Raw genomic sequence first — 57,170 nt, 5'->3', positions numbered from 1 at the left:
CAGCGGCATATTCAAGAGCGTACCAAGGCGCAGGTTTTCAACCTTTATGAGCCCGCAGAAATTGGTATGGCGGCTGCAATCTTTCAATGTGAGGCCCATAATGGTTATCACATTCAGGAAGATTACTTTTATCCGGAAATTGTCACCTTTAACAGTGATCAGGTGGTAACAGAACCGCATCAAATGGGTGAATTGGTACTTACCAATCTCATGGCGGAGGCTATGCCGTTGATTCGCTATCGGACGGGGCAGGCGGTGATGCTGGAGGAAGATACTTGCAGCTGTGGCCGTACTCTTCGCCGGGTGACAACGCCGTTTTCCTTTATGTGATTTTGCGTAAGAAAAGGACATATTCCTTGTATGGGAATATGTCCTTTCTTTTTCGATACGAGGCAGGTTATTATGACAGCTAAACTTGATTTTATCATCGGACGGGCCGGTACCGGCAAGACGCATGCGTGCCTGGCTGCTATGCGGAAACAGATGGAACAGAACCCTATCGGCCATTCACTGGTTTTGATTTTGCCAGAGCATATGACTTACAAGGTCGAACGGCAGCTGGCATCGTCGATTCCTCAGGGGCAGGGCTTTTTTCGAGGTTATGTATTTGGTTTTCGCCGTTTTGCCAGACAGGTGCTTTTGGAGACGGGGGGGGCGGATATTCCGCGTATCAGTGAAGTGGGAAGACGGCTGTTGCTGCGTAAGCTGCTCGTAGGACATCAAAAGAAAAAAGACCTTGACGTATTTGCCAGAGCAGCACGCCAGCGGGGCTTTACGGCAAGTTTGTCCGATGCTATCAAGGAATTCAAAAGTTACCGGCTGACGACGGATGTGTTGCGCAAGGCAAGTGGGCGGTTGGGGGAAAACAGCAGCCGTCTGGCCAGTAAACTGACAGAGCTGGCCGCCTTGTCGGATGAGTTTGCGGCTGCCATGGAGGGGAGGGCAAATGACGCCGAGGACATGATGTCTCTGTTGGCGGAAAAGTTGCCGGAAGCCCCGTTGCTGAAGCATGCAGAGGTGTGGATTGATGGGTTTATTTTCTTCAATCCACAGGAGCGGCAGGTTTTGGCGGCGTTATTGCAGACCGTGGACCGGGTGCACATTACGCTGCCAATGGCTGGGAAACGGCTGGCTGATGGCCAGGTAACTTTGAGATTGCCGGAAAATCTGCAGGAAACGGGACTGTTCCAGCGTTCCTATCGCACGATGGAAAGCATTTGTGAGTTGGCAGGAAATTTGACCGGTCAATCGATGCTAGTAGAAAATTATCCGGTGACGCTGCTTGAGGAAAATCATCGCAGCAAGAAAATGCCGTTGCGGCAAGTGGAAGGAATGCTTTTTGACCGGGGAGGCAGGGCTGTAGAAGCGGAAGAGGCGATACAACTGACCGAGGCGGCCAATCGGAGACTAGAAGTGGAGGCGGTGGCGGCAGATATTCGCCGCCTGGTCCGGGAAAAAGGCTACCGCTATCAGGACGTGGGCGTACTGATTCGGGAGGAAGAAGCTTATGGGGATATCCTGCGATTGGTTTTTCAAGATTACGGGATTCCGTTTTTTCAGGACAGCAAACGCCCGAGCATCCATCACCCCTTGGCCGAATTGATACGCTCTGCCTTAGAAGTCGTGGTAAAGGGCTGGCGGTACGAAACGGTGTTTCGCTGCCTGCGGACAGGTTTTTTCCCGTTGGTGCGGGAAGATATCGACAAGTTGGAAAACTATGTGCTGGAATTTGGCATCCGCGGGCGGAAGCGCTGGGCCCAGGAAGAACCGTGGAATTGGCATCGCCGGTATGCCTTGGAAGATGATGAGGAAATACTAGACGAGGCAGCCGCAGAAAAATTGGCTGGCATCGATTCGCTCCGCCGTCAGGCTATGGATCCGTTAGCAAAGTTGGAAGATGAAATCCGGGAAGCCGCAGATGTGCAGGGACAGACCGAAGCAGTGTACCGTTTCTTGGAACGGTTGGAAGTACCGGTGCATCTTTCCCAGTGGACGGATATAGCAGAAAAAGAAGGACGATTGGCCGATGCTATGGAACATCGTCAGATTTGGGGAGGTAGTATCGGCCTGCTTGACCAGATTGTGGAAATCAGCGGCGAGGAAAGCATGACCTTGCCAGAATTTGACGCTGTACTTAGTGATGGTTTGGACGCCTTGACGATTTCTCTGATTCCGCCGGGGCTCGACTATGTGACGTTGGCATCTTTTGATCAGAACAGTCTCGATAATTCCCGGGCCGTTTATATCTTGGGGGCCAATGCGGAGATCATGCCGCGGCGTTCGTCGGAACAGGGACTTTTGACAGATGCTGAGCGCCTTCATATTGATGAAGCCTTGCAGGAGCTTCAGCGGGAAGGTATGGAGATTCCCGAGATTTCTCGTGGGAGCCGGGAGCGGAGTTTCGGCGAGAAATTTTTGTTGTACCGCAGTTTCAATGAGGCACGGGAGTATTTATGGATATCCTATGCGCTGGCCGATGCGGAGGGGAATGGCTTGCAGCCTTCTTCTATTGTCCAGCGATTGTGGCAGCTTTATGTGCAGCTGCCTTTCCTTTCGATTCCGTTGGAGACTTTGCAGCGTGAAGACAATCTGCAGCTGGTTGCGGGGCGGCCGGCAATTTCCAGTTTGGTTAATGTATTGCGGAGCCGCAAGGAATCGCGAACGAAGGAAAAGGAGCCGGCTTCTTTTTGGCAGGATGTCTATAATTGGGCGCTTACGCAGCCGGAATTGCGGCGTCCATTGAAACTGGCCTTGTCTGGATTGTTTGCCAAAGCCAACGAAGAACAGCTGCCGGAAGAGTTGGCACAGGCGATTTATTTGCGTGGCAAGAGTCTCCATGGCAGTGTGACCCAGTTTGAAAAGTTCCGCCAGTGTCCGTTTTCGCATTTTGCGGCTTATGGGCTTAAATTGCAGGAACGGCGGGTGTATCAGTTCAAAAATATGGATTTGGGACAATTGCTCCATGCGGTTCTCCATGCTTATGGGGAAAAGGTGCGCGAAGAATTTGCCGGCCGTTGGCAGGATGTGCCGGAAGAGAAGCGTTTGCCGATATGCCAATCGCTGGTAGAGGAATTGGCACCGAGGCTTCAGAGTGAAATCCTGCTGAGTCGTGCCAATTATCGGCATTTGAAGAGCCGGATTGCGGAAACGGCTGGGCAGGCAGTCGCTCAGCTTACGGCTTGGGCGGCCCTTTCAGAATTTCAACCGGCTTATTTTGAGGAAGCTTTTGGTCATGCGGGGGATTCGGCACAGTTATCGCCGTTGCCATTAGGAAATGGATTCCGGCTGTCTTTCAAGGGACAGATAGACCGTCTCGATATTCATCAGGAACAGCCGTATTTCCTGGTGTTGGATTATAAAACTGGTCAGGCAGCTATCAACCTTTTCGAGGTCTATTACGGCCTGAAACTTCAGCTTTTGGTCTATGTGATGGTCGCTCAGCAGCTTTTCCATCAACAGGGGAAAGACCGGCTGCCAGCAGGAATACTTTATGCCTTTCTGAAGAATCCGGTGGTCAGCAGTGAAAAGCGTTTGTCGGATAAGGAACTGGCGGCAAAGGTCATGGCTGAACTTCGTATGCCCGGATGGGTGTGCGCGGATCAGGAAGTGATTGACAGCATAGATAAGGGGCTGGGACATCTGATGCTGAAGCGCAAAAAAGATGGCAGTTTTGACGAGGCGACGAAAAAGGGGCATTATGTGCGTACTCAGGAAGAATTTGCTTTGCTGCTTAGTTATGTGGACTATATTCTGCGTGACACTGGCAAGCAGATTCTTGAGGGGCAAATCAAGGCCAAGCCGTATCGTGTTATAAAGAATAATCAGGAATATAAGGCTTGCAGTTATTGTGCGTATCGTGATCTTTGTGGCTTTGATCCTGAGCTGCCGGGCTGCGAATACCACGATGTGGTGCAGGTGGAAGAGGAAGATTTGGAACGGCGGATGGCTGAGTGTACAGGAAGGGAGGATTTGCTCCGTGGATTATACAATCGACCAACAGAAGGCAATTGATGTCCGGGGAAAAAATATTTTGGTAGCTGCTGCTGCTGGGTCGGGAAAGACAAGGGTGCTGGTAGAGCGAATTATCAAGCAGCTTATGGAACGGGAACTTTCCATAGATGAGCTGTTGGTCGTGACGTTTACCAGTGCCGCTGCGGCAGAAATGCGGGAGCGGATTGAAGGTGCGTTGCAAAAGCGGCTGCTGGTAGAAGAAAATGCGGCCCTTTCTGCCTGGCTGGAGCGGCAGACCGTACTGTTAACCGGTGCGGATATCTCCACGTTTCATTCTTTTTGCCAACAGGTAATCCGGAAAAATATCGAAGCGGTGGAGGTAGACCCGCAATTCCGTTTGGCAGGAGAGCAGGAAATGGTTTTGCTGAAGCGGGACGTTTTAGAAGAGCTGTTGGAGAAACGCTACGAACGTCCGGAATTGGCAGAAGCGATCCCAGCCTGGGAAGAATTCCTTTCGTTTGCAGATGACTATGGCAATGACCGGGGGGATGATGCCATTTATGAGGCGGTGTTGAAGCTTTATAATTTCAGCCAGAGCCAGCCCTATCCGAAAGCTTGGTTGAACCGACAACGGGAAACTTATGAATTGGCAGACTGCCTGTTTACGACGCCATGGTTTCAGCGGATATTGTCGGGGGCAGTTTTGGAAATCGATGCTTGTATCCGGCAGTATGATCAGTTGACGATGCTTGTGGGAGACGGGGATCCTGTGGCCTTGCAGGAGGAATGGAAGCCCTATGTGGAGGCTGTGCAGGCGGATATTGAGCAGCTGGAAGCTGTTCGTGGGGCGCTTCGCATTTGTGAAAAGCATCCCGCTGATGGTTGTTTTGATGCTGTGCGGGATGCGGCCGGAAAGGTCAACTGGGTCAGATTGGCCAAGAAGGAATTTAAAGCACTGAAAGCGGATTATCCGGAGGTGCGCGATAAATTTGACAAAGCCCGGGACAAGGTTAAAAAGAGTTTTGGCAAATTAAAAGAAAAATATTTGCAAGAGGGAGAGGAAGCACTTTGGCATAGCATCAAAGGCAGTGGCAACGCGGTGAAGCAATACGTGCAGCTGGCTTTGGACTTTATCGATGCGCTGCAGACTGCCAAGAAAGAACGCAATATTCTCGACTTCAACGATTTGGAGCATTTTGCCTTGGAGATTCTCTGTGGCGATGCGGAAAAAATCATGCAGGATGAGCCGGAGTATGTACCAACGGCAGCGGCCATTTCCCTACGGGAGCAGTACAAGGAAATCATGGTCGATGAATACCAGGATACCAATGGGGTGCAGGAAGCAATCCTGAACCTTATTGCACGGGAGGCCAATCGTTTTACCGTCGGTGATGTCAAGCAGAGCATTTATCGGTTCCGCTTAGCGGATCCGTATCTTTTCCAGGCAAAATACGATAGTTTTCCGGAAGAGTGCCGGAAGGGAGAGCAAAATCAGCTGATTACGATGAAAAAGAATTTCCGCAGCCGTGCAGAAGTCCTGGAACCTATCAATTTTATCTTTGAGCAGATTATGCGCCGGGATGCGGTGGAAATTGAATATGATGAACGCAGCCGGCTCCACCCGGGGGCAAACTATCCTCTAGCGGAAAACACTCTTGCCGGACCTTTGGAGTTGGATATCCTCCTGGGAGAAAAGAAAGACCCAAAAAACGAAGTGGCAGAGGAAGTGCTGGAGGGCTTCGAGCTGGAAGCCCAGTATATTGCCAATCGCATCCAGCTGCTGATGGAGAATCATCATGTGGTACTGGATAAGGAAACGAATCAGTATCGCCCGCTGGAACTGCGGGATATTGCCGTGTTGATGCGCGCCGTACAGGGAAAAGCCGATGTCTTGCTGGAAACCCTGCGGAAAAACGGGATTTCAGCCTATGCCGACGTGGGGGGCGGTTATTTTGAGGCCAGTGAAGTGCGCATTGTGTTGGCGCTGTTGTCAGTGCTGGATAATGCCCGCCAGGATATCCCGTTAGCCGCTGTACTGGCTTCTCCCATTGGTGGTTTTTCCATGAAGGAATTGGTGGAGATTCGTCTGGCTGCGGAAGAGGGCGACCTGTATGACGGACTGCTGGCCAGCTTTTCCCCCGATACAAAACTTTCGAAAAAGCTGGCAGAGCGAACGGCTGCCTTTCAGCAGGAGCTGGCCGCTTGGCGAAATTATGCTGTGAGCCATAGCGTGCCGGAACTTATTTGGATGCTTTATCGGGAGACCGGTTATTACGATTATGTGGGCAGCCTCAAAGGCGGTCTGCTTCGGCAGGCTAACCTGCGTATGCTGGCTGATCGGGCGGCGGACTACGAACGTACGAATTATCGGGGGCTGTTCCGCTTCCTGCGGTTTATTGACGACCTCAAAAAAAGAGAGACAGACCTTTCCGTGGCCCGTACTTTGGGGGCCAGTGAGGATGTCGTTCGCATTATGACGATTCACAAAAGCAAGGGGCTGGAATTTCCTGTGGTGATCCTGGCCAATGCCGCGAAGGAATTCAATCTCCGGGATGCACAAGGGACTTTCTTGATGCATCAGCAATTGGGGATTGGCTTGAAGTTGGCCGAGCGTTCGCGAACTGGACGTCAGATTTACAACACGATGCCTTGGCAGGCGATTGCCGATAAGATTGTGGATGAGACGAAGGCAGAGGAGATGCGTATCCTTTATGTGGCTTTGACCCGTGCCCGGGAAAAACTTATCATCACGGGGACGTTGTCGTCGTCACAAGTGGAGAATCGGGCAAAAGCTTGGGGGCAGCTGCTGGCGGATAAAGACAGACAATTTTCGGTACAAGCCATTCGTCAGGCCAAAACATACTTGGACTGGATCGTACCGGCAGTAGCTCGTCATCGGGATGGTGCGTCGCTGCGGGCGTTCATGGAGGCCGAGGTGGCAGAAAATGATTTGTTGCCCGCAGAGGACAATACGGAATTTGCGGTTCAGCTGATTCCAGCGTCTGAAGTCGGGGCAAAGGTGGCGACGGAGCGGCAAGAGGACCCGTTGCTTGAGGCAGCTGCCGCCCTTGCCCCCATGCCAGCGACAGCGCAAAAAGAACAGGTGGAAAACTGTTTGTCGTGGCAATATGATATGGGCGGATTGGATGAAGTACCGGCAAAGCTTACGGTTACGGAAATCAAGCACCGCTTTGCTGAACATGAACCCTTGGCGGACGAACTGCCCCAGCAGAATTTAATGGTAAAGCTCTCCGAGGCGGAAGCAAAACAGGATTTTGAGTGGCCGCGTCCAAGATTTTTGCAGGAGGCACGGCAGGGATTGTCGGCGGCTGAGCGCGGTACGATTATGCATACAGCCATGCAGCATTTGGACTTGCAAGGGGACAGAAGTTTTGCCGGAATTCAAAGGCAGCTGGAGAGCATGGAGCTTCGCGGTATTCTGCAGCCGGGACAGAAGGAAGCTGTCTATATAAAAGGCATCCAAGGATTTATCCAGTCAGAAATCGGAGAGCGGCTTCGCAAGGCGGTTAACGTCTGGCGCGAACTTCCGTTTAGCCGGATGCTTCCAGCCAAACGCTTTTATCCCCAGGTGAAATCTGGAGAGGAACGGGTCTTTACCCAGGGGGTAATTGATTTATTGTTCGAAGAGGCGGACGGCAGTTTGGTTCTGGTCGATTATAAGACCGACCGCAGTCCGGACCCTGAAAAGGCTTTGCGCCGGTATCGGATACAAGTGGATTTATACAGTGAAGCCGTACAGGCAATTCTCAACCGTCCGGTTAAGGAACGGTATCTGTATTTGCTTCAAAGCGGCCAGCTGGTCAAGGTACCAGTTGCTGGCTAATGATAAGGCAGTCTGTCTTTGGAAGGGCAGACTGCTTTATTAAACTTGTATTAAAAGTGTTGTTATTGTATAATAATGCAGAAAAAAATGAGATATGTGAGGGGAATGTATGAAAAAGTTACTGGTAGTTGTCTTGACGTGGGTGGCGTTATGGAGTGGTCATACGGCAATGGCGGCAGCGCCGTTGTATGCTGGCAGTGCAGAACAAATGGCCACTAGAATGTATGAGATTTACAATAATTATGACCAGAATATTTGCTTGCGCAATTTTCAACATCTTGGTTTGAACAGCGATAGCGATAATCCTAATGTTCAGTACCAAACGTATTTGGTAAGTTTTGGTACAACGCGCGATTATGTAATGATTGCTATGTTATGCGATAGAAATTCCGGGGCGGTAATGCGGGCGAAAGTAATGTGGAATCCGATGAATAATGCCGCTGGCAGGTATTCGCGTGATGCAATTGCCTTAACCGAAATGGCGATTGGCATTACGGCCGCGGAAAAGGATGCCTTGTGGGGAGATGCCCAGAATCATTCCAGAAATAATTATGCTCGCGGTGCAGCCTGGTGCCAGGCAATACAGGGAAATGTTTATGTGCGGTTCCTGCAAAGCAGGGCAGATTCCATTGCGGTGACATATTCAACCTGCGAACTTCGGTAAAATTACAGCCGGCAGTTTCCTTTGACGGCTTTTATATGAAAAACTCTCCCTAGGGTGACAGGCGATTCGTGCGGTCATCCTAGGGAGAGTTTTTTAGTTTTGCGGTTTTATTTCAGTACAGAGGGGAGCCAGGTGCTAAGCTGTGGTACCAAACAAAGCAGGATGATTTCCAGAACCATGATGATGGCAAAGGGAATCGAACCGACTATAATCTGCTGCAGCCGGCTGTCGGGGCTGATTCCTTTTATAACGAAAAGGTTCATGCCAATGGGCGGGGTAATCAAAGCCAGCTCCATGTTAATCAGCATGACAACGTTGAACCAGATGAGGTCAAAGCCAAGCTGTTTGACAATGGGAAAGAGCATGGGCAGCGTAATGAGGATGATGGATACGGTCTCCAAGACACAGCCAAGCAATAGCAGAACGATGTTGATGCCGAGGAAGATTAGCCAGCGGTTGATATCGCTTTCCGTTACCAGGGAAATCAAGGTCTGTGGTGTTTGTAGAGCCGTCAGAATGAACCCGAATAACATGGCACCAATCATGATGGCAAAAATCATGGAAGTCGTCTTGACAGTTTCGGTGAAGATGGCGGGCAGGTCTTTTAGCGAAACGGTGCGATAAATGAAAAAAGTAATAAAAAGACTGTAAAGCGTGCCAATCGCGGCAGCTTCGGTTGGTGTGAATAAGCCGGTGTAGATGCCGCCGACAACGATGACAGGCAGCATGAGGCCCCAGAAATTCTTACTGAGGACATGCAGGCGTTCGGACCAGCTGGCTGGCTGCTGGCGTTTCATATGGCGGCAGCGGAAGACCAGATAGAGGATAAACAGCAGCGTCAGCAGTGCACCTGGAACGATACCCGAGAGAAAAAGTTTTCCGACGGACTCACCGGTAATGGAACCGAAAAGAATCATAGGGATGCTCGGCGGGAGCAGGATTCCAAGCGTACCGCCAGCAGCGACAGCACCCAAGACGGTTGTGCGCTCATATCCCCGCTTTAGCATTTCGGGAATAGCCATGGCGCCAATCGTAACAGCCGTGGCGACACTGGAGCCGGAAATGGCAGCAAAGATGGCACAAGCGAAAATGGTAGCGACGCCAAGCCCGCCGGGAAGATGTCCGAGCCATTTATTGCCAAGTTCAAAAAGGCCATTGCCGACTTTACCCTGCAGCAGGATATGGCTCATGAGGATATAGAGAGGGACGGCAACCAGCACAAAATCGTCCAAGGTTTTATAGGCAATGACCGGAATCTGCGTGAAAGCAGCAGGTCCGCCGAGAAATAGCAGCATACCGAGAATACCGGCAAAAATCAAGGTAAAGGCAACGGGCATGCCCGCAAAAAGCAACAGGAGGATGAAAATACTGTAGAATAAGGCCATGGTCATTGTGCCTCCTTATCGCTTTTGCCAGTGTTATTTAATGGCGTGGGCATATCCGGCAGGCAGAGCAGATCAAAGAGAAAACGGCGGATGATTTCTCCGAGCAGCAGGGCCGAACCGAGTACGAGAGCAAACTGTGGAATGTAGAGCGGGAAGCGAAGAATCGACGGAGATAGTTTGTGGTAAACAAACGATGCTGTGACCTGGTCCATGCTCTCGGTCATAAAGATAAGAAAGGTGAAGATGGCGAGCAGGTTTAAACAAAGGTTGACGTTTCGGCTATTTCTTTTCGACAATTTGCTGGCGAACAGATCAACCTGGATGTGTGCCTTTTGGCGGAAGGTAATGGCGAGTCCGAGAAATCCGGCTGTGATGATGAAATAGGTAGATATTTCGAGTACCCATTCCGTAGGGGAGTGAAAGAGGCCGCGCATGATTACTTCGTAGACAATGATAAATGCCGTAGCGAGAATGAAAATACCGGCGAGAATAGCGGCGGCTTTGCTGAGTTTTTCAAGAAAATGGTCAAGGGCTAAGAGGAATTGCTTCATAGTTTGTCTCCTTTTTTAATTGTTGGCAGCAAGGCATTGGTTGACGAGCTGCTGCCCGAGGTCACCGGTGTTGCGGATGAAGTTTTCTCGGACGGACATCGTGGCTTCCTGCCAAAGCGGAATATCTTCAGGAGGAATCGTATAGACATCCATACCGTGTTCCTGTAAGAGCTTCATGGCTTTTAAATCTTCTTCTTTTGTTTGCTGGTGGATTTCTTCGCGTGTTTCTTCGGCACATTCCTCGAGAAGTTGTTTTTGTTCCTCGGACAGCTGTTCCCAGGCGGTATTGTTCATCGCCAGGACGAATTCACAAAAGGCGTGATTGGTCATCGTAAGGTATTTGCCGACTTCATAGATTTTTCGCTGATACATGGCCGTGGTGCCCGAGGTCTGTCCGTCAATCGTGCCGCGCTGCATTGCCATGTAGACTTCGCCAGAACTCATGGTGACAGGCGATGCGCTGAGGGCTTTGATGGTTTCAGCGGGAATCTGTCCATAGCCGCGCAGCTGAAGCCCTTGAAAGTCTTCCGGCTTTTTGAGCTGGCGGGAATTGTTGCAGAACTGTACATAGCCGTAATCAACCCAGATAAGAGGGTGGACACCTTTCCGTTCCATTTCGGTAGTCAGTGTGTGTCCGAGACTCCCGTTCATAGCTTTGCCGACGGCTTCGTAGCTGTTGAGCAGGAAGGGAACGTCCAGCACGTTCAGCGAGGGGACAACGGTGGTCCACATGGCGGTGGAATTTAGTCCCATATCCAAACCGCCGGACATGATCGCGTCATTCATACTTTTATCGGTATAAAGCTGTCCGGCAGGATAGGTGGTAATCTTGATGGTTCCCTGTGAACGTTCGTTTACCCGCTGGGCAAATCGTTCCATTCCTTGGGAAAGATAGTGATTGGCTGGCAGATGATAAGCCAGTTTTAACTCAACGCATCCGCTCTGCGCCTGCTGATGTTCCCGGGCCATTTTACCGAGTCCGCATCCGCTGAGTGTCAACGAGAAGATGCAGAGCAGAATGAGGATAAAGGGAGTTGGGATTGACTTTTGCGTCATAAAATGCGCCTCCTGCGTATAAAGGTAATAAAATAATACTATACAACAATAATAGAAGTGTAAAGTTGTAAAGCAACATTGTTATACAGTGTATACCAATTGAAGGGGAAATGCAACAGGAAAAGAAAGATTCTGACAGCGGCAGGAAATTTCTCATTGAGGGCGAATAGCTTCTGATAGTGATTGAATAGGAGGGGATCTTGTGAATCTGAATTGGAATGCCAAAGATTACGGTAATGGATTTTCCTTTGTACACGAATATGGCGAGGATGTCATGAGCTTGATTACTGCGCCCAAGGGGAGCCAGGTGGTTGACCTTGGTTGTGGCAATGGTGCTTTAACGGCCAAGCTGGCTCAGGCCGGGTTCAAGGTGCTGGGAATTGACGCGTCAGCCGCAATGCTTGAAGAAGCGAGGAAAAATCATCCGGAGTTATCCTTTAAGGAAGCTGATGCGTTATCTTTCCATTTGGAAGAGCCTGCCGATGTAATCTTTTCCAATGCAGTATTTCACTGGATTGATGAAGACAAGCAGTATCTGATGCTGCGCAATATCGCCGCGAATCTTCGTACGGGAGGCCAGTTGGTAACCGAATTTGGCGGTATTGGCTGCGGGGCAAAGGTACATGGGATGCTGGCAAAGAAATTTGCAGAATATGGCTATAGTTACCAGCCTATTCAATTTTTTCCCAGCATTGGCGAGTATACTCCGCTGGTCGATCAGGCTGGTTTGCGCGTGGACTACGCAATCCTGTTTGACCGACCAACGCCGCAGCCGGAGGGGCGCAGTGTTGCCGACTGGATACGCATGTTTATCCAACAACCCTTTGACGGGATGGCGGAGGAAATGAAGGCGCGCATTATCCGTGAAACGGAGGAAGCACTAGCGCCAGAACTCTGCCAGGATGGAATCTGGACGATAGATTACGTCCGTATTCGTCTGCGGGCTGTGAAAATAGAAAACTGATTTAGGTATGAAAAAATGGGGCTGCGCATGAGTGAAAAAACACTTATGCATAGCCCGGTCGCTTTTCTAAAAAATTTACACACTTATCAGGATTTGTCCCTTCTGCAGTATAGGAGAAGGACTTTAGCAAATACCAGCGAATAAGGAGTAATAGTGACAGAAGATAAAAGTAAAATAGGAGTGAAATGAGAGGGGAAATATGAGTGATATTATAATGATATTGGAAGGTATATTACTGCTTGTAACAATGGTGGCATTATTCGCTATACCAGTGTTGGCGTTGGTAGCCATAATAGTTCCTCAACGCTTTAGATTCAATAAGACACGTAAGCAGGTTTGTGCGTTATTGTTAGGGGCATGGGGGCTAAATATACTTTTGATTTGGGGTGTTACAGCATTTGGCCAAACGGACATTGGTAAGTCTATCCACGAAAGACAACAGCAGGAACAAGCAGAAAGAAAAGAGCAGGAAAAGCAAAAAGAAGAAGGGCGAAAGATAGATAACGAGATTAGGGAAAAAGAGGCACGACTAGCGCAATACGAAGCAGAGTACAAGGCAAAGCACATAATGACATTGGACAAATATAATCGTATTGAAATGGGGATGACCCCAAAACAAGTACATGAAATTGTTGGCAGTCTTGGAGAAGTAATGTCGCAAAGTAACGTTGGAGGATATGAAACAGTTATTCTAAAATTCGATGGTAATGGTTCTTTAGGTTCAAATGCAAATATAACCATACAAAATGATCGGGTTGTTGGAAAGGCGCAAGTGGGGTTAAAATAAGAAAAAAAGCAAAAGCCTGTTTTTTCTAGTGCACCCAATTCGTACCTATAATGATGAATGGGATTTTATTAAGAAGTTCCAGTTATTAACGAGGAAAGACATCGATAAGTGCAGGCTTGCTGTTGGGATGCGCGAAAATGACATTAATCGTTAAGAACATAAAATTATGAAAAAAGCATATAAAAACGAAAAAAGCGTGATCGACTGGTGAAAGTCAATCACGCTTTTCTTTTGCAGTGTATCTATGGAGTCGCCCAAGTTTTTTAGAAAAACTTGGACAGGAGTTTGCATGGTGGAGATGAGGAGAATCGAACTCCTGTCCGAAAATACTGTTGCATAGACTTCTCCGAGCGCAGTTTGTGGTTAGATTTAAGAAATCGGCCATCCACAAACAAACGGCTTCATTCCGATCTCGATAAGATTTCCCGTCAGCACCTCCGAGAATTGGCACTGAGGTATCCCGCTGTTAGCCCCTTATCCGTCTTCGCGGGAGAAAAACAGACAGGGGTTAGCCTTAAGCGGCTAAAGCGTAATCTTCGTTAGCTTTTATATTTAAATAAAAGTTTTCACCTTACTAACGGGTTGATGACCCCCCGGCTCGCTATCCATGGAACATATATCCCCGTCGAGACCATTACATCCCCACGATGAAATCTGCCCATTCAAGCAGTATTTGGTTGTGTTCATATATTATAGTAATAATAAGTGATAATGTCAAGAAAAAAGAGATTAGGAACCGCAAGTTTCGCTAGACAAGATGTGGGAAAAAGGCATATAATGGAGGACGGGAAAAATAGCGGCGCTATCTTTCCCCTACTACGAAAAGAAAGGCTGGTGAGGAAAATGGATGATCACCCTGGTACGGCAGACCCTAAACGATGCAAGTTAAATACCGATGGGGAACGTGTGCCATTTTCCTGCCGGCTGTTTGTATAATTCCGGCAGAAGGATAATGCTCCCTTCCTCATGAAGAAAGGAGACATTTCGCCATGCTTCAGATTTATAAATCCATGGAGAGTGGCCCTTTGCAGGAGCTCACCTTGAAGACGCTGGAAAAAGGTGCCTGGATCAATATTGTTGACCCGACGCCCTATGAGCTGAAGGTAGTCAGCAATCTGACCGAGGTAGATTCGGATTTTTTGCGCTCTGCACTAGATGATGAAGAGCGCTCTCATACGGATATCGAAGACGATTCGGTCATGGTTTTGACCAATGTCGCAATTTGCCGCGGACAGGACAGCTACGATGTCTTGCCGTTGGCTATCATTGTCACCGAGGAATATATCATTACTGTATGTCTCGAGGAAACGCCGGTTATGGCTGAATTCAACGAGCGTACCGCGAAATTGTTCCGCACGTATAAAAAGACCAGATTCCTATTCCAGATCCTCTATAAGTCCATGACGTTTTATCTGCGTTATTTGCGCCAGATTAGCAAGCTTTCCGATGAAATCGAGGAACAGCTTCGTCATGATATGAAAAATAGCGAAATCCTGCGCTTGTTGGAGCTGCAGAAGGGCTTGACCTATTTTAATGCTGCTATCCGTTCCAATGGTGCGGTGCTTGATAAACTGATGCGCATGCGCAACAATCCGCAGCTTACGCCAATCCTCAAGGCCTATGATGAGGATGAAGACCTGCTGGAGGATGTTATTATCGAGAATAAGCAGGCCAAGGAAATGGTGGAGATGTACAGCAAGATTTTGGCCCGCATGGCGGATACCTTTACCTCCATTATCGCCAATAACCAGAACTTGGTCATGAAATTCCTGGCAGCCATGACGATTATCATCGCTATTCCGACGGTCGTGTCCAGTTTCTTTGGTATGAACGTACCGGTTCCCTTTGCCGATGATGGTCACGGCTTCTTCTATGTTATGATTATTGCCTTTGGCATCAGTGTTTCTGGTGCGTATGCTTTGTGGAAAAAAGATATGTTTTGAGAGGGAACTTCTTATGATGGTCGAGTCGAAACTGAAAGCCGGCGTCATCTTTGGCGATGCGGTGAATCAGGAATATGTTTATATGCCCGGCAGTGAGGTCGGGATGGCCCAGCCAATCTGTGTTTATGAGTCGGAAAGTGGGCGCGAGGATGTGACGATGCGCGAAGCGTTGCGCCTGGTGACGGTTCGCAGCCTCCGGCCTATCAAACATCCGATTCTAGGTGATAGTTCCTGCTGAATTTTATCATGAAAAAAACTTCCCAATTGGGAAGTTTTTTTGTTGCGATTATTTTTTTAGGGTAACCGTATCAACGTGTTCGCCGCTGACGGTATAGTCACGTATGGTCAGCTGGCTGTTGTTTGCGTCAAGTACGAGATAATTCTCTGGAGTGGGTTGATAGATAGCACTGCGGTCGTAGGTTTCATCAGCGGGAACATGATATTGTTCGTTGCCGGACGGACCACTCATGATATATACTGGCCCTTGTTCGGCAGGCTTCAGGTTTTTGATATGGCCCCGGTTGCGATAGGTATGCATATGACCGGTCAACACCAGGTCGATGTGCAATTCATCGAAGGCCTTCATGAAAGCATGGCCGACATCGCTGATTCCTCCAGCTTGCTTGGTGCCCTGCTGATATTCATCGTAGGCGAGGATATCTTTGTGCATGAGTACCACCTGCCACGTTTTTTTATGACTGCGCACATCGTGTTTGAGCCAGTCCAGCTGCTCTTGCAATAGGCCTGGTGCGAAGTAATTCAGTTCCAGCATCTGGGTATTCAGTACAATGAAGTGGACTGGGCCGTAATCATAAGAATAGTAGTATCCCTGATAGCGGCTGCTGCCATTTGGGGGCAGGGTAAAGGAGTCAAGGTAGCGCTGCGGACGGCAGAATTTCCAATCAAGACTGTAGCATTCGTGATTTCCCATTACCGGCACAAAGAGATGTTTCTCAGGTATATCACCCATGGCCGTGAAGAAGCTATCCCAATGCCAGTTTAATTGGCCGTTATCCGTAAGGTCGCCAATATCCGTAAAGAAGTGAGCATCGGGATGACGCTGCCAAGCGTTGGTAAGGGTGCGCGTCCACACGGAGTAATCCTGGCCGCATTGGGAATCACAGAATATCAGTGCGGAAAAAGCTGCAACGGTGGCAGGGGCGGTGGTAAAGTGATGCCAACCCGTGGCCTGGCTTCCGGAAAGGATGCGGTATTCGTAATCAGCTGCTGGTGTAAGTCCCGTGAGTTTGGCCGTATAAAAGTAATTGGTAGCATTGTCCTCTGTGAGGATTTTGCAGCTGATAGCTTGTGTCTTTACGGGAATATAGGTGCTGCGGTATTCCAGATAGCATTCCGGCAGTTCTTCGGTAGTTTGCCACATAATGGTGCGGCTTTTTGCTGGATCGGCGGTAATGATTTGCCGGAGATATTTGATGGGGAGCGAGGTTTCGGCAGCAGCGGCAAGTGATGGGGCAAAATTGTCGAGCCTGAGAATTAAGAGCAGTTGTCCGCATCGCTTTAAAAATTTTCTTCGTGTGAGTTCCATGAGGCAAAGCCTCCTTTCTTATATTTCCTTGGCGGCTTTTTTCGCAGCGTTCCGTTCATACCACCAGGCACCAGCAATCAGCAGGATGGCAAAGATAATGACAACGACGAGGCGGGTAGGGTCTTCCTGATGGGTGATGGTATCGTGCCCGATGATGGCTTCGATTCCTGTGGAGGGGAATTTGCCAACAAAGGAAGCGATGACATAGTCGCGGAAACTCATGGCGGAAAGTGCGCCCAGCGCATTGAGCATGACCGATGGGAAATAAGGGACCATGCGGGCAATCAGCATAACGACGAAGCCGCGGCTGCCGCTGTATTTGTCGATATTTGACAGGGTTTTATTCTTGCTGATGATTTTTTCGGCAGCATCGCGGAAGAAAAAGCGCATCAGGACAAAACTGAATGCGACGCCAACTGTTTCGGCGATGACCGAAAGGACAATTCCCCAGGCAATGCCAAAAATCAAGGTGTTGGCAGTAGAAAAGATGATGGCTGGCGGGAAGCCAAGGGCATTGACGAAAAGCGTCAAGAGGAAGCTGAATACTACCGCCCAAGAACCAAACGAGGCGATATAGCTGGCGGTTTCCTGTATGTCTCCGCGCGCCAAAAGGCCAAACATGTGTGGTAAAAAAGCGGGGTTGATAAGATGGATGATGGCAAAAAGCAGGAAAATAGCAACTGCAGCACCTGCTTTTACCATGCCCATCGAAAATCTGGTTTTCAAAAAAATACCTCCTGTTGCTATGTTTAAGTTCTATTATAGCATTAAAAGCGCGATTGTGAGCTGAAAATAAGCAGGGGAAACTGTTATTTTCAGGCTGGGTGTGATAGAATAAAATTGTTATATAATGGGAAAGGTGAAAGTTCATGACATTTCATGGGGAAAAGCAACAGGATAAATGGCGGGATTTTGCCGCCGGTATTATCATGGGTATTTCGATGCTGCCGGTCTTTGTCTTGGTTCCGCTTATGCTTCGTGAGGTGGGAATGGACTTTGCTGGAGCCTATACTGCTGCCATATTAGCTGCTCTTTTGGGGACGTTAGTCATGGGGCTGGTGCACGTACCCTTGGCAGTTATGCCATCAGTGGCGGTGAGCAGCTATCTGGTATATCTGACAGGTATATCCCAAGGGCTTTCCTGGCAGCAGTTATTAGGGGCAGGTTTTGTTGCCTCGGCAGTGGGATTGCTTTTGTCCTGTCTCCCTGTTAGCAGGTATTGCCGAGAGGCTGTTCCGCCTGTTATATGCCGTTTGATTCCCGGTGGGATTGGCGTCATGCTGATTACCATGGGGCTGATACAGTCCCGCATCCTTATTCGTTCGCCATGGAATGTTTCGATGTTAGGTAATTTTCAGGATCCTATGGCATACTTAGGTCTCATGGGAATTTTGCTCACCTTGGTTATGATGGCCATGCAGTTCCGTGGGGCTTTGCTGTTAGGTTTTGTGGTCACAGCGGTTGTTTCCTTTGCAGAAGGATTTTGGGGATTTCCCGATGCACCTTTTATGCTTCCCGAGGGATTAGATAAAGTTGCCTGGCAGTTAAATCTGCTGCCGGGAAATGATTCGGAAGCGGCTAAACAGGCAGTGGCGGTCCTCACCTTGTTGGTGGTATGGGGCAGCATGAATTGGTCTGGTTTGCAGATCCTTCCCAGTGAATCGCAGAAGAAGGCAAAATCCTTGGCGGCGATATTCGCGGTGGGGGGCGTGTCTTCTTTGGGAGGCAGTATTCCCGTGTCCCTGTCGCCGTTATCGGCAGTGGGCAGCAGCTGTGGCGGCCGTGGCCTTTTGACTGTTTTAGGAACGTCACTGCTACTAGCAGCCGCATTGTTTTGTGAGCCGGTGCTTCGTTCGTTGGCGGATTTTCCGGTGATGGTAGTTCCTGTCTTAGTGGGAGCAGGATTTATGCTGATTCAGCGGATGGTAAGCGGATTTTGCCATAATCCTGTCGAATGGAGACTGCCAGAGTTGGCAGCAGCTGTCAGTCTGCTGTTGGTTATGCCATTGTCAGGCAATATGGCCGCTGGCTTGGGCTGTGCAGTGATTGGCTATTGCCTGTTGCGTGGGGCAGCTGGCGAGGGGAAAAAGATTCCTCTGGCTTCATGGATATTGGCAGCGCTGTTTATCCTTTATTTTGTTTATGCAGCTTTATGAGCTTCATATAATGTAGAGAAGATAGTAAGAAGATTAAGGAGTGTACATTTCGTGAATTTTAATCGTTATCCGAAAATGATTGTTGCCGGGACGTTGGCCGGGGCCTTGGTTTTGTCCACCGCATCCTTTGGTGAGGCGCGTCATTCGAGCAGAACGGACCAGACAATGGTAACGACAACGCGTTCGGTTAATACGGGAAATAGCCGCAATGTGTCCCGTAATGCGCAGCAGCAGGCGTTCCAGGAGCGCATTGATGCCATTTTGAAAGCGCATAAAAACGGTGCAGAGGACGTAAACACATCTTCTGTCAGCGTGCCGACGACAGTTTCAGAATACGATGATTCCATTATTGGCACGCCGATGGCTAGCCAGCAGCAGTGTGTCGATTATTTGCTCAGCGTTAATCCGACCCCGAATATTTCGGTAACGCCGCAGGAGCTGGTATCCTACTATTATGAAGAAGGGGCCCGGGAGGGAATTCGCCCGGACGTGGCTTTTGCCCAGGCGTTGAAGGAGACGGGCTTCTTCCGCTATGGCGGTACGGTAACGCCGGACCAGAACAATTATTGTGGGCTTGGCACTACTAGCAGCCAGGTAAAGGGCGCTTATTTTGATTCGGCCCGGATGGGGGTGCGCGCGCAGATTCAGCACTTGCTGGCCTATGCTTCCACCCGCCAGCCATCGTCAACGGTGGTAGACCCGCGCTATTCACTGGTCCGCTCTTCCTATGGCTCCACTACCCTGGGCCATTGGGAAGATCTTAATGGCCGTTGGGCAGTACCAGGATACAGCTATGGTCAGAGCATCATGAGCATGTTCCGGGCAATGCTGATGAAGTAAATAATGATATAAACAAGTATATATACCAAGAAGGGAACTAAAGACGAAATGATTACAACCAACAATGTGAGCCTCCAGTTTGGCAAGCGCGTCCTGTACAAGGATGTCAACCTCAAATTTACGCCGGGAAATTGCTATGGTATTATCGGTGCAAATGGCGCTGGTAAATCGACTTTTTTGAAACTGCTGTCCGGTGAAATTGAGCCGACCGGTGGTCATATCGAGATTACGCCGGGGGAGCGTCTTTCGGTTCTGCAGCAGGATCATTATGCCTTTGATGAGTATCAAGTCCTGCGCACGGTTATCATGGGCAACAAGCGCCTCGTCCAGATTATGGATGAGAAGGATGCCCTTTATGCAAAACCAGATTTCAGTGAAGAAGACGGTATGAAGGCTTCGGAGCTTGAGGCAGAGTTTGCAGAACTCAACGGCTGGGATGCTGAATCCGAGGCGGCACGCCTTCTCAATGGCCTCGGTATTCCGGATGCTGAGCACGAGATGATGATGTCGGAGCTTACGGCTAAGGAGAAGGTTCGCGTTCTTCTGGCCCAGGCGCTTTTTGGCAATCCGGACATCCTCTTGCTGGACGAGCCGACTAACCATCTTGATGTTGAATCCATCAACTGGTTGGAAAACTTCCTGGCTGGTTTTGAAAACACGGTTATCGTCGTATCCCATGACCGTCACTTCCTCAATCAGGTCTGCACCCATATCTGTGATGTTGACTTTGGCGAAATCAAACTCTATACCGGTAACTACGATTTCTGGTATCAGTCCAGCCAGCTGGCTCTGCAGCTGCAGAAAGAGCAGAACAAGAAGGCTGAGGAGAAAATCAAGGAACTGCAGGCCTTCATTGCCCGCTTTGCAGCTAATGCAGCCAAATCCAAGCAGGCAACGAGCCGCAAGAAGCTGTTGGATAAAATTCAGGTTGAAGATATCAAGCCGTCTTCCCGCCGCTATCCGTATATTGCCTTTTCTCCAGACCGTGAGGCTGGTGATCAGCTGCTGCAGGTAGATGGCCTTTGTAAGACGGTTGATGGCGAGCAGGTATTAAAGAATGTCAGCTTTACGTTGAAAAAAGGCGACAAGGTTGCCTTCGTTGGCCCGAATACCATTGGCAAGACGATGCTGTTCAAGATTCTCATGGGTGAAGAAGAGCCGGATGCTGGTACGTTTAAATGGGGCGTTACCACGACGCGGGCTTATCTGCCAGCAGATAACAGCAAGTATTTTGACGGGGTTGACCTGAGCCTGGTGGACTGGCTCCGCCAGTATTCCAAGGACCCGGATGAGACTTTCGTTCGCGGCTTCTTGGGACGTATGTTGTTTTCCGGTGAGGAAAGCCTTAAAAAGGCGTCCGTTCTCTCCGGTGGTGAGCGCGTACGCTGCATGCTTTCCCGCATGATGCTTTCGGGGGCTAATGTTCTGATTTTGGATGAACCTACCAACCATCTTGACCTGGAGTCGATTACGGCCCTCAATAATGGTATGATTGCATTCAATCACACGGCACTCTTTACGTCCCATGACCATGAGTTCGTTCAGACCATTGCCAACCGTATTATTGAAATCACGCCAGACGGTGTTGTAGACCGTGTTTCGACTTATGATGACTATCTTTCCAACGAGACGGTTAAGCAGCAGTTGGCAGAAAAGTATAAGAAATAATCACGGATTTATTCTTGAAGGAGTCTGGCACTATGCTTGGAGATTTCTTTCAAAATAAAATAGAAGATGCTGGAGCTACTGCCAGGCTGCGGGGCATGGTGGGTGTTTTGCGCAAACGAGATGTCGTTCGTGGTATGACGCCAATCAAGCTTCGTTTGGTATTGGAAGATTTGGGCCCGACCTTCGTAAAGTTAGGACAGGTCATGAGCATGCGTCCGGATTTTTTACCCCCGGAGTATTGCGATGAACTGATGAAACTGCAATCGTCGGCCAAGCCGCTGCCCTTTTCTGTTATCCTAGGGGTAATCGAACAGGAATACAGCCGGCGCTGGAACAAAGTCTTTTCCTATATCGATGAAGAAGCATTGGGGTCGGCCAGCATTGCGCAGGTTCATCGGGCGATTTTGACTACGGGAGAAAAAGTTGTCGTCAAGGTTCAACGGCCTGGTATCTACGATATCATGAATCAGGATATCGTCCTGCTAAAACGGGCGGCAACGCTGTTAAAGATTGTGAGCCATTCGCAGGATGTGGTTGACTTCAATATGGTGTTAGATGAGATGTGGACCATTGCCAAGCAGGAAATGGACTTTCTCATGGAAGCTGACCATATTGAAGAATTTCAGCACTTGAATCGTGATGTGGAGTATATAACCTGTCCGCACGTTTATCGGCAGCTGTCGACCCAGCATATTCTGGTGATGGAGTCGGTGGAGGGAATTCGCATCGATGACTTTGAACAGCTCAAAAGCCGTGGCTACGACATTGACCAATTGGGACATCGGTTGGGGGAGAACTACGTCAAGCAGATTATTGAAGACGGTTTTTTTCATGCTGACCCGCATCCGGGAAATATCTGGATACGAAATGGCCGGATTGTCTGGTTGGATTTGGGCATGGTCGGACGTCTTTCCGGTAGAGACCGGGCGGCTATCCGAAAAGCGGTATTTGCTTTGACAAGTCACGATACCTTTGAGATGAAGGCGGCGGTTCTTTCCTTAGGTGTGGTTCGAGGGAAAATCAATCACACAGCCCTTTATCAGGACCTTGATGCAATGCTATCTCAATATGGTTCCTTGGATTTCAGTGATTTGCAGATGGGGGTATTGACCCGTCAAATCATGAATCTCATGCGGGTTCACCATATTGGCTGCCCCCAGGGGCTGTCGATGTTTGCCCGCGGTGTGTTAACCGTAGAGGGCGTTATGCGGATGTGCTGCCCGAAAGTCAGTTTTGTGGAAATTTTTGCCAAAAGTCTGGCTTTGGATTATAAGAAGCACTTCCACTGGCGGGATGAGCTGGATAAGGCGAAAAGGGAGGGATTTCTCCTGCTTCGCAAGTCGGCTCAGCTTCCAGAACAGATTTCGGATATTTTGAAGATGACCATGAGTGGTCAGACGAAAGTAAATCTGGATCTTACAGGCTCAGAAGAGCCCTTGCGCAAAGTTGACCAGATGATTAATAAACTTATTTTAGCCCTGCTGGTAGCCGCGTTGCTTTTAGGGTCCAGTACGATTTGCACAACGCAGATGACTCCCAAAATCATGGAGATTCCACTGCTTGGTTTTGTAGGATATTTGATAGCGTTTATACTCAGTATGCGTATAATATGGGAAATTCATAAAGGCCGTTAAGGAGGAGAAATACCATGAGAGGCATTCGTGGTGCTATCACCGTTGGTGAAAACAAAAAAGAAGAAATATGGCAGGCTGCCAGAATTTTGTTGTCGCAGATTTTGCGCCGGAATAAAGTGCAGGCAGAGGACATTGGAGCAGTTATTTTTTCTGCTACGGATGACCTTACGGCCGCATTTCCTTCTACGGGAGCCCGCCAACTTCCGGGCTTTGATTTGGTTCCGTTATTTGATACGCGCCAGTGTGCGATTGATGAATCGATGGACCATTGCATCCGCGTTTTGTTATTGGTGGATACCGAGCGCAAGCAGTCAGAAATTCAGCATGTCTATATGGGACGTGCCCAGGAATTGCGCCCCGATTTGCGCAATTTCTGATATTTTAGCCGGCAATTGTCAAACAATGAAACTGTATATAATCGTTTCTTACGACGCGATAAAAGAAATTTATGAAAATACGCAAGAATACTGTACATTTACCGAGGAATCTAGTAGAATGAAGTTTGTGATATAATACAAATCTTTCATAGGATAAGGAGAGATATACCTTGAGTAACATTGATACGACGTGTGTTAATGCCATTCGTGTTTTGGCAGCAGATGCAATCCAGAAGGCTAATTCCGGTCATCCGGGGCTGCCCCTTGGCAGCGCTGCCATGGCTTATGAGCTGTGGGCTAAACACATGAAGCACAATGGCAAGAACCCGAAATGGGCAAATCGTGATCGCTTTGTTCTTTCGGGAGGCCATGGTTCCTCGCTGCTGTATTCGTTGCTTCATTTCTTTGGCTATGGCTTGACGCTGGATGATATGAAACAGTTCCGTCAGGATGGTTCGCTGACGCCGGGACATCCGGAGTATGGTCATACGGTTGGCGTTGAAGCTACGACTGGTCCGCTGGGCGCTGGTATGGGTATGGCTGTTGGTATGGCAATGGCTGAAGCACATCTGGCTGCTGAATTCAATCGTCCGGGTTATGAAGTCGTTGACCATTACACCTTCGCTCTGGGTGGCGATGGCTGCATGATGGAAGGTATTTCCTCCGAGGCCTTCTCGCTGGCCGGTACTCTGGGCCTGTCCAAACTGATTGTCCTTTATGATTCCAACAAAATCTCCATTGAGGGTGATACGGACATCGCATTTACGGAGAATGTTCAGGCTCGTATGGCTTCCTTTGGCTTCCAGACGATTACGGTTGAAGATGGTAATGACCTCGAAGCTATTGGCAAGGCTATTGAAGCTGCTAAGGCAGATAAAGAACATCCGTCCTTCATCACGGTTAAGACGCAGATCGGCTACGGTTGCCCGGCTAAACAGGGTAAAGCTAGTGCCCATGGCGAACCGCTGGGTGAGGAAAACGTAAAGGCCCTCAAGGAAAATCTTGGTTGGCCGGAACCGGAGAAGACCTTCAACATTCCGCAGGAAGTTTATGCTCATTATGAAGAACTCGCAGCCCAGGGGGCAGCTGAGGAAGAGAAATGGAATAAGCTCTTTGCTGAGTATTGCGAGAAGTTCCCGGAAGAAAAGGCTCGTTGGGAGAAATTCCATGCGCCGGTTGATGCCGATAAGCTGATGAATGATGAAGCATTCTGGGCTTATGAGGATAAAGCACAGGCAACTCGCAACCTTTCCGGTGTTATGATCAATCGCATCAAGGATATGGTTCCGCAGCTAATCGGCGGCAGTGCTGACCTGGCACCGTCCAACAAGACGATGATGAATGGCGAGAGCGATTTCAGCAAAGACAACTATGCTGGCCGCAATCTGCACTTCGGTATCCGTGAGCTGGCTATGGCTGCTATGGCTAACGGTATTACGCTGCACGGTGGTCTCCGCACCTATGTCGCTACGTTCTTCGTATTCAGCGATTACACGAAGCCGATGATGCGTCTGGCTTCGCTCATGAATATTCCGGTTACCTATGTTCTGACCCATGACAGCATCGGTGTTGGCGAAGATGGCCCGACCCATGAGCCGATTGAGCAGCTGGCTATGCTCCGCGCTATGCCGAACCTCAACGTATTCCGTCCGGCTGATGCAACGGAGACGGCAGCTGGCTGGTATCTGGCTATTACGGCTGATAAGACGCCGACGGCTCTGGTACTTACCCGTCAGAACCTGCCGCAGCTGGCTGGTTCCAGCAAAGAGGCACTTAAGGGTGCTTATGTCGTATCCGAGGCAAAGGATGCTGCTAACATGGATGGTATCCTGATGGCTTCCGGTTCGGAAGTCTCGCTGGCTGTTGATGCCCAGGCAGAACTTGCTAAAGAAGGGCTGGATGTCCGCGTCGTTTCTATGCCGTGCCTGGATCTCTTTGAGCAGCAGAGCGATGCTTATAAGGCAAGCGTCCTGCCGAAGAATGTTCGTGCTCGTGTATCGGTTGAGGCACTTTCGGACTTTGGCTGGGGCAAATATGTAGGCCTCGATGGTGCATCGATCTGCATGGAAGGCTTCGGCGCTTCTGCTCCGGGACCACTGCTCTTCAAGAAATTTGGTTTCACGGTTGAGCATGTTGTTGAAGTTGCCAAGAAGGTTATTTCGGATAACAAATAAATTATTATAATTTTAGCAACCCCGGTTGAGATGAAAAATCCATCTCAACCGGGGGTTTGTATATGAATCGCGGACATTTTCTGGAATGAAAAAATTTTTTCAGCATTACGATACGCTAGGTGACGTGTGCACATGAATCTTTATAAATAAAGTGTTGACAAGCATTTTGGCGGGTGCTAATATATAGAAGTGCCTGATTTGAGCGCATGATTTAGTGATACAGGGGAGTGAAAACAATGACACTGGATACACTGAAAAGTGCCAATCGGGTGATTGGTATCAAACAGGCTACCAAAGCTGTGAAACGTGGAAATGTCCAGACGGTTTATGTTGCGGATGATGCAGATGACCGGGTAATCGAACCGTTGAAGGCCCTTTGCCAGGAAAGTGAAATTCCGGTAGGCCATGCGGAGACGATGAAGGAGCTTGGACAGGCGTGTGGCATCGAAGTCGGTGCTGCGGCGGTGGCAGTCCTGAAGTAAGGTTCTAGTATATTTGTTAAAAACTTCAAAGCTTGCTTTGGAGTTTTAATAAATAATAAATTCTCAATATGAAGGAAGGAGGTGCATGTATGCCTACTATCAATCAGTTAGTTCGTAAGAGCAGAAAGAGCATGCAGGAGAAGTCCAAAGCACCAGCACTCAAGAATTGCCCGCAGAAACGTGGCGTTTGCACGCGTGTATACACGTCTACGCCGAAGAAACCGAACTCGGCACTGCGTAAGGTAGCTCGTGTTCGTTTGACGAACAGCATCGAGGTTACCGCATACATCCCGGGCATTGGTCATAATCTTCAGGAGCATAGTGTTGTTCTGATCCGCGGCGGTCGTGTTAAGGACCTGCCAGGTGTTCGTTACCACATCATTCGTGGTTCTCTCGATACTGCCGGTGTGCAGGATCGTGGTCAGGGCCGTTCGAAGTACGGTGCGAAACGCGCGAAAAAGAAATAATACAGCTTCGTAAATGAAGACTATGATAAGGAGGTAAATCAATGCCAAGAAAAGGTTCCGTACCTAAGCGTGACGTACTGCCGGATCCGGTGTACCACAGCAAAACGGTTACGAAATTCATCAACAAAGTAATGCTTTCTGGTAAGAAGAGCGTTGCTGAGCGCGTTGTATACGATGCGTTCGAAACGATCCGTGCTAAAACGGGCAAGGATCCACTGGAAGTTTTTGAGACTGCTCTCAAAAATGTTATGCCGGTCCTCGAGGTACGCGCACGTCGCGTCGGTGGTGCTAACTACCAGGTTCCGGTTGAGGTTCGTCCGGACCGTCGTATGACGCTCGGCATTCGCTGGATCGTCAACTACGCACGTCTCCGCGGTGAAAAAACCATGGATGAGCGCCTCTCGGGCGAGCTCATGGATGCCGCAAACAACACGGGCGCAGCTATTAAAAAGAAAGAAGATACGCACAAGATGGCAGAGGCCAACAAGGCTTTCGCTCACTATCGTTGGTAATCCTTTCTTATAATTATTAAGGAGCGATATTAAAAGTGGCAAGAGAGTATTCCCTTGAAAAAACTCGTAATATCGGTATCATGGCTCACATCGATGCCGGTAAAACGACTACTACTGAGCGTATCCTCTTCTACACGGGTGTAAACCACAAAATCGGTGAGGTTCATGAAGGCGCTGCTACCATGGACTGGATGGTTCAGGAGCAGGAACGTGGTATCACGATTACGTCTGCTGCAACGACCTGTCACTGGAAAGATCATCGTATCAACATTATTGATACGCCGGGTCACGTGGATTTCACGGTAGAGGTTGAGCGTTCCTTGCGTGTCCTTGATGGCACGGTTGCAGTTCTGACTGCACGTGGTGGCGTTGAGCCGCAGACTGAGACCGTATGGCGTCAGGCTGAGCGCTATCATGTTCCGCGCATGGCGTATGTCAACAAAATGGACATCACCGGCGCAAACTTCTTCAACGTTATCGATATGATGCATGAACGTCTGCAGGCTAACGCTGTAGCAATTCAGCTGCCAATCGGTGCTGAAGATACGTTCGAAGGCATCATCGACCTGGTCAAGATGGAAGCAATCGTATATGAGGATGACCTCGGTAAGGTCGCTGATGAGATTGCTATCCCGGACGACATGAAGGATCAGGCTGATGAGTATCGTGAAAAGCTCCTCGAAGCACTTTCCGAACTCGATGACGAATTCATGGAGAAATACCTCGGTGGCGAAGAGATTTCGGAAGAAGAGATCAAAAAGGTTATCCGTAAGGGCACCCTCGCTGGTGAACTTGTTCCGGTAACCTGCGGTACTTCTTACCGTAACAAGGGCGTTCAGCCGTTGCTCGATGCTATCGTTGATTATATGCCGGCTCCGACGGATATCCCGCCGATCGCTGGTGTAAATCCGGATACTGGTGCAGAAGACCATCGCCCGTCTAGCGACAGCGAGCCGTTCTCCGCACTGGCATTCAAAATCATGACTGACCCGTATGTCGGTAAACTGGCATTCTTCCGTGTATACTCCGGTGTACTCGATGCTGGTTCCTACGTATTCAACTCGACGAAGGGTAAGAAAGAGCGTATTGGCCGTATCCTCCAGATGCATGCCAACAACCGTAAGGAAATCGATAAGGTTTACTCCGGTGACATCGCTGCTGCTGTCGGTCTGAAAGACACGACGACGGGCGACACGCTCTGCGACGAGAACGCACCGATTATCCTCGAGTCCATGGAGTTCCCGGATCCGGTTATCTCCGTTGCTGTTGAACCGGCAACGAAGAACGACCAGGAGAAGATGGGCGTTGCTCTCCAGAAACTCGCTGAAGAGGATCCGACGTTCCGCGTTCGTACGGATCAGGAAACTGGCCAGACGATCATCTCTGGTATGGGTGAGCTTCATCTTCAGATTATCGTTGACCGTATGCTCCGCGAGTTCCATGTTGACTGCAAAGTCGGTGAGCCGCAGGTTGCATATCGTGAGACGATCCGCAACACGGTTAAGGCTGAAGGTAAGTTCGTTCGTCAGTCCGGTGGTCATGGTCAGTATGGTCATTGCTGGCTCGAACTCATTCCGCAGGAGCCGGGCGAAGGCTTCAGCTTCGAAAACAAGGTCGTTGGTGGTGCTATTCCGAAGGAATTCATCAACCCGATCGAAGCCGGCGTAAAGCAGGCTATGGAAGCTGGTGTTGTCGCTGGTTATCCGATGGTCGACATCAAGGCTATCGTATTCGATGGTTCTTACCACGAGGTCGACTCCTCTGAGGCAGCATTTAAAGTTGCTGGTTCCATGGCATTCAAGAACGGTTGCGAAAAGGCTAACCCGGTTCTCCTTGAGCCGTATGTTAAAGTCGAAGTTGTCGTTCCGGAAGAGTACATGGGCGATGTAATCGGTGACTTGAACTCTCGCCGTGGCCGTATCGATGGTATGGAAGCGCGCAATGGTGCTCAGGTCATCAACGGATTTGTTCCGCTTTCCGAAATGTTCGGTTATTCGACGGATCTCCGTTCCAAAACTCAGGGCCGAGGGAACTACAGCATGGAAGTAGCTTACTATGATGAAGTTCCTAAAAATATAGCCGAAAAGGTTATTGCTAAAAACAAAGGCGAATAAGGGAGGAAAATTTTACAATGGCTAAAGAAAAGTTTGAAAGAACTAAACCGCATGTTAACATCGGCACCATTGGTCACGTTGACCATGGCAAGACGACGCTGACGGCTGCTATCACGAAAGTTCTGTCCGAGACGGAAGGCTGCAAGGCTGCATTCGAGGACTACGCTGATATCGATAAGGCTCCGGAAGAGCGTGAGCGCGGTATCACCATCAACACGGCACACGTTGAGTATGAGACGGAAAAACGTCACTATGCACACGTTGACTGCCCGGGCCATGCTGACTATGTCAAGAACATGATCACTGGTGCTGCTCAGATGGATGGTGCTATCCTCGTTGTTTCCGCTGCTGATGGCCCGATGCCGCAGACTCGTGAGCACATCCTGCTCGCTCGTCAGGTCGGTGTTCCGGCAATCGTTGTCTTCCTGAACAAAGTTGACCAGGTTGACGATGAAGAGCTCCTCGAGCTCGTTGAGATGGAAGTTCGTGAGCTGCTCTCCAGCTACGATTTCCCGGGCGATGACATCCCTGTTGTTGCAGGTTCCGCTCTGAAAGCTCTCGAAGGCGATGCTGACATGAAAGCTAAGATCGTTGAGCTCATGAACGCTGTTGATGAGTACATCCCGACTCCGACTCGTGACACGGATAAACCGTTCCTGATGCCGGTCGAGGACGTCTTCACGATCACTGGCCGTGGTACGGTTGCTACGGGCCGTGTTGAGCGTGGTGAGCTGAAACTGAACGATACGGTTGAGATCGTTGGTCTTCAGGATGAGCCGAAACAGACGGTTGTTACGGGTATCGAGATGTTCCGTAAGATGCTCGATAGCGCTGTTGCTGGTGATAACATCGGTGCTCTGCTCCGTGGTATCGACCGCAAAGAGATCGAGCGCGGCCAGGTTCTGGCTAAGCCGGGCACGATCAACCCGCACACGAAGTTCAAAGCTCAGGTTTATGTCCTGACGAAAGAAGAGGGCGGCCGTCATACTCCGTTCTTCACGAACTATCGTCCGCAGTTCTACTTCCGTACGACGGACGTTACGGGTGTTGTTTCCCTGCCGGCTGGCACGGAGATGGTTATGCCTGGCGATAACGTCGAGATGGACGTTGAGCTCATCACCCCGATCGCTATCGAGAAGGGTCTGCGTTTCGCTATCCGCGAAGGTGGTCACACGGTTGGTGCTGGCCGCGTAACGGAAGTTGAAGGCTAATTTCCAAGTCAATTAAACCAATAGGTAAGAGCGGCGCTCGCGTCGCTCTTATTTAAAGGTTTAAAATAATATGGTACCCCCCAATGCGATGACGTGGCAGATGGCTCGGCATTGTCCGAGGGAACTGTTACGGAGAAATGTTTGGGCCGAGAGTCCGGACGATAAGGAGGAAAAACAATTGTCTAAGAATCAAAAGATTAGAATCCGTTTGAAGGCTTATGATCATAAAGCCCTCGATCAGAGCGCAGTAAAGATTGTGGATACTGCAAAGAAGACTGGTGCAATGGTATCTGGTCCGATTCCACTCCCGACGGAGAAGAATATCTACACGATTTTGCGTTCCCCGCATGTCAATAAGGATTCCCGCGAGCAGTTCGAGATGAGAACTCATAAGCGTCTTATCGACATCCTGCAGCCGACGAACAAGACGGTAGATGCGCTGATGCGCCTTGACCTTCCGGCTGGTGTAGACATCGAAATCAAATTATAATCCGAGGAGGTGGAATGAATGTCTAAAGCAATTTTAGGTAGAAAACTGGGCATGACTCAGATCTTCACGGAAGAGGGCAAAGTTGTTCCTGTTACGGTTGTTGAGTCTGGTAACAACATCGTTATCCAGAACAAGACGGTCGAAAATGACGGTTACAATGCTGTTCAGCTTGGCTTCGGTGAAGTTAAGGAATTTAAAGTAAATAAACCAATGAAGGGTCATTTCGCTAAAGCTGGTGTTAAACCGGTAAAATTCATCCGCGAGATGCGTCTTCAGGATCCTTCTGAATATAAAGTCGGTGATTCCATCGGCGTTGACATATTTAGTGCTGGAGAATTAGTCGATGTTACGGGTACTTCCAAAGGTAAAGGTTTTGCCGGCGGTATCAAACGTCACAACTTCGCCCGTGGTCCTATGGGACATGGTTCCAAATCCCACCGCGAGCCGGGTTCCACTGGCGCAATGATCAGTGGTCCTGGTGGACGCGTGCTCAAAGGCAAGAAACTGCCGGGCCGCATGGGTGGCGAGCGTGTTACGGTTCAGCGCCTCACGGTTGTCCGTGTTGATGCAGACCGCAACCTGATTCTCATCAAGGGTGCTATTCCGGGCCCGAAGAAGAGCTTCGTTGTGATCAAAAATACCGTTAAACCGGGCAAAAACTAATTGGAAGGAGGATAACCTAAATTATGGCTAATGTAGCAGTTTATGACATCACCAACAAAAAAGTTGGCGATATCGAATTGAATGACAGCATCTTCAGCGTAGAGATGAACGCAGGTCTTCTGCATCAGGCTGTTGTAATGCAGCTCGCAGCACAGCGCCTCGGCACTCATGCTACGAAGACGAGAAGCTTCGTCCGTGGCGGTGGCCGCAAACCTTGGAAGCAGAAAGGTACTGGTCGTGCACGTGCTGGTTCGACGCGCAGCCCGCTGTGGGTAGGTGGCGGCACGGTCTTTGGACCGCATCCGCGTAAGTACGCTTTCACGATGCCGCGTAAACAGCGTCGTCTCGCTATCAAATGCGCACTTTCCGATAAAGTTAAGAGCGGTGAGCTCGTAGTTCTCGACAGCCTCAACTTTGATGCTCCGAAAACGAGCCAGGTCGTCAAAATGCTTGGCGATTTCAGCGTTGACTCCAAAGCACTCCTCATCACTTGCGATGAAGCTGAGAATGTAGAGAAGTCCGCACGCAACATTCCGGGTGTAAAAGCTATCAACACGATGGGCCTGAATGTCTTTGATATCCTGAATCATGACAAACTGTTCATCACGAAGGATGCCATCACCCGTATCGAGGAGGTATTCGCATAATGGAAGCACGTGATATCCTGATCCGTCCGCTGATCACTGAGAGAACGACTCAGCTCATGGCTGAGGGCAAATACGTCTTCGTTGTTGCGAAAGCAGCCAACAAGATCGAGATTGCTAAAGCTGTTGCTGAAATCTTCAACGTTAAAGTTGAAAAAGTCAACACAGTCAATGTACTGGGTAAAACGAAACGCATGGGCCGTACGATGGGCAAGCGTTCTGACTATAAAAAAGCTATCGTTAAACTCGCTGCTGGCGAAAGCATTGAGTTCTTCGAAGCATAATTGAGAAAAGGAGGTACATTTAAGTGGCAGTAAAGAGTTTTAAACCATATTCTGCAGGCCGTCGCTTCATGACCGTTGCTTCGTTCGACGAAATCACGGCAAGCAAGCCTGAGAAATCCCTGACTGAGCGCCTGACGAAAAAAGGCGGCCGTAACCAGCAGGGTAAACTGACCGTTCGCCATCAGGGTGGCGGCCACAAACGCCTTTATCGCGTGATCGACTTCAAACGCAATAAGGACGGTATCCCGGCTCGCGTCGCTACCATCGAGTACGACCCGAACCGCAGCGCACGCATCGCTCTCCTCAACTATGTTGATGGTGAGAAGCGCTACATCCTCGCACCGAATGGTCTCAAGGTTGGTGACAAGGTTGTTTCCGGTCCGGAATCCGATATCAAAGTCGGTAACGCTCTTCCGCTGAAGAACATTCCGGTTGGTACTACCATCCATAACATTGAGCTTAAGATTGGCAAGGGTGCTCAGCTCGTTCGTAGTGCTGGTACTTCTGCTCAGCTCATGGCAAAGGAAGGCGACTATGCACTCCTTCGTATGCCGTCTGGCGAGCTTCGTAAGGTTCACATCAATTGCCGTGCAACGATCGGTGAAGTTGGTAACCACGAGCATGAGAACATCACGATTGGTAAAGCAGGCCGTAACCGTTGGCTGGGCGTTCGTCCGGAGAACCGTGGTACTGCAATGAACCCGAATGACCATCCGCATGGTGGTGGTGAGGGTCGTTCCCCAGTCGGCCGCAAGAACCCTGTTACGAAGTGGGGCAAATGCGCTATGGGTGCCAAGACTCGTCGCAAGAAAGCTTCGGATCGTCTCATCGTCAAAGGACGTACGAAATAATCATAGAAATCGACAGGCTGCTTGAAGCCGCCTGACGAAAGGAGGAGACACTTTGTCAAGATCTATTAAAAAGGGACCTTACGTTGCAGAAAGCCTCATGAAGAAAATCGAGGCTCTCAACGAAGCTAACGATAAAAAAGTTGTAAAGACCTGGTCGAGAAGCTCCACGATTTTCCCTGATTTCGTCGGTCACACGATTGCCGTTCATGACGGCCGTAAACATGTACCGGTTTACATCACGGAAGATATGGTTGGTCATAAACTCGGCGAATTCGCACCGACCCGTACGTTCAAGGGTCATGCTGGCGAAGAGAGAAAGACCGGACTTAGATAATTTTGCGAAAGGAGAATCCTTGTGGAATCTAAAGCAGTAGCTAAATTTGTTCGCATCACTCCGCGCAAAGTTCGTATCGTCCTGGATCTTATCCGTGGCAAGAACGTTGCAGAGGCATTTGCGATCCTTAAATTCACGCCGAAAGCTGGCGCTGATGTAGTAGAGAAGGTTCTGCGTTCCGCTGTTGCAAACGCTGAGAACAATTTTGATATGGACGTTGACAAGCTGTTTATCAAAACGGCTTTCGCTGACCAGGGTCCGACGCTCAAACGTATCCATCCGCGTTCCCGTGGACAGGCTTTCAAGATTTTGAAGCGCACGTCCCATGTAACCATCGTCGTCGACGAGAAGAACTAATAAGGAGGGAAACGGATTGGGTCAGAAAGTAAATCCGCATGGTATTCGTCTTGGCATCGTCAAGACTTGGGATGCTAAGTGGTATGCAGATAAAGATTTTGCAGCAAACCTGCATGAAGATATTAAAATCCGTGACTATCTGAAGCAGAGCCTTCAGGCAGCCGGTGTGTCCAGAATCGAGACGGAGCGCAGCAAAAACCGTCTTAAGCTGACGATCCATACTGCTAAACCGGGTATGGTAATCGGCCGCGGTGGTTCGGGCATTGAGCAGATCAAAGAAGGTCTGAAAAAATACACGGAAAAACGTGTTGACATCAACATTGCTGAAATCAAACAGCCGGATATGGACGCAACGCTTGTTGCTGAGAACATCGCTCAGCAGCTGGAGCGCCGCATCGCTTTCCGCCGCGCAATGAAGCAGGCCGTTGGCCGCACGATGCGTCTCGGCGCAAAGGGCATCAAGGTCGCTCTGGGTGGCCGTCTCGGCGGTGCAGAAATTGCCCGCAAGGAATCCTACCGCGAAGGCAGCATTCCTCTTCACACGCTGCGTGCTGATATCGATTATGGTACGGCAACGGCTCATACGACTTACGGCGATATCGGCGTAAAAGTATGGATCTTCAAGGGTGAAGTTCTTCCGGAAAGAAAGCAGCGCAAGGCTGTAGCTGAAGGGAGCGAAGCTTAATGTTATTACCAAAGAGAGTAAAATATCGCAAACAGTTCCGTGGCCGTATGAAGGGTAAAGCTCATCGCGGCAACACGGTTAGCCATGGTGAGTATGGTCTGGTCGCTCTTGAGCCGGCTTGGATCACGAACCGCCAGATTGAGGCTGCTCGTATCGCTATGACCCGCTACATCAAACGTGGCGGTCAGGTTTGGATTAAAATCTTCCCGGATAAGCCGGTAACGGCTAAACCGGCTGAGACCCGCATGGGTTCCGGTAAAGGTTCGCCGGAGTACTGGGTTGCAGTTGTTAAGCCGGGCCGCGTCCTCTTTGAGATGGACGGTGTATCCCGTGAAGTTGCACAGGAAGCTATGCGTCTTGCAGGCCACAAACTGCCGATCAAGACGAAGTTCGTTGTTAAAGAAGACACTAAAGCAGAGGGCGGTGAAGTAAATGAAGGTTAATGAGATTCGTGAGATGAGTGCTGACGAGCTTAACCAGAAACTTGCTTCGCTCAAAGAGGAACTGTTCAACCTCCGTTTCCAGCTCGCTACTGGCCAGCTTGAGAACCCGATGCGTATCAAAGAAGTAAAGAAGACGATCGCTCGTATTAAGACGATCCAGCGCGAGACTGAGCTCAAGGCTTAATCGCAAACTGATATGCAGAAGGAAGGAGGCTCCCTAATGAGCGAAAGAAACGTACGTAAAGTAAGAATCGGTAAAGTCATTTCCGATAAAATGGATAAAACGGTTGTCGTTGCTATCGAGGAACTCGAGCAGCACAAACTGTACAAAAAACCGGTAAAGAGAACGGTTAAGTTCCATGCCCATGATGAGAAAAACGATGCTCATGTTGGCGATAAGGTTTCCCTGATGGAAACGCGCCCGCTGTCCAAGACGAAACGTTGGAGAGTTGTCGAAGTAATCGAGAGAGCTAAATAATCCAAAAATATCGAAGAAGGAGGTCAAACAATGATCCAACAGCAAACTATCCTGAATGTTGGCGATAACACTGGTGCAAAAGAAATCATGTGCATCCGTGTTCTTGGCGGTTCTTATCGCAAATACGCTAACATTGGTGATGTAATCGTAGCTGCAGTCAAATCGGCTGCACCGGGCGGCACGGTCAAGAAGGGCGATGTCGTTAAAGCAGTTGTAGTTCGCAGCGTAAAAGGCCTGCGTCGTACGGATGGCTCTTACATTCGTTTCGATGAGAACGCAGCCGTTATCATCAAAGACGATAAGACTCCGAAAGGCACGCGTATTTTCGGACCGGTAGCTAGAGAGCTTCGCGATAAAGACTTCATGAAGATCGTATCTCTGGCTCCTGAAGTACTTTAATTGTGAGGAGGTGCGATTTTGGCATTCGTTAAATTGAACGTAAAGAAGGGCGACACGGTCGTTGTGCTGTCCGGTAAAGATAAAGGCAAACAGGGCAAAGTCGTTACGGCTATGCCGAAAAAAGGTAAGGTTGTTGTCGAGGGCGTCAACAAAGTAAAACGTCACACGAAACCGAACCAGAAAGCTCCGCAGGGTGGTATCCTCGTAAAAGAGGCTCCGATGCATGCTTGCAAAGTTATGCTCGTTTGCCCGGCTTGCTCCAAAGCAACGCGCGTTGCTCACAAAGAAGTAAATGGTAAGATGGTTCGCGCCTGCAAGAAATGCGGCGAAGTTATCGACCAGACGAAATAATCAGGAAAGGAGGAGCATAAGTGGATAGATTACAGGAAAAATACCAGAATGAAGTTTGCAAGGCTATGACTGAGAAATTCGGTTACAAAAACGTCATGCAGCTTCCGAAAATCGAGAAAGTCATCATCAACATGGGTGTTGGCGAAGCTGTCGGCAATCCGAAAGCTCTGGATTCTGCTGTTGGTGATCTGACGATCATCTCTGGTCAGAAACCGCTGCTGACTCGTGCGAAGAAATCCCTCGCAGCTTGGAAGCTTCGTGAAGGCATGCCAATCGGCTGCAAAGTTACGCTGCGCGGCACGCGTATGTATCAGTTCCTCGATAAGTTCATGAACGTTGCACTTCCGCGTGTTCGTGACTTCCGTGGCGTAAGCGACAAGGCATTCGATGGCCGCGGCAACTACGCTATCGGCCTCAAAGAGCAGCTGATTTTCCCGGAAATCGAGTACGATAAAATCGACAAGATCCGTGGCATGAACATTGTTATCGTTACGACGGCACAGACGGATGAAGAAGCCAGAGAGCTCCTGAAACTCATGGGTATGCCGTTCAGTGCATAAGGAGGTAAGGAAATTTGGCTAAGAAGTCTATGGTAGAAAAGTGGAGCAAAGAGCCGAAATTCTCCACGCGCGCTTATAATCGCTGCAAAATCTGCGGCCGTCCGCACGGCTACATGCGTAAATTCGACATGTGCCGTATCTGCTTCCGTGAGCAGAGCTACAAAGGCGCTATTCCTGGCGTAACCAAAGCCAGCTGGTAATTATTTAAAGATAAAAGGAGGATATCGATTCAATGGCAATGACTGATCCTATTGCAGATATGCTGACTCGTTTGCGCAATGCAAACAATGTATTCCACGAGAGTGTTGAAATCCCGGGTTCCAAAGTCAAGACCGCTATCGCAGAGGTCCTGAAGGAAGAGGGTTTCATCAATGACTACACCTTCACTGAGGACAACAAACAGGGTGTTATCACTGTTTCCCTCAAATACGGCCCGAACCGTGAGAAGGTTATTTCCGGTATCAAACGCATCTCGAAGCCTGGTCTTCGTCAGTATGCTAAACACGATGAGCTCCCGCGTGTTCTCGGCGGCCTCGGCATCGCTATCATTTCCACGTCCAAGGGAATCATGAGCGACAAGCAGGCTCGTAAAGCTGGTCTCGGCGGCGAAGTCGTTGCATACGTTTGGTAATCGAAGTAGTCAGGAGGTGTACAGATGTCAAGAATTGGTAATGCACCGATTGAAATCCCAGCTGGCGTAACTGTTACGGTTGGCGAGGACAATCTGGTCAAAGTAAAGGGCCCGAAAGGTGAACTTTCCCGCCATATTCATCCGGATATTAAAGTAACTGTCGATGGCGCAATCTGCAAAGTTGAGCGTCCGTCCGACGATAAGAACCACAGATCTCTCCATGGTCTGTCCCGTTCCCTCATCAACAACATGGTTGTTGGTGTAACGGAAGGTTTCTCCAAGAATCTCGAAATCAATGGTGTCGGCTACCGTGCCCAGCTTAAGGGTAACACGCTGAACCTGTCCCTTGGTTTCTCTCACCCGGTTGTTGTTGAGCCGCCGCAGGGCATCAAATTCGAGTGCCCGTCTGCGAACGCTATCACGGTTTCTGGTATCGATAAAGAGGTCGTTGGCCAGATTGCTGCAGAGATCCGCAGCTTCCGTGAGCCGGAGCCGTACAAAGGCAAAGGTATCAAATATGCTGGCGAGCATATCCGTCGTAAAGAGGGTAAAGCTGGCGCAAAGGGTAAGAAATAAGGTACTGATTCGAGAAAGGAGTGAATCCCTGTGCTTCTTAAAGCAGATAAGAATAAGGCACGTCAGAAACGTCATCTGCGTGTCCGCAACCATATCGCAGGTACGGCAGCTCGTCCGCGCCTCAACGTTTATCGCAGCCTGGCAAACATTTACGCTCAGGTTATTGATGATGAGAACGGCGTGACGCTCGTGTCCGCTAGCTCCCAGGATAAGGGTTTCGAGAACTACGGTGGTAACATCGAGGCTGCAAAAGCTGTCGGTGCTGAAGTTGCTAAACGTGCTCTCGAAAAGGGCATCAAAGAGGTCGTATTCGACCGTGGCGGTTATGTTTACCATGGCCGTGTTGCTGCTCTGGCTGAGGCCGCTCGTGAAGCTGGTCTGAAATTCTAAATCATCGATATAAGGAGGTAAATGAATGGCTAGAAATATGGACAACGAAACTCCAGAGTTTGAGGAGAAAGTTGTATATATCAATCGAGTAGCTAAAGTCGTCAAAGGCGGCCGTCGCTTCTCGTTCAGCGCCCTTGTCGTTGTTGGCAACAAGAAAGGCAAAGTTGGTGTTGGCCTCGGCAAAGCTGCTGAGGTTCCGGAGGCAATCCGTAAAGGCGTTGAGGATGCAAAGAAAAACCTCGTAGAGGTTTCTCTCCTCGATGAGCGCACGATTCCTCATGAAATGGTTGGTATCTTCGGTGCTGGCCGCGTAATGCTCAAACCGGCTGCAAAAGGTACTGGTGTCATCGCTGGTGGCCCGGCTCGTGCCGTACTCGAGCTTGCAGGTATCAAAGATATTCTGACGAAGTCCCTTGGTTCTTCCAACCCGAACAACATGGTTCGTGCAACGATTGAAGGCCTCAAGGCTCTGAAGAATGCAGAAGCAGTTGCAGAGCTCCGCGGCAAAACGGTTCAGGAAATCTTAGGTTAATAGGAGGCTGTACAATGGCAAAAGTTAAAGTTACGCTTAAAAGAAGCCTCATCGGCCGCCCGGAAACGCAGCGCAAGACGGTTCGCGCTCTGGGCCTGCGCAAAATCAACTCTGTTGTTGAGCTTCCGGACAACCCGGCCATCCGTGGCCAGCTCCACAAAGTTGAGCATCTGATCGCAGTAGAAGAAATCGCAGACTAATCATAGAACAGGAGGTGCACTAGATGAAATTACATGAATTACAGCCAGCAGCTGGTTCCCGTAAAGTCCGCAACCGTGTAGGTCGCGGTATCGGCTCCGGCAACGGCAAGACTTCCGGTAAGGGCATGAAAGGTCAGAATTCTCGTAGCGGCGGCGGCGTTCGCACTGGCTTCGAGGGTGGCCAGATGCCGCTCTATCGTCGTCTCCCGAAACGCGGCTTCAAGAATATCTGGGCGAAAACCTACGCTGAGGTTAACGTTGAGTCCCTGAATCGTTTCGAGGATGGTGCAACGGTTGATCCGGTAGCTCTGGTTGAGTCCGGTATCCTGAAGAACGTTCAGGACGGCATCCGTGTTCTCGGCAATGGCGAGCTCACGAAGAAGCTGACGGTTCGCGCTAACGGCTTCACGAAATCCGCAGAAGAGAAGATTACGGCAGCAGGCGGCAAAGTCGAGGTGATCTGAGGTGCTCTCAGCCCTTGGCAATGTATGGAAAATCCCGGAACTTCGCCAGAAAATCACGTTTACGTTGATCATGTTTGCGATATTCCGGATGGGAACCCATATTCCGGTACCGGGAGTTGACCCGACGGCAATTGAGCAGTTGTTTGCCAACGGTAACCTCTTCGGTCTGTTAGATCTTTTTTCTGGTGGTGCTTTTAGTAAGTTCTCTATCTTCGCTATGTCCATTACTCCGTATATCAACGCTGCGATTATCATTCAGCTTTTGAATGTTGTAATCCCGACGTTGGAGCAGTGGTCCAAGGAAGGTCAGGAGGGCCATAAGAAAACCACCCAGGTAACGCGCTATCTTACGGTAGTGCTGGCATTCTTTCAGGCAATTGGCATGGCCATTGGCCTGAAGGCTGCCATATTAAATCCGAATCCAGTCAACATCCTGATTATTGCAATCACGCTGACGGCTGGTACGGTGTTCCTCATGTGGCTCGGTGAACAGATTACGGCTCAGGGCGTTGGTAATGGTATTTCCCTTATCATCTTCGCTGGTATCGTTGCTGCTCTGCCGAAAAACATTGGAACGATTTATCACTACGTTCAGGCTGGTACGATCAGCTACTTCAGCGTGTTCATGTTCGCTGTCATCGCCATCGCGATGGTTGTGTTCGTTGTTCATGTTGAGAACGGCTTCCGCCGTATCCCCATTTCCTATGCGAAACGGGTAGTAGGGCAGAAAGCTTATGGTGGTCATTCCAGCCACATCCCGCTCAAGGTTAACCAGGCGGGAGTTATCCCAATAATCTTTGCGTCATCCGTGCTGATGTTTCCGGTAACCATTGCCCAGTTTATTGATATTCCCTGGGTAAAGACGATTGCCAGTTATCTTGAGTGGGGAAAACCGCTTCAGACCACGTTATACGTTGGTATGATCATCTTCTTCACTTATTTTTATACTGCGGTTACCGTAAAGATATCGGATATGGCAGAGAATCTGAAAAAATACGGTGGTTTCATTCCGGGCATTCGTCCGGGACAGCCAACGGCAGATTATTTAGATCATGTCATGACACGTATCACCCTTGCGGGCTCCATATTCCTGGCCTTTATCGCAGTCCTGCCGAACTTGGTTGCTGGTGCAACTCATATTGAAGGCGTTTACTTCGGCGGTACGGCACTGCTCATCGTTGTTGGCGTTGCGCTGCAGACGATGAAACAGATAGAGTCCATGATTGTAATGCGTCACTACGAAGGGTTCATGAAATAAGAGGAGGCAAAACCATGCATATCTTGTTAATGGGCCCCCCGGGTGCCGGCAAAGGCACGCAGGCGGCTGAACTGGTCAAAGAGTTCAACATTCCGCATATCTCCACGGGCGACATGTTCCGTGCTGCTATGAAGGAAGGTACGGAGATGGGCAAACTTGCTAAGTCCTATATCGACGCTGGCAATTTGGTTCCGGATTCCGTTACGGTCGGCATTGTGCGTGACCGTTTGGCTCAGGACGACTGCAAAAAAGGTTTCATTCTCGATGGTTTTCCGCGTACGGTCGAGCAGGCTGATGCCCTCGACGGTATCATGAAGGACCTCGGCTTGAGCCTGAAGCGTGTACTGAACATCAACGTTCCAGCTGCTGACCTCGTTGAGCGCGCAGTTGGACGCCGCATCTGCAAGAAGTGTGGTGCTACCTATCATGTCAAATTCAATCCTTCCCAGAAGGACGGCGTTTGCGATGAGTGCGGTGGCGAGCTCTTCCAGCGTGCGGATGATACGGCTGAGACGATGACCAATCGCCTTTCCGTATACGAAGCTTCCACGAAGCCGCTGATTGAGTATTATCAGAAAGCTGGCATCTATACGGAAGTTGATGGCAGACAGGCGATTGACAAAGTCACGAAAGATCTCGTTGAGACCCTGAAAGACTGAGTTATATCTGTTGGTGAAATTCACTGAACGATAGAAGTTATTGTAAGGGCGGCAAAAAAAATATTTGCCGCCCATTACAATGATTATAAGAAATATAGAGACAACCTGTTGTTGGGCATGGCATTAAAAGAAAATGCAAAAGCTCCTTAGATGACTTTGGCCCAACCAATTTCCATAAAAGGAGAAAAACATGTCGAAGCAAGATGTTATCGAAGTAGAGGGCAAAGTTCTGGAGGCACTGCCGAATGCAATGTTCCAGGTTGAGCTCGAGAATGGTCATGTTGTACTGGCGCATGTATCCGGCAAGATTCGCATGAACTTCATCCGCATTCTTCCCGGTGACAAAGTCACTATCGAACTCACGCCATATGACTTAACGCGTGGCCGTATAACCTACCGATTCAAATAAGTCATCTCCGCTTTTGCGGGTTTAAAAATATTTACCTTTTTTTTCGTTTGCTACTAGGCAGGACGGAATAAACATGGTATACTAGCAAAATGAGACTGACAATAAAGAAAAGGGGGCAACCACAAGATGAAGGTAAAACCGTCAGTAAAACGGATTTGTGAAAAATGCAAAGTCATTAAACGCAAAGGCCGTGTTATGGTCATCTGCGAAAATCCGAAACATAAACAGAGACAAGGTTAATTATTGAATAAGGAGGTGCTTTATTAATGGCACGTATTGCCGGTGTAGATTTACCCCGTGACAAGAGAATTGAAATTGCATTGACGTACATTTTTGGTATTGGTTTGAAGACTTCGAAGGATCTTCTTCAGGAGACTGGCATCAACCCGGATACCCGTACGCGTGACCTCACGGAGGATGAAGTTGTAAAACTTCGTGATGCCATCGATAAGAGCGTTCTCGTCGAAGGTGACCTTCGCCGTGAGCGTCAGATGAACATCAAACGACTCGTTGATATCGGCTGCTACCGTGGTCGTCGCCACCGTCTTGGCCTTCCTGTCCGTGGACAGAACACTAAGAACAACGCCCGCACGCGTAAAGGCCCGAAAAAGGCTGTAGCAGGCAAGAAGAAAGACTAATAAAGGAGGGTTAACTGGTGGCAGTTAAGAAAGCAGTTCGCACGAAGAAAAAAGTTCGTAAGAACATTGAATATGGCGTAGCGCACATCAGCTCTACGTTCAACAACACGATTGTAACGCTCACTGATAAGAGCGGTAATGCACTTTCCTGGGCTAGCGCAGGCGGCCTTGGTTTCCGTGGTTCCCGTAAGAGCACTCCGTTCGCAGCTCAGATGGCTGCTGAGACGGCTGCTAAAGCAGCTATGGAGCACGGCCTCAAGCAGGTCGAGGTTTACGTTAAGGGTCCTGGTGCTGGCCGTGAAGCCGCAATCCGTTCCCTGCAGGCAACGGGCCTCGAGGTTAACATGATCAAAGATGTTACCCCGATTCCGCACAATGGCTGCCGTCCGCCGAAGCGTAGAAGAGTTTAATAGGAGGTGCAATTACTAGATGGCAATTGATAGAGTACCAGCCATTAAAAGATGCCGTGCACTTGGCATCGAGCCGGCTGTTATTGGTCGTTCCAAAGAATCGAAACGTCAGCCGCGTCGTACGAACCGTAAGGTTTCTGAGTATGGTCTGCAGCTGAAAGAAAAGCAGAAAGCAAAGTTCATCTACGGTGTACTGGAGAAACAGTTCCGTGGATACTACGATAAAGCTAAGAAGATGCAGGGCGTAACGGGTGAAAACCTGCTGGGCCTTCTTGAGCGTCGTCTTGACAATGTCGTTTTTCGTCTTGGCCTTGCTAATACGCGCCGTCAGGCTCGTCAGCTTGTTCGTCATGGTCATTTCACGGTCAACGGCAAACGTCTGGACATCCCTTCGGCACTGGTTTCCGCTAACGACGTTATCGCTGTTAGCGAGAAGAGCCAGAGCAATGCCTTCTTTAAAGAGCTCAAAGAGAGCAACAACGCTCTGTCCGCTCCGGCATGGCTCCAGGCTGATCAGGCCAACCTTACGGGTACGGTAACTCGTTTCCCGAACCGTGAAGAGATCGATGTTCCTGTCAATGAGCAGGCTATCGTCGAGTTGTACTCCAAATAATGAATATTTGTGCCTGTGTGCATAGTGTTTCATTGATTATTGAGGAGGTTCATTTCAGATGATAGACATCGAGAAACCGAAAATTGAAATTGCGGAAATCAGTGAAGACAACCGTTACGGTAAATTCATCTGCGAGCCGCTCGAGCGTGGTTATGGCACGACGTTTGGCAACAGCCTGCGCCGTATGCTCCTGTCCTCGCTGGAGGGTGCTGCAATTACCTCCATCCGGATCGATGGCGTTCTCCACGAGTTCTCCACGATTCCGGGTGTCCGGGATGACGTAACCAATATCGTCCTGAACCTGAAGCAGCTCTGCCTCAAAATGCAGGGCAATGAGCCGAAGGTTATCCGCATTGACGTGGAAGGCGAGAAGGAAGTTACGGCTGCCGACATCATCTGTGATGCCGACATTGAGATTCTCAATCCGGACCTCCATATTGCTACGGTTGATGAGACGGGCAAACTCAAGATTGAGATGACCGTTGAACGCGGCCGCGGCTACGTTCCGGCTGACAAGAACAAGAAGCCGGAAGATTCGATTGGTATCATTCCAATTGATTCCATTTTCTCCCCGGTACAGCGCGTGAACTACACCGTACAGGATACGCGTGTAGGCAATGTCACGGACTATGACAAGCTGATTCTTGAAGTTTGGACCGATGGTTCGCTTCGTCCGGAAGAAGCTGTCAGCAAGGCTGCTGGCATTCTCGTCATGCACCTCAAACTGTTCCAGAACATGGACGGTCTGCCGGATGAGATTGAGGAGGAGGAGGCATCCTTCCCAGAAGAGGTAGAGGATGATTCTTCGAAGGTCCTCGAAATGACCATTGAAGACCTCGACCTCTCGGTACGTTCCTTCAACTGCCTGAAACGCGCTAACATCAACACGGTCGCTGACCTTGCTGAGAAGACGGAAGATGACATGATGAAGGTCCGCAACCTCGGACGCAAATCTCTTGAGGAAGTCAAGAAGAAGCTCGAGGAACTCGGTTTGGCTCTGAGAGAAAACAACGATTGAAAAGAGGGAAATAAATGAGCTACAGAAAATTAGGACGTAACTCCGCAGCCCGTAAGGCGCTGTTTGCTAGCATTCTTACTTCCTTCTTCAGATATGGCCGCATTGAGACGACGGAAGCTAAGGCAAAAGAGCTCCGCAAATTTGCTGAGCAGCTGATCACGCTTGCAAAGCGTGGCGACCTGAGCGCTCGTCGCAAGGCTATCGCAGCCCTGTCTGATGAAGATGTTGTAAGAAAGCTGTTCGATGAGATCGCAGCTAAATACGCTGACCGCCAGGGCGGTTACACGCGTATCCTGAAACTCGGCGTACGCCGTGGTGACGCTGCTCCGATGGTTATCATCGAGCTCGTCTAATTATGACATATGGACCTCAGTCTTCGGACTGAGGTCTTTTTTTGTTAACTTAAGAGAATATTTGAATTAACGATGAAATCACGGTATAATGAATGGCGTGACGGTTAGAAAAGAGGAGAAGCGAATGTCATTCATAGAATTCCATGATTTGACACATTGTTATAATCAAGGCCAGGAAAATGAACATAAGGCGATTGGTGGAGTAAAACTCTCAATTGAAAAAGGGTCCTTTACCGCTATATTGGGGCGGAATGGTTCGGGGAAATCAACCTTGGCAAAACACATTAATGGCCTGCTTTTGCCAACGGCTGGTAGCTGTCTCGTGGATGGCAAGGATACGCGGAAGGCGGAGGAGCTTTGGCAGATACGGCGGCAGGTGGGGATGGTGTTCCAGAATCCGGATAATCAGCTCATTGCGGCGGTGGTGGAAGATGATGTGGCTTTTGGTCCAGAGAATCTGGGCATGGAGCCCGAGGAGATTCGCCTTAAGGTTAATGCGGCATTGAGGGCGGTGAATATGGCCAAATACCGGACCTTTGCGCCCCATCTGTTATCAGGGGGGCAGAAGCAGCGCATTGCCATTGCTGGAGCCTTGGCTATGGATACGGAGTGCCTGGTTTTGGATGAGCCGACGGCGATGCTTGACCCCCAAGGGCGGGAGGAAGTGATGCGGACGGTGCAGAAGCTTCATGAGGAGCGGGGAATTACGATTGTGTATATCACCCATTTCATGGAAGAAGCTTCTGTAGCAGACCGGATTGTGGTCATGGATAAGGGGAATGTGGCAGCTGATGGCACGCCACGGGAGATTTTTGCTGACGTTCCCGGTATGAAGAAACGCGGCTTGGATGTTCCACTGGCGGCGGAGGTGGCCTGGCAGCTTCGCCATCAGGGAGTCAAGCTGCCGGAGACTATCCTCACGGAAGATGAATTGGTAGAGGCATTGGAGGCATATACGTGTCAATCGAATTAAAACAGGTCAGTTATACTTATATGCCCAAGACACCGTATGAACATAAGGCGCTGGATGATGTGTCTTTTACGCTGGCTGAGGGGAGTTTTACGGCCATTGCTGGTCATACTGGGTCGGGAAAGTCAACCCTTGTCCAGCATTTGAACGGCCTGTTGCATCCGGAATGTGGGCAGGTCTTGGTAGATGGCGTGGATTTGGCGAATTCCTCCAAGACGGGACGCCAAGCGGCTAAGGAAGCCCGCAATAAGGTGGGCATGGTGTTCCAGTATCCGGAACAGCAGTTGTTTGAAGAGACGATTGCGGCAGATATTGCTTTTGGCCCGAAGAATCAGGGGCTGGAGGGGGAAGCCTTGGTAAAGCGTGTCAAAGAGGCCATGGAGCTAATGGGCCTTGATTATGCGGCTTATAAAGATCGCTCGCCATTTCAGCTCAGTGGTGGCCAGAAGCGCCGGGTGGCTATTGCCGGTGTCCTGGCCCTCCGCCCGAAATACTTGGTGTTGGATGAACCCACGGCAGGTCTTGATCCGCAGGGGCGGGAAGATTTGATTCAGACTATTTGCCATTTGCGCAAGAAATGGAAGCTCACCATTGTATTTGTTTCGCATAACATGGAAGATATTGCCCGTCTGGCGGATTCTGTGGTGATTATGAATCATGGACAAATGGCAATCAAAGCGGCTCCACAGACAGCTTTTGAACAAGTAGAACTCCTGCAGGCGGCTGGTTTGCAGGAACCACAGATGCTTCATCTGCTGCATCGCCTGCAGGCGGTGGGGCTTCCGGTGAAGACGGATGGGATTCAGCTGGAAGATGGCATCCGTGCGATCAAGGAGGCATTGTCACATGTTAAGTAATATCACGATTGGACAGTACTTTCCGGGAAATAGCATCCTGCATCGTTTGGATCCGCGGGTGAAAGTTTTGTTGCTGTTTTTCTTTTTGATTGAGATTTTCTTGTTCAGCAATGCGGTGGCTTATGGGATTTTTTCCGCCGTTACCTTTGCGTTGATGCTGCTTTCGGGGGTTCCGCTTCGGATGCTGCTTCGTTCGCTTAAACCGCTTTGGTGGATTATTCTTTTTACCTTTGTCATCCATTTGTTCAGCAATCCGGGGACGCCTATAGCTCAGTTTTTGCTGTTTACCGTGACCTGGGAAGGGCTGCGGATGGGTTGTTTTATTTCCCTGCGGCTGGTTTTGCTCATTCTGATGAGTTCGCTGTTAACCTTTACCACGAGTCCGCTAAAACTTACCGATGCTTTGGAGAGTTTGCTATCTCCCTTCCGCCGCTTTGGGCTGCCTGCCCATGAGCTGGCCATGATGATGACGATTGCCCTGCGGTTTATTCCGACGCTGATTGAGGAAACGGATAAAATCATGAAGGCGCAGCAGTCCCGGGGGGCGGATTTTACCACGGGAAATGTGATGAAGCGCTTGCGGAATATGGTGCCGATTCTGGTGCCGTTGTTCCTGTCGGCTTTCCGGCGGGCAGATGAATTGGCCATGGCTATGGAAGCTAGATGTTATCGTGGTGGTGTTGGGCGCACCCAGATGAAGTCATTGAAGACAGGGGCTATTGACTACCTGGCGATTGGCGGATTTATCCTGTTGACGGCGTCACTGATTGGCGTCAAGGTGCTGGCATAAGCGAAGAAAGGAATGGCATGAAACCAGAACATAAAGTGGAGATGAAGGCGAGAGCCCGCAATATCGTTTTGACGGTGGCCTACGATGGAACAGCCTATCATGGCTTTCAGCGTCAGACGCCGCCGGTGGTAGCGGTGCAAAATGTACTGGAAGAAAAATTGCAACAGGTCTTTGGTGATACGATTGAGCTGGCGGCTTCGGGGCGTACCGATGCCGGGGTACATGCCTATGGGCAGGTGGTAAATTTCTTTACCAATGGCACGATACCGACGGAGCGCATCGTGCGGGCGGTGAACAGCCTGCTGCCGCCGGATATCGTGGTAAAGGAAGCCCATGAGGCGGATTTCGATTTCAGTGCCCGCCACAGTGCGAAGTCTAAGACCTATATCTATCGCATTCAACAGGGGGAGACGGGCAGTCCCTTCACCCAGCGGTATGCTTGGTATGAGCGGCGGCCGCTGGATATAACGGCTATGCAGCAGGCTTTGGACTGCATCCTGGGCACCCATGATTTCAGTGCGTTCCGGGCTGCAGGCGGCGCCCCCATGCTTCCGATACGCACCATGTATGAGGCCAAGGTGGAGAAAAAGGAAAACGGCATGTTGGAGTTTTCTATCCATGGCAATGGCTTTCTTTATCATATGGTTCGCAACATCATCGGTACGGTGGTGAATGTGGGGCTGGGGCGGCTGACGGTAGCGGATTTCCAGCGAATTATGGACAGCCTTGACCGGAAGCAGGCTAGTGCTACGGCACCAGCTTGCGGGCTCTATCTCTATAAAGTAGAATATTGATTCTAAGCGTTGGTAAGCAGAAAGTTCCGCTTTTTATGTATTACTGACGCTTATTTTTATTGGTTGTGTGATAATTCGGCTTGCACGGTACTTGCATATGGGGTAAAATATGAAAAGACCCTGTAAAAGGAGGGTCTTTACTCGTATGCATTTTTTCAGGTGGTGAAACTATGGATTCCCTATTAAAAGTTGGTATTGATGTAGGTTCTACGACCATCAAATTGGTGGTATTGGACCACGAGAAAAATATTCTTTACAAGAATTACGCTCGCCACTTTTCGGAGATTGGCAATGCCCTGCAGGAAAATCTGACGCATCTCAAGACGATTGTGGGAGAACGGAAATTTTCCTTTGCGCTTACCGGTTCGGCCGGTATGGGTATTGCTCAGCGCATTGGACTGCCCTTTGTGCAGGAGGTTATTGCCTGTGCAACGGCTGTCCGGGAGCTTATTCCGCAGACGGATACCGTTGTGGAACTCGGCGGTGAGGATGCGAAAATTACGTATTTCGGGGATGCACCGGAGCAGCGCATGAATGGTGTCTGTGCTGGCGGTACGGGCTCGTTCATCGACCACATGGCTTCGCTGTTGTCGACGGATGCGCCGGGACTTAATGCCCTCGCTGCCAAAGGCAAACAGATCTACACGATAGCTTCGCGCTGTGGTGTTTTTGCCAAGACGGATATCCAGGCCCTTATGAATGATGGGGCGGAAAAAGCGGATATTGCTCTGTCGATTTTTCAGGCGGTGGTCAATCAGACCATCGGCAATCTGGCCCAGGGGCGTCCAATTGATGGCAAGGTGGCCTTCTTAGGCGGGCCGCTTCATTTTCTGCCAGAACTTAAAAAACGCTTTATCGAGACACTGAAATTGGATTCGGAGCATGTTGTCGCTGTGGATTACGGCAACTATTTTGTCGCGATGGGTTCAGCCCTGTCGGATGAAGCGAAGAACATCGATGTAGCGCAGCTGGAGACGAGCATTGAGCGTGCCAAGGAAGCGGCGGCTACGGAGACGCGCAAGGCGGATTTTACGCTGTTTGACAGCCAGGAGGAATATGAAGCCTTCAAGCGGCGCCACGATAAGGATAAGGTAAAGCGTGGCGAGTTGACAGCTTATGAAGGGCCGGTCTATGTTGGCATCGATGCTGGTTCGACGACGACGAAAATCACAGCTATCGGCCGCGATAAGGAGATTCTCTATACCTCCTATGGCAGCAATCAGGGGTCGCCGCTTACGACGGTGGTTCGCGAGTTTAAGGAACTTTACAAGGCGATGCCGGAATCGGCCTGGATTGCTGGCACCATGACGACGGGCTATGGTGAAGCCATTGTCAAGGCGGCTATCCACGCCGATGGCGGTGAGGTTGAGACCTTTGCCCATCTGCGGGCGGCCCAGGAATTCTGCCCCGAGGTCACCTTTGTCCTTGATATTGGCGGCCAGGATATGAAGTGTTTCTTCGTCAAGGATGGCAGCATCGGCAATATCACCCTCAATGAGGCTTGCTCGGCGGGCTGTGGTTCCTTTATCCAGAACTTTGCCGAAGGTCTGCATATGACGCCAGCGGAGTTTGCGAAAAAGGCGCTGACCTCTAAGGCGCCCGTTGATCTCGGCACGCGCTGTACGGTCTTCATGAATTCGAAGGTCAAGCAGGCGCAGAAAGAGGGGGCGGAAGTCGCTGATATTTCGGCGGGCATTGCCTTCTCGGTCATCAAGAATGCCCTGTTCAAGGTCATGCAGCTTAAGGACGTTCGTGAGCTTGGCGACCATATCGTCGTGCAGGGGGGGACCTTCTACAACGATGCGGTGCTGCGCTGCATGGAGAAACTGCTGGATCGCGACGTCATCCGTCCGGATATTGCCGGGCTTATGGGAGCTTATGGTGCCGCTATCCTGGCCCTGGAGACCGGGGCGGAAAAATCGGCGGTCTTGTCGGTAGACGAACTGCAGAATTTTACGGTGGACACGAGCTCTTACCGTTGCAAGGGTTGCGGCAACAAATGCCTGATCACGATGCAGAAGTTCCCCGATGGCAGCAAGTATTTCACGGGGAACCGCTGTGAGCGCGGCGTGGGCGGCGAAAAACAGACTCAGGAGCAGACGCCGAACATCTACAAGTATAAGTACGACCGCGTATTCAAATATTACAAGCCCCAGGCTGATGCCGAGCGGGGCCGCATCGGTATCCCGCGGGTGCTCAATATGTACGAAGATTACCCGTTCTGGTTTACCTTCCTCGATAAGCTCGGCTATGAAGTCGTACTGTCGGGCAAGTCGAGTGCCAAGATGTACTATAAGGGCATGGCGACGGTGCCGTCGGATTCCCTTTGCTATCCGGCCAAGATTACCCATGGCCATATCGTCGATCTCATCGAGAAGGGCGTAAAAAAGATTTTTTATCCCTGTGAGCCATACAATATGGAGGACGATGTCAACGAGTCGGACAACCATTTCAACTGTCCGATTGTTGCCTCGTATGCCGAAAATATCCGTGGCAATATGGATATCCTGCGGGAGCAGAATATCGACTTTATACAGCCTTTCCTACCGATTCATGATAAGAAACGACTGATTGTGCGCCTCTATGAGGAGCTGGGCCGCAAGGAAGGGATTTCCAAACAGGAAATCGCGGCGGCAGTTGAGGCGGCCTATAAGGAAATCGAGCAGTATCGTCAGGATGTCCGCGACTATGGCGCAAAGATTCTCGCCCGGATTGAAAAGACTGGGGAGCAGGCAATTTTGCTGGTGGGCCGTCCCTATCATGTGGATCCGGAAATCAATCACGGCATTCCCGAGATGATCCAATCCTATAAGTTGCCAATCCTTTCGGAGGATGCGGTCTATCATCTGCCGGTCAAGTCCGGGAAGCTCAAGGTCGTCAATCAGTGGAGCTATCATGCACGCCTCTATCATGCGGCTCAGTTCGTGGCAGAGCATGACAATCTGACGCTGATTCAGTTCAGCTCCTTTGGCTGCGGTTTGGATGCGCTGACTACTGGCCAGTGCAAGGAAATCCTCGAACAGCATCATCGCATCTATACGATGATCAAGCTTGATGAGGTATCGAACCTCGGGGCAGCTCGCATCCGCCTGCGTTCGCTGATGGCAGCGCTCACGCGCCGCACGCCGGTGGCTTATAAGGAAATCAAACCGATTGAGCGCCCGCGCTTTACGGAGGAGTGCAAGGCTACCCATACCATCCTGGCACCGCAGATGGCGCCCATTCACTTTGAACTTTTCAAGACGGCTATCCGCAAGTATGGCTATAATGTTGTCATTCCGCCGATGCCGGGTAAAGAAGCCATTGACACAGGTCTGCGTTATGTCAACAACGATATGTGCTATCCGGCCATTGTGGTCATCGGCCAGCTTATCCAGGCGTTAAAGTCAGGCCTGTGCGACCCAAACCACACGAGCATTATGCTGTTCCAGACCTGTGGTGCCTGCCGGGCGACGAATTATCTCAGCGTCCTGCGGGAGGCCCTCAAATATGCGGGGTATCCGCAGGTGCCGGTTTTTGCGGTCCATGGATTGAAGGATGAGACCGACGCCTTTAATCTCGACCGGGCCATGCTTATCGATGCCATCAAGGCGGCCATTTATGGTGATACCCTGATGAATGTGCGCAATCGCATGATGCCTTATGAGACGACGCAGGGGGCAACTCAGGCTCTTTCCCGCAAGTGGATGGATCGCTGCAAAGCTGAAATCAATCACGGCAGTTACTTCAAGTTCAAGAAGAACATCAAGGCCATGGTGCGGGATTTTGACAACCTGCCCATCGATGAAAACCTCTGGAAGCCGAAGGTGGGTATCGTCGGTGAGATTCTCGTCAAGTACCATCCGGTGGCCAATAACCACATCGAGAAGGTGCTTATGGATGAGGGGGCCGAGGTGGTCATGCCGGATTTTGTGGACTTCTTCCTCTATTCGGCTTACGATTCCATTGCCAAGCATAAATTGTTGGCTGGCAAGTACAAAGACCAGTTCTTTGGCAAGATGTTCATCAAGGCCATCGAATTTTTCCGCAAGCCCATGCGTAAGGCACTCAAGGAGAGTAAACACTTCACGCCGCCCCATACGATTTATGAGACGGCTGAGCTCGCTGCGCGCCATGTGAGCCTTGGCAATATGGCTGGTGAAGGCTGGTTCCTGACTGGTGAGATGGTAAAACTCATCGACGAAGGAGTCCCTAACGTGGTCTGCCTGCAGCCCTTTGGCTGCCTGCCCAACCACATCACGGGCAAGGGAGTCATGCATGAGCTGCGCACGAGCTACAAGGGGGCCAACATCACCGCCATCGACTGCGATGCTGGCTCAAGTGAAGTCAACCAGCTTAATCGTCTGAAACTCATGCTGGCGGTGGCCAAAGAACGCGGCCCAAAACAGGCAGTGGATGAAAAAATAAAATTGAAACAGGCAAGACCGTAAGTGGTCTGGATGAAAGCCTTCTTTCCTCGGGGAAAGAAGGCTTTTTTGTAACAAAATTTCAAGGACACATGTCCTGAATTATTGACAGAAGGAAAAAATGCCGTTATGATATTTTTTGTAGGAGTTTTCATCTATTATTTCAGTGGGAGACGATATAATCCATGAAAGAGTACAAACCATTTAAATCCGGTAAGGTTCGTGAAGTCTATGATGCAGAGGACAGCATCATCATGGTGGCTACGGACCGCATCTCCGCCTTTGACCATATCTTGAAGAACAAGATAACGGATAAAGGCGCTATTTTAACGCAGATGTCCCGGTTCTGGTTCGACTTTACGAAAGACATTCTGCCGAATCACATGATTTCGGTGGATAACAAGGAAATGCCAGAGTTTTTCCAGCAGGACGGGTTCGTTGGCAACAGCATGAAATGCAAAAAGCTCACGATGATTCCCATGGAGTGCATTGTGCGCGGTTACATCACGGGCAGCGGCTGGGAAAGCTACAAGGAAAACGGCACGGTTTGCGGCATCAAACTGCCGGAGGGCCTCGTTGAGTCCCAGAAACTGCCCGAGCCGATTTTCACGCCGAGTACGAAGGCGGAGCTCGGTGACCACGATGAAAATGTCTCCCTCGAAAAGGGTGCGGAAGTTCTGGAGAAGGCTTTCCCGGGACATGGCCGCGAATATGTAGAAAAAGTACGGGATTACACGATTGCGATTTACAAGAAATGCGCCGAGTATGCGCTTTCCCGCGGCATCATCATTGCCGATACCAAATTCGAGTTTGGCCTTGACGAAGAGGGCAATATCGTATTGGGGGATGAGGTGCTGACGCCGGACAGCTCTCGCTTCTGGCCGCTGGATGGCTACAAAGAGGGCCAGAGTCAGCCGTCTTATGACAAGCAGTTTGTTCGTGATTGGCTTAAGGAAAATCCGGATAGCGATTATGAGCTGCCTCAGGAAATCATTGATAAGACGATTGCGAAATACAAGGAAGCTTTTAAGAAGCTGACGGGCAAAGATTTTGCATAATGGTTTGTTTCCAAGGAATGCGGACCTGTAGCGGGTCCGTATTTCTAGTCACAAAGAAAGGAGAGCATGAGTAATGAAAGTTGCAGTAATGATGGGAAGCGATTCCGATTGGCCGATTTTGAAGCCAGCGGTAGAACTGTTGAAGTCCTTCGGTATCGAGTCTGAGGTTATCGTGGCGTCGGCTCATCGTACGCCGGCAAAAGTCCGTGAAGTCGTGCTCAGTGCACCGGAAAAAGGGATTGGTGCGTTCATCGTGGCGGCAGGGGCTGCGGCTCATCTGGCAGGTGTGGTAGCAAGCTATACGACGCTGCCGGTTATTGGTGTGCCCATCAACGCTACGCCCCTTAATGGCATGGATGCACTTTTGAGCACGGTCCAGATGCCGTCGGGTATTCCCGTGGCGACGATGGCCGTCAACGGTGCTAAGAATGCGGCGATCTTTGCTGTGGAGATCTTTGCGGTGGCGGATAAGGAGCTCGCGCAGAAATTGGCGGATTACCGCACGAAAATGATCCAGGAAGTTGAAAAGAAAGCAGCCCGTGTTGCTGCCCAGCTTTAAGCTGCGCGCGCAATCGGACTGTTTTTTTGAACGCAAAAATGAAGCAATCGTGTATTTATAAAAAGGAAAAGAGAGAACAAAATAACCATGTATGAAAATGGCTATAACTTAGAACCGAAATGGAAAGAGGAATGCGGCGTCTATGGTGTCTATTCCCATACCGAAGATGTATCGGGCATGACCTATCTGGGACTCTATGCCCTGCAGCATCGCGGCCAGGAAAGCGCTGGCATCGCCATCACCGATGGCGCCTGGATGGATGTTACGCGCGGCATGGGCCTTGTCAATGAGGTGTTCCGTCATCAGGTCCCTCATATGGAAAATCAGTGCATCGCCATCGGCCATGTGCGTTATTCGACGACGGGATCGAGCCTGCTGGCTAACACCCAGCCGCTGATGGTCAACTATGCGGGGGGCAAGATCGCTTTGGCCCATAACGGCAACCTGACCAATGCGGCGGAGATTCGTCATGACCTTGAGCAGCAGGGAACGATCTTCCAGACGTCGATTGACTCGGAGGTCTTTGTCAACCTGATTGCCCGCTCTCGTCAGGAGACCATCGAGGACAAGGTCATCGAAAGTCTCAAGAAAATCAAGGGGGCTTACTGCTTGACTATCATGACCGAGAGCAAGCTCATCGGTGCCCGCGACCCGCAAGGGTTCCGTCCCCTTTGCATCGGCAAGACCGAGGAAGGCAGCTATATCATTTCCTCGGAGACCTGTGGCCTTGACGTGGTGGGAGCTGAATTCGTCCGCGATGTACTGCCCGGCGAGATGGTAGTTATTGACGAAGAGGGCATCAAGTCTTATCCCTTTGCCACGGAGGAGCCCAAGGCAGCTTGCATTTTTGAGTACATCTACTTTGCTCGTCCTGACTCGGTCATCGATGGCCAGAGCGTCCATGATGCCCGTTTTATGATGGGCCGAATGCTGGCCCGCGAGTCGGGCTGCCAGGGCGACATCGTCATTTCGGTTCCGGACTCGGGCACGACGGCCGCTACGGGCGTGGCCTATGAGTCGGGCATTCCCTTTGTCGAAGGCCTGATCAAGAACCGCTATATCGGCCGTACCTTTATCCAGCCGACTCAGAAGAAGCGCGATACGGCGGTGAAGCTCAAGCTCAACGCTATCCGTTCGGTAGTTGCGGGTAAGCGCGTCATCATGGTGGATGATTCCATCGTTCGCGGTACCACCAGCGGCAAGATCGTTAAGATGCTCCGCAATGCCGGGGCCAAGGAAGTCCATATGCTCATCAGCAGTCCGCCGATTGGCTATCCCTGCTACTATGGCATCGATACGTCGGTGCGCAAGGAGCTCATCGCAGCGACCAAGAGTGTCGAGGAAATCCGCGAGTACATCGGCGCCGATACGCTGCATTTCCTGAGCATTGAAGGCCTCAAGCAGTCGGTATCCGCCGTTGACCCTGAGGCGATGTGCTACGCCTGCTTCAACAGTGCCTATCCGATCGAGGATGGGGAAAAGCCGGCTGGCGACAGCAAATATGTATTTGAACAGCGCAAGTGTTAAGAGAGGATAGAAATGGCAGAACAACTTACTTATAAAGATTCCGGTGTTGATATCGATGCAGGCAATAAATCCGTCCAGCTGATAAAGGACAGCGTAAAAGCTACCTATCGCCCGGAGGTCCTCGGTGACCTCGGCGGCTTTGGCGGCCTGTTCGCGCTGACGGCTGGCAAGTACAAAGAGCCGGTGCTGGTTTCGGGGACCGATGGCGTCGGTACGAAACTGCGCCTGGCTTTCATGCTGGACAAGCACGATACGGTGGGCCAGGATGCTGTGGCCATGTGTGTCAACGATATCCTCGTACAGGGTGCTGAGCCCCTCTTTTTCCTTGATTACTTGGCTGTGGGCAAGCTCGACCCGGAGCAGGTAGCTGATGTGGTCAAGGGCGTAGCAAATGCCTGCAAGGAATCGGGCTGTGCGCTGATCGGCGGCGAGACGGCCGAGATGTCTGGCTTCTATCCGGTGGGCGAATACGATATCGCTGGCTTTGCTGTCGGTGCTGTCGAAAAATCGAAACTCATCACCAGCGAGAAAGTCAAGGAAGGCGACGTGGTTCTGGGCCTGCCGTCTTCGGGCGTTCATTCCAATGGCTATTCGCTGGTGCGCAAGATCTGCTTTGACCTCAAGGGCTTCAAGGGTGATGAGTATATCGAGGAGCTGGGCAAGACCATCGGCGAAGAGCTTCTGACGCCGACGCGCCTTTATCCGAAGTCCTGCCTGCCCCTTATCGAGAACTTTGATATCCACGGCATGGTCCATATCACGGGGGGCGGCTTCTACGAGAACATTCCCCGTGCATTGCCGGAGGATATGGCGGTGGAAATCGATAGCTCGGTATGGCAGATGCCAGCAATCTTCAAACTACTGCAGCAGTGGGGCAACGTGGATTGGAAAGAGATGTACCGCACCTTCAACATGGGCATTGGCATGATCATCATCGCCAGCGCTGATGAGGCTGAGAAAATCAAGGCGCATCTTTCGGATGCTGGTGAGACGGTCTATGAAATTGGCCGTGTCGTAAAGGGCAATCATGATGTGACGATCAAAGGCGGCGTGTTCCATGACTGAGATGAAACAGAAATTAGGGGTCCTGTGTTCAGGGCGTGGCACGGATCTGCAGTCCATCATCGATGCCATCGGCCGCGGTGAGGTCAATGCCGAGATCGCTGTGGTGCTTGCCGATAAGCCCGAGGCCT

At 50.2% G+C, this 57,170-nt stretch carries 64 protein-coding genes and 1 other RNA gene (2 of these 65 only partly in view); 59 read left to right on the top strand and 6 right to left on the bottom strand.

What is annotated here, in order from left to right; translation table 11 throughout:
- From BLQ36_RS00910 to BLQ36_RS00895, 4 genes are all read left to right on the top strand, one after another.
- Positions 1-330 carry the 3' portion of a phenylacetate--CoA ligase family protein gene (locus BLQ36_RS00910; protein ID WP_074513545.1) on the top strand. 648 nt of this gene lie to the left of the window's left edge, so only the last 330 of its 978 coding nucleotides appear in the window; the start codon falls outside the window, past its left edge; the stop codon is at positions 328-330.
- A 72-nt stretch (positions 331-402) separates the two neighbouring features.
- Positions 403-4,011 carry a helicase-exonuclease AddAB subunit AddB gene (gene addB, locus BLQ36_RS00905; protein WP_074513544.1) on the top strand — a complete coding sequence of 1,203 codons (3,609 nt, stop codon included), beginning with the start codon at positions 403-405 and terminating at the stop codon, positions 4,009-4,011.
- On the top strand, positions 3,977-7,795 hold the full coding sequence (gene addA / locus BLQ36_RS00900; RefSeq protein WP_074513543.1) for a helicase-exonuclease AddAB subunit AddA: 3,819 nt from the start codon (positions 3,977-3,979) through the stop codon (positions 7,793-7,795). Before addB ends, addA begins: the two co-directional genes overlap by 35 nt.
- A gap of 109 nt (positions 7,796-7,904) precedes the next feature.
- Positions 7,905-8,459, top strand: a complete 555-nt coding sequence (locus BLQ36_RS00895; protein ID WP_074513542.1) for a hypothetical protein — start codon at positions 7,905-7,907, stop codon at positions 8,457-8,459.
- 107 nt (positions 8,460-8,566) lie between these two features.
- On the opposite strand, the gene BLQ36_RS00890 is transcribed toward BLQ36_RS00895, so the two are convergent.
- From BLQ36_RS00890 to BLQ36_RS00880, 3 genes are read right to left on the bottom strand one after another with little or no spacing between them, the layout of a single operon-like run.
- Entirely contained in the window at positions 8,567-9,844 is a 1,278-nt protein-coding gene (locus BLQ36_RS00890) for a TRAP transporter large permease (protein WP_074513541.1), read from the bottom strand.
- A gap of 2 nt (positions 9,845-9,846) precedes the next feature.
- Complete coding sequence (locus tag BLQ36_RS00885) at positions 9,847-10,395, bottom strand: TRAP transporter small permease subunit (RefSeq protein WP_074513540.1); 549 nt, start codon at positions 10,393-10,395, stop codon at positions 9,847-9,849.
- A 15-nt stretch (positions 10,396-10,410) separates the two neighbouring features.
- The gene (locus BLQ36_RS00880; protein WP_074513539.1) at positions 10,411-11,451 is read right to left on the bottom strand and encodes a DctP family TRAP transporter solute-binding subunit; all 1,041 of its coding nucleotides are present in this window, start codon (positions 11,449-11,451) and stop codon (positions 10,411-10,413) included.
- Positions 11,452-11,653: 202 nt separating this feature from the next.
- On the opposite strand from BLQ36_RS00880, the gene BLQ36_RS00875 reads away from it, so the two are divergent.
- A complete protein-coding gene (locus BLQ36_RS00875) occupies positions 11,654-12,415 on the top strand; it encodes a class I SAM-dependent methyltransferase (protein ID WP_074513538.1) in 762 nt (253 codons plus the stop codon).
- A 199-nt stretch (positions 12,416-12,614) separates the two neighbouring features.
- Entirely contained in the window at positions 12,615-13,202 is a 588-nt protein-coding gene (locus BLQ36_RS13195; protein ID WP_081342167.1) for a hypothetical protein, read from the top strand.
- A gap of 290 nt (positions 13,203-13,492) precedes the next feature.
- Here BLQ36_RS13195 and ssrA read toward each other — a convergent pair.
- Positions 13,493-13,846, bottom strand: a transfer-messenger RNA (tmRNA) gene (ssrA, locus tag BLQ36_RS00865).
- A 345-nt stretch (positions 13,847-14,191) separates the two neighbouring features.
- Here ssrA and BLQ36_RS00860 point away from each other — a divergent pair.
- Positions 14,192-15,145: a magnesium transporter CorA family protein gene (locus tag BLQ36_RS00860; RefSeq protein WP_074513537.1), complete on the top strand. Its 954-nt coding sequence runs from the start codon at positions 14,192-14,194 to the stop codon at positions 15,143-15,145.
- 13 nt (positions 15,146-15,158) lie between these two features.
- Positions 15,159-15,383, top strand: coding sequence for a hypothetical protein (locus tag BLQ36_RS00855; RefSeq protein ID WP_074513536.1), 225 nt, complete (start codon positions 15,159-15,161; stop codon positions 15,381-15,383).
- A 48-nt stretch (positions 15,384-15,431) separates the two neighbouring features.
- Here the strand turns inward: BLQ36_RS00855 and BLQ36_RS00850 are convergent, their stop codons facing one another.
- Both BLQ36_RS00850 and BLQ36_RS00845 read right to left on the bottom strand, forming a co-directional pair.
- A complete protein-coding gene (locus BLQ36_RS00850; protein ID WP_074513535.1) occupies positions 15,432-16,691 on the bottom strand; it encodes a purple acid phosphatase family protein in 1,260 nt (419 codons plus the stop codon).
- An 18-nt stretch (positions 16,692-16,709) separates the two neighbouring features.
- Positions 16,710-17,399 carry a TVP38/TMEM64 family protein gene (locus tag BLQ36_RS00845; RefSeq protein ID WP_074513670.1) on the bottom strand — a complete coding sequence of 230 codons (690 nt, stop codon included), beginning with the start codon at positions 17,397-17,399 and terminating at the stop codon, positions 16,710-16,712.
- A gap of 161 nt (positions 17,400-17,560) precedes the next feature.
- Between BLQ36_RS00845 and BLQ36_RS00840 the strand changes: the two genes are divergently transcribed.
- The 51 genes from BLQ36_RS00840 to purN all read left to right on the top strand — a co-directional run.
- A complete protein-coding gene (locus tag BLQ36_RS00840) occupies positions 17,561-18,847 on the top strand; it encodes an NCS2 family permease (RefSeq protein ID WP_074513534.1) in 1,287 nt (428 codons plus the stop codon).
- A gap of 75 nt (positions 18,848-18,922) precedes the next feature.
- Positions 18,923-19,687, top strand: coding sequence for a glucosaminidase domain-containing protein (locus BLQ36_RS00835; RefSeq protein WP_074513669.1), 765 nt, complete (start codon positions 18,923-18,925; stop codon positions 19,685-19,687).
- A gap of 48 nt (positions 19,688-19,735) precedes the next feature.
- The gene (locus BLQ36_RS00830; protein WP_033169674.1) at positions 19,736-21,355 is read left to right on the top strand and encodes an ABC-F family ATP-binding cassette domain-containing protein; all 1,620 of its coding nucleotides are present in this window, start codon (positions 19,736-19,738) and stop codon (positions 21,353-21,355) included.
- 32 nt (positions 21,356-21,387) lie between these two features.
- Positions 21,388-22,989 carry an ABC1 kinase family protein gene (locus BLQ36_RS00825; protein ID WP_074513533.1) on the top strand — a complete coding sequence of 534 codons (1,602 nt, stop codon included), beginning with the start codon at positions 21,388-21,390 and terminating at the stop codon, positions 22,987-22,989.
- Between the two features lie 14 nt (positions 22,990-23,003).
- Entirely contained in the window at positions 23,004-23,366 is a 363-nt protein-coding gene (gene aroH / locus BLQ36_RS00820; protein WP_033169672.1) for a chorismate mutase, read from the top strand.
- Positions 23,367-23,536: 170 nt separating this feature from the next.
- A complete protein-coding gene (gene tkt / locus BLQ36_RS00815; RefSeq protein ID WP_074513532.1) occupies positions 23,537-25,540 on the top strand; it encodes a transketolase in 2,004 nt (667 codons plus the stop codon).
- Positions 25,541-25,776: 236 nt separating this feature from the next.
- On the top strand, positions 25,777-26,022 hold the full coding sequence (locus BLQ36_RS00810) for a ribosomal L7Ae/L30e/S12e/Gadd45 family protein (protein WP_074513531.1): 246 nt from the start codon (positions 25,777-25,779) through the stop codon (positions 26,020-26,022).
- 89 nt (positions 26,023-26,111) lie between these two features.
- On the top strand, positions 26,112-26,489 hold the full coding sequence (gene rpsL, locus BLQ36_RS00805) for a 30S ribosomal protein S12 (protein ID WP_021771527.1): 378 nt from the start codon (positions 26,112-26,114) through the stop codon (positions 26,487-26,489).
- Between the two features lie 41 nt (positions 26,490-26,530).
- Complete coding sequence (gene rpsG, locus BLQ36_RS00800) at positions 26,531-27,001, top strand: 30S ribosomal protein S7 (RefSeq protein ID WP_005842089.1); 471 nt, start codon at positions 26,531-26,533, stop codon at positions 26,999-27,001.
- Positions 27,002-27,036: 35 nt separating this feature from the next.
- On the top strand, positions 27,037-29,115 hold the full coding sequence (fusA, locus tag BLQ36_RS00795) for an elongation factor G (RefSeq protein WP_074513530.1): 2,079 nt from the start codon (positions 27,037-27,039) through the stop codon (positions 29,113-29,115).
- Between the two features lie 17 nt (positions 29,116-29,132).
- A complete protein-coding gene (gene tuf, locus BLQ36_RS00790; protein ID WP_074513529.1) occupies positions 29,133-30,326 on the top strand; it encodes an elongation factor Tu in 1,194 nt (397 codons plus the stop codon).
- A 178-nt stretch (positions 30,327-30,504) separates the two neighbouring features.
- A complete protein-coding gene (rpsJ, locus tag BLQ36_RS00785; protein ID WP_014423834.1) occupies positions 30,505-30,816 on the top strand; it encodes a 30S ribosomal protein S10 in 312 nt (103 codons plus the stop codon).
- 18 nt (positions 30,817-30,834) lie between these two features.
- The gene (rplC, locus tag BLQ36_RS00780; protein ID WP_033169667.1) at positions 30,835-31,479 is read left to right on the top strand and encodes a 50S ribosomal protein L3; all 645 of its coding nucleotides are present in this window, start codon (positions 30,835-30,837) and stop codon (positions 31,477-31,479) included.
- A gap of 23 nt (positions 31,480-31,502) precedes the next feature.
- The gene (gene rplD / locus BLQ36_RS00775; RefSeq protein WP_033169666.1) at positions 31,503-32,126 is read left to right on the top strand and encodes a 50S ribosomal protein L4; all 624 of its coding nucleotides are present in this window, start codon (positions 31,503-31,505) and stop codon (positions 32,124-32,126) included.
- Positions 32,126-32,407: a 50S ribosomal protein L23 gene (gene rplW, locus BLQ36_RS00770; RefSeq protein ID WP_033169665.1), complete on the top strand. Its 282-nt coding sequence runs from the start codon at positions 32,126-32,128 to the stop codon at positions 32,405-32,407. The genes rplD and rplW overlap by 1 nt, the downstream gene beginning before the upstream one ends.
- A gap of 23 nt (positions 32,408-32,430) precedes the next feature.
- Entirely contained in the window at positions 32,431-33,258 is an 828-nt protein-coding gene (gene rplB, locus BLQ36_RS00765) for a 50S ribosomal protein L2 (protein ID WP_033169664.1), read from the top strand.
- Between the two features lie 52 nt (positions 33,259-33,310).
- Complete coding sequence (gene rpsS / locus BLQ36_RS00760; protein ID WP_033169663.1) at positions 33,311-33,592, top strand: 30S ribosomal protein S19; 282 nt, start codon at positions 33,311-33,313, stop codon at positions 33,590-33,592.
- Positions 33,593-33,613: 21 nt separating this feature from the next.
- Positions 33,614-33,949: a 50S ribosomal protein L22 gene (gene rplV / locus BLQ36_RS00755; RefSeq protein WP_033169662.1), complete on the top strand. Its 336-nt coding sequence runs from the start codon at positions 33,614-33,616 to the stop codon at positions 33,947-33,949.
- Between the two features lie 16 nt (positions 33,950-33,965).
- On the top strand, positions 33,966-34,634 hold the full coding sequence (rpsC, locus tag BLQ36_RS00750; RefSeq protein WP_033169661.1) for a 30S ribosomal protein S3: 669 nt from the start codon (positions 33,966-33,968) through the stop codon (positions 34,632-34,634).
- The gene (rplP, locus tag BLQ36_RS00745; protein ID WP_033169660.1) at positions 34,634-35,077 is read left to right on the top strand and encodes a 50S ribosomal protein L16; all 444 of its coding nucleotides are present in this window, start codon (positions 34,634-34,636) and stop codon (positions 35,075-35,077) included. The genes rpsC and rplP overlap by 1 nt, the downstream gene beginning before the upstream one ends.
- A complete protein-coding gene (gene rpmC, locus BLQ36_RS00740) occupies positions 35,067-35,261 on the top strand; it encodes a 50S ribosomal protein L29 (RefSeq protein ID WP_033169659.1) in 195 nt (64 codons plus the stop codon). Before rplP ends, rpmC begins: the two co-directional genes overlap by 11 nt.
- A gap of 36 nt (positions 35,262-35,297) precedes the next feature.
- Entirely contained in the window at positions 35,298-35,555 is a 258-nt protein-coding gene (rpsQ, locus tag BLQ36_RS00735) for a 30S ribosomal protein S17 (RefSeq protein WP_033169658.1), read from the top strand.
- 30 nt (positions 35,556-35,585) lie between these two features.
- Positions 35,586-35,954: a 50S ribosomal protein L14 gene (gene rplN / locus BLQ36_RS00730; RefSeq protein WP_033169657.1), complete on the top strand. Its 369-nt coding sequence runs from the start codon at positions 35,586-35,588 to the stop codon at positions 35,952-35,954.
- Positions 35,955-35,972: 18 nt separating this feature from the next.
- Positions 35,973-36,305 (top strand): 50S ribosomal protein L24, encoded by a 333-nt coding sequence (gene rplX, locus BLQ36_RS00725; protein WP_033169656.1) that lies wholly within the window; start codon positions 35,973-35,975, stop codon positions 36,303-36,305.
- Positions 36,306-36,325: 20 nt separating this feature from the next.
- Entirely contained in the window at positions 36,326-36,865 is a 540-nt protein-coding gene (gene rplE / locus BLQ36_RS00720; protein WP_033169655.1) for a 50S ribosomal protein L5, read from the top strand.
- A gap of 14 nt (positions 36,866-36,879) precedes the next feature.
- Positions 36,880-37,065: a type Z 30S ribosomal protein S14 gene (locus BLQ36_RS00715; protein WP_033169654.1), complete on the top strand. Its 186-nt coding sequence runs from the start codon at positions 36,880-36,882 to the stop codon at positions 37,063-37,065.
- 32 nt (positions 37,066-37,097) lie between these two features.
- A complete protein-coding gene (gene rpsH, locus BLQ36_RS00710) occupies positions 37,098-37,496 on the top strand; it encodes a 30S ribosomal protein S8 (protein WP_033169653.1) in 399 nt (132 codons plus the stop codon).
- A 24-nt stretch (positions 37,497-37,520) separates the two neighbouring features.
- A complete protein-coding gene (rplF, locus tag BLQ36_RS00705; RefSeq protein WP_074513528.1) occupies positions 37,521-38,072 on the top strand; it encodes a 50S ribosomal protein L6 in 552 nt (183 codons plus the stop codon).
- 30 nt (positions 38,073-38,102) lie between these two features.
- Entirely contained in the window at positions 38,103-38,462 is a 360-nt protein-coding gene (rplR, locus tag BLQ36_RS00700; protein WP_033169651.1) for a 50S ribosomal protein L18, read from the top strand.
- Between the two features lie 25 nt (positions 38,463-38,487).
- The gene (gene rpsE / locus BLQ36_RS00695) at positions 38,488-38,994 is read left to right on the top strand and encodes a 30S ribosomal protein S5 (protein ID WP_074513527.1); all 507 of its coding nucleotides are present in this window, start codon (positions 38,488-38,490) and stop codon (positions 38,992-38,994) included.
- A gap of 14 nt (positions 38,995-39,008) precedes the next feature.
- Complete coding sequence (rpmD, locus tag BLQ36_RS00690) at positions 39,009-39,194, top strand: 50S ribosomal protein L30 (protein WP_033169649.1); 186 nt, start codon at positions 39,009-39,011, stop codon at positions 39,192-39,194.
- 23 nt (positions 39,195-39,217) lie between these two features.
- Complete coding sequence (gene rplO / locus BLQ36_RS00685) at positions 39,218-39,658, top strand: 50S ribosomal protein L15 (RefSeq protein ID WP_033169648.1); 441 nt, start codon at positions 39,218-39,220, stop codon at positions 39,656-39,658.
- A gap of 1 nt (position 39,659) precedes the next feature.
- Entirely contained in the window at positions 39,660-40,916 is a 1,257-nt protein-coding gene (gene secY / locus BLQ36_RS00680) for a preprotein translocase subunit SecY (protein WP_074513526.1), read from the top strand.
- 14 nt (positions 40,917-40,930) lie between these two features.
- Entirely contained in the window at positions 40,931-41,575 is a 645-nt protein-coding gene (locus BLQ36_RS00675; RefSeq protein WP_033169646.1) for an adenylate kinase, read from the top strand.
- Positions 41,576-41,765: 190 nt separating this feature from the next.
- Entirely contained in the window at positions 41,766-41,984 is a 219-nt protein-coding gene (gene infA / locus BLQ36_RS00670; protein WP_009645081.1) for a translation initiation factor IF-1, read from the top strand.
- 126 nt (positions 41,985-42,110) lie between these two features.
- Complete coding sequence (gene rpmJ / locus BLQ36_RS00665; protein ID WP_014423857.1) at positions 42,111-42,224, top strand: 50S ribosomal protein L36; 114 nt, start codon at positions 42,111-42,113, stop codon at positions 42,222-42,224.
- A 26-nt stretch (positions 42,225-42,250) separates the two neighbouring features.
- On the top strand, positions 42,251-42,622 hold the full coding sequence (rpsM, locus tag BLQ36_RS00660) for a 30S ribosomal protein S13 (protein ID WP_033169645.1): 372 nt from the start codon (positions 42,251-42,253) through the stop codon (positions 42,620-42,622).
- Between the two features lie 17 nt (positions 42,623-42,639).
- Positions 42,640-43,032 (top strand): 30S ribosomal protein S11, encoded by a 393-nt coding sequence (rpsK, locus tag BLQ36_RS00655; RefSeq protein ID WP_005842142.1) that lies wholly within the window; start codon positions 42,640-42,642, stop codon positions 43,030-43,032.
- Positions 43,033-43,051: 19 nt separating this feature from the next.
- Positions 43,052-43,645, top strand: a complete 594-nt coding sequence (rpsD, locus tag BLQ36_RS00650) for a 30S ribosomal protein S4 (RefSeq protein WP_074513525.1) — start codon at positions 43,052-43,054, stop codon at positions 43,643-43,645.
- 58 nt (positions 43,646-43,703) lie between these two features.
- Entirely contained in the window at positions 43,704-44,663 is a 960-nt protein-coding gene (locus BLQ36_RS00645; RefSeq protein ID WP_074513524.1) for a DNA-directed RNA polymerase subunit alpha, read from the top strand.
- A 14-nt stretch (positions 44,664-44,677) separates the two neighbouring features.
- Positions 44,678-45,016: a 50S ribosomal protein L17 gene (rplQ, locus tag BLQ36_RS00640; protein ID WP_033169642.1), complete on the top strand. Its 339-nt coding sequence runs from the start codon at positions 44,678-44,680 to the stop codon at positions 45,014-45,016.
- A gap of 124 nt (positions 45,017-45,140) precedes the next feature.
- On the top strand, positions 45,141-45,989 hold the full coding sequence (locus BLQ36_RS00635; RefSeq protein WP_074513523.1) for an energy-coupling factor transporter ATPase: 849 nt from the start codon (positions 45,141-45,143) through the stop codon (positions 45,987-45,989).
- Positions 45,974-46,843, top strand: a complete 870-nt coding sequence (locus BLQ36_RS00630; RefSeq protein WP_074513522.1) for an energy-coupling factor transporter ATPase — start codon at positions 45,974-45,976, stop codon at positions 46,841-46,843. The genes BLQ36_RS00635 and BLQ36_RS00630 overlap by 16 nt, the downstream gene beginning before the upstream one ends.
- The gene (locus tag BLQ36_RS00625; protein WP_074513521.1) at positions 46,833-47,633 is read left to right on the top strand and encodes an energy-coupling factor transporter transmembrane component T family protein; all 801 of its coding nucleotides are present in this window, start codon (positions 46,833-46,835) and stop codon (positions 47,631-47,633) included. Before BLQ36_RS00630 ends, BLQ36_RS00625 begins: the two co-directional genes overlap by 11 nt.
- Before the next feature lie 17 nt (positions 47,634-47,650).
- Complete coding sequence (gene truA, locus BLQ36_RS00620; RefSeq protein ID WP_074513520.1) at positions 47,651-48,427, top strand: tRNA pseudouridine(38-40) synthase TruA; 777 nt, start codon at positions 47,651-47,653, stop codon at positions 48,425-48,427.
- A gap of 170 nt (positions 48,428-48,597) precedes the next feature.
- Positions 48,598-52,857, top strand: a complete 4,260-nt coding sequence (locus BLQ36_RS00615; protein ID WP_074513519.1) for a 2-hydroxyacyl-CoA dehydratase — start codon at positions 48,598-48,600, stop codon at positions 52,855-52,857.
- Positions 52,858-53,018: 161 nt separating this feature from the next.
- Positions 53,019-53,891, top strand: coding sequence for a phosphoribosylaminoimidazolesuccinocarboxamide synthase (locus tag BLQ36_RS00610; RefSeq protein WP_074513518.1), 873 nt, complete (start codon positions 53,019-53,021; stop codon positions 53,889-53,891).
- A gap of 73 nt (positions 53,892-53,964) precedes the next feature.
- A complete protein-coding gene (gene purE / locus BLQ36_RS00605) occupies positions 53,965-54,450 on the top strand; it encodes a 5-(carboxyamino)imidazole ribonucleotide mutase (RefSeq protein ID WP_074513517.1) in 486 nt (161 codons plus the stop codon).
- A gap of 87 nt (positions 54,451-54,537) precedes the next feature.
- A complete protein-coding gene (gene purF, locus BLQ36_RS00600) occupies positions 54,538-55,977 on the top strand; it encodes an amidophosphoribosyltransferase (protein ID WP_074513516.1) in 1,440 nt (479 codons plus the stop codon).
- A 12-nt stretch (positions 55,978-55,989) separates the two neighbouring features.
- A complete protein-coding gene (gene purM, locus BLQ36_RS00595) occupies positions 55,990-57,042 on the top strand; it encodes a phosphoribosylformylglycinamidine cyclo-ligase (protein ID WP_074513515.1) in 1,053 nt (350 codons plus the stop codon).
- Positions 57,035-57,170: the start of a phosphoribosylglycinamide formyltransferase gene (gene purN, locus BLQ36_RS00590; protein ID WP_081342166.1), read on the top strand. It continues 482 nt past the right edge of the window; the window shows 136 of its 618 coding nt (coding positions 1-136); the start codon lies at positions 57,035-57,037; its stop codon lies beyond the right edge, outside the window. The genes purM and purN overlap by 8 nt, the downstream gene beginning before the upstream one ends.

This window comes from Selenomonas sp. WCT3 (genome assembly GCA_900100835.1).
GTDB lineage: Bacteria > Bacillota > Negativicutes > Selenomonadales > Selenomonadaceae > Selenomonas_A > Selenomonas_A ruminantium_E.
Note: the sequence above shows the minus strand (reverse complement) of the source record. Positions and strands in the feature narration are given on the sequence as shown.

Coding starts and splice junctions, on each gene's coding strand:
- BLQ36_RS00675 (WP_033169646.1), top strand. CDS start 40,931: ATGCATATCTTGTTAATGGGCCCCCCGGGTGCCGGCAAAGGCACGCAG.
- purF (WP_074513516.1), top strand. CDS start 54,538: ATGTATGAAAATGGCTATAACTTAGAACCGAAATGGAAAGAGGAATGC.
- rplP (WP_033169660.1), top strand. CDS start 34,634: ATGTTATTACCAAAGAGAGTAAAATATCGCAAACAGTTCCGTGGCCGT.
- truA (WP_074513520.1), top strand. CDS start 47,651: ATGAAACCAGAACATAAAGTGGAGATGAAGGCGAGAGCCCGCAATATC.
- addB (WP_074513544.1), top strand. CDS start 403: ATGACAGCTAAACTTGATTTTATCATCGGACGGGCCGGTACCGGCAAG.
- BLQ36_RS00855 (WP_074513536.1), top strand. CDS start 15,159: ATGATGGTCGAGTCGAAACTGAAAGCCGGCGTCATCTTTGGCGATGCG.
- rplQ (WP_033169642.1), top strand. CDS start 44,678: ATGAGCTACAGAAAATTAGGACGTAACTCCGCAGCCCGTAAGGCGCTG.
- BLQ36_RS00610 (WP_074513518.1), top strand. CDS start 53,019: ATGAAAGAGTACAAACCATTTAAATCCGGTAAGGTTCGTGAAGTCTAT.
- BLQ36_RS00625 (WP_074513521.1), top strand. CDS start 46,833: ATGTTAAGTAATATCACGATTGGACAGTACTTTCCGGGAAATAGCATC.
- rplF (WP_074513528.1), top strand. CDS start 37,521: ATGTCAAGAATTGGTAATGCACCGATTGAAATCCCAGCTGGCGTAACT.
- rplO (WP_033169648.1), top strand. CDS start 39,218: ATGAAATTACATGAATTACAGCCAGCAGCTGGTTCCCGTAAAGTCCGC.
- BLQ36_RS13195 (WP_081342167.1), top strand. CDS start 12,615: ATGAGTGATATTATAATGATATTGGAAGGTATATTACTGCTTGTAACA.
- rplC (WP_033169667.1), top strand. CDS start 30,835: ATGTCTAAAGCAATTTTAGGTAGAAAACTGGGCATGACTCAGATCTTC.
- purE (WP_074513517.1), top strand. CDS start 53,965: ATGAAAGTTGCAGTAATGATGGGAAGCGATTCCGATTGGCCGATTTTG.
- rpsD (WP_074513525.1), top strand. CDS start 43,052: ATGGCAATTGATAGAGTACCAGCCATTAAAAGATGCCGTGCACTTGGC.
- BLQ36_RS00615 (WP_074513519.1), top strand. CDS start 48,598: ATGGATTCCCTATTAAAAGTTGGTATTGATGTAGGTTCTACGACCATC.
- BLQ36_RS00850 (WP_074513535.1), bottom strand. CDS start 16,691: ATGGAACTCACACGAAGAAAATTTTTAAAGCGATGCGGACAACTGCTC.
- rplN (WP_033169657.1), top strand. CDS start 35,586: ATGATCCAACAGCAAACTATCCTGAATGTTGGCGATAACACTGGTGCA.
- BLQ36_RS00895 (WP_074513542.1), top strand. CDS start 7,905: ATGAAAAAGTTACTGGTAGTTGTCTTGACGTGGGTGGCGTTATGGAGT.
- rpmJ (WP_014423857.1), top strand. CDS start 42,111: ATGAAGGTAAAACCGTCAGTAAAACGGATTTGTGAAAAATGCAAAGTC.
- rpsH (WP_033169653.1), top strand. CDS start 37,098: ATGGCAATGACTGATCCTATTGCAGATATGCTGACTCGTTTGCGCAAT.
- infA (WP_009645081.1), top strand. CDS start 41,766: ATGTCGAAGCAAGATGTTATCGAAGTAGAGGGCAAAGTTCTGGAGGCA.
- rpmC (WP_033169659.1), top strand. CDS start 35,067: ATGAAGGTTAATGAGATTCGTGAGATGAGTGCTGACGAGCTTAACCAG.
- rpsG (WP_005842089.1), top strand. CDS start 26,531: ATGCCAAGAAAAGGTTCCGTACCTAAGCGTGACGTACTGCCGGATCCG.
- BLQ36_RS00635 (WP_074513523.1), top strand. CDS start 45,141: ATGTCATTCATAGAATTCCATGATTTGACACATTGTTATAATCAAGGC.
- BLQ36_RS00825 (WP_074513533.1), top strand. CDS start 21,388: ATGCTTGGAGATTTCTTTCAAAATAAAATAGAAGATGCTGGAGCTACT.
- tuf (WP_074513529.1), top strand. CDS start 29,133: ATGGCTAAAGAAAAGTTTGAAAGAACTAAACCGCATGTTAACATCGGC.
- BLQ36_RS00810 (WP_074513531.1), top strand. CDS start 25,777: ATGACACTGGATACACTGAAAAGTGCCAATCGGGTGATTGGTATCAAA.
- aroH (WP_033169672.1), top strand. CDS start 23,004: ATGAGAGGCATTCGTGGTGCTATCACCGTTGGTGAAAACAAAAAAGAA.
- rpsQ (WP_033169658.1), top strand. CDS start 35,298: ATGAGCGAAAGAAACGTACGTAAAGTAAGAATCGGTAAAGTCATTTCC.
- rpmD (WP_033169649.1), top strand. CDS start 39,009: ATGGCAAAAGTTAAAGTTACGCTTAAAAGAAGCCTCATCGGCCGCCCG.
- BLQ36_RS00840 (WP_074513534.1), top strand. CDS start 17,561: ATGACATTTCATGGGGAAAAGCAACAGGATAAATGGCGGGATTTTGCC.
- rpsM (WP_033169645.1), top strand. CDS start 42,251: ATGGCACGTATTGCCGGTGTAGATTTACCCCGTGACAAGAGAATTGAA.
- BLQ36_RS00830 (WP_033169674.1), top strand. CDS start 19,736: ATGATTACAACCAACAATGTGAGCCTCCAGTTTGGCAAGCGCGTCCTG.
- purM (WP_074513515.1), top strand. CDS start 55,990: ATGGCAGAACAACTTACTTATAAAGATTCCGGTGTTGATATCGATGCA.
- BLQ36_RS00880 (WP_074513539.1), bottom strand. CDS start 11,451: ATGACGCAAAAGTCAATCCCAACTCCCTTTATCCTCATTCTGCTCTGC.
- BLQ36_RS00885 (WP_074513540.1), bottom strand. CDS start 10,395: ATGAAGCAATTCCTCTTAGCCCTTGACCATTTTCTTGAAAAACTCAGC.
- BLQ36_RS00860 (WP_074513537.1), top strand. CDS start 14,192: ATGCTTCAGATTTATAAATCCATGGAGAGTGGCCCTTTGCAGGAGCTC.
- BLQ36_RS00645 (WP_074513524.1), top strand. CDS start 43,704: ATGATAGACATCGAGAAACCGAAAATTGAAATTGCGGAAATCAGTGAA.
- rpsE (WP_074513527.1), top strand. CDS start 38,488: ATGGCTAGAAATATGGACAACGAAACTCCAGAGTTTGAGGAGAAAGTT.
- BLQ36_RS00890 (WP_074513541.1), bottom strand. CDS start 9,844: ATGGCCTTATTCTACAGTATTTTCATCCTCCTGTTGCTTTTTGCGGGC.
- rplW (WP_033169665.1), top strand. CDS start 32,126: ATGGAAGCACGTGATATCCTGATCCGTCCGCTGATCACTGAGAGAACG.
- BLQ36_RS00845 (WP_074513670.1), bottom strand. CDS start 17,399: ATGGGCATGGTAAAAGCAGGTGCTGCAGTTGCTATTTTCCTGCTTTTT.
- BLQ36_RS00835 (WP_074513669.1), top strand. CDS start 18,923: ATGATTGTTGCCGGGACGTTGGCCGGGGCCTTGGTTTTGTCCACCGCA.
- rplD (WP_033169666.1), top strand. CDS start 31,503: ATGGCTAATGTAGCAGTTTATGACATCACCAACAAAAAAGTTGGCGAT.
- rpsL (WP_021771527.1), top strand. CDS start 26,112: ATGCCTACTATCAATCAGTTAGTTCGTAAGAGCAGAAAGAGCATGCAG.